This is a genomic window from Mucilaginibacter arboris (assembly GCF_009754915.1).
Lineage (GTDB): Bacteria > Bacteroidota > Bacteroidia > Sphingobacteriales > Sphingobacteriaceae > Mucilaginibacter_A > Mucilaginibacter_A arboris.
The window spans coordinates 1-57,671 of record NZ_WPIK01000001.1 but is presented as its reverse complement, the minus strand read 5'-3'; the positions used below and the strand labels follow the sequence as shown (position 1 = coordinate 57,671).

General features: G+C 39.4%; 58 protein-coding genes and 1 riboswitch (1 of these 59 running past the window's edge). Of the genes, 34 read left to right on the top strand and 24 right to left on the bottom strand.

Annotated features, from left to right (window positions below; all coding sequences use genetic code 11):
* From GO621_RS00285 to sov, 8 genes are all read left to right on the top strand, one after another.
* Positions 1–130: the final stretch of a murein hydrolase activator EnvC family protein gene (locus GO621_RS00285; protein WP_317163356.1), read on the top strand. Its footprint begins 1,139 nt before the window's first position; the window shows 130 of its 1,269 coding nt (coding positions 1,140–1,269); its start codon lies beyond the left edge, outside the window; the stop codon is at positions 128–130.
* Positions 131–185: 55 nt separating this feature from the next.
* A complete protein-coding gene (locus tag GO621_RS19265) occupies positions 186–542 on the top strand; it encodes a Sec-independent protein translocase subunit TatA/TatB (RefSeq protein ID WP_157562743.1) in 357 nt (118 codons plus the stop codon).
* Positions 543–568: 26 nt separating this feature from the next.
* Positions 569–790, top strand: coding sequence for a twin-arginine translocase TatA/TatE family subunit (tatA, locus tag GO621_RS00275; RefSeq protein ID WP_157562741.1), 222 nt, complete (start codon positions 569–571; stop codon positions 788–790).
* 114 nt (positions 791–904) lie between these two features.
* Positions 905–2,329 (top strand): Asp-tRNA(Asn)/Glu-tRNA(Gln) amidotransferase subunit GatA, encoded by a 1,425-nt coding sequence (gene gatA / locus GO621_RS00270; protein ID WP_157562738.1) that lies wholly within the window; start codon positions 905–907, stop codon positions 2,327–2,329.
* Positions 2,330–2,365: 36 nt separating this feature from the next.
* Entirely contained in the window at positions 2,366–3,829 is a 1,464-nt protein-coding gene (locus tag GO621_RS00265) for a lytic transglycosylase domain-containing protein (protein WP_157562735.1), read from the top strand.
* Between the two features lie 82 nt (positions 3,830–3,911).
* Positions 3,912–6,209, top strand: a complete 2,298-nt coding sequence (locus tag GO621_RS00260) for an NADP-dependent malic enzyme (protein ID WP_157562733.1) — start codon at positions 3,912–3,914, stop codon at positions 6,207–6,209.
* Between the two features lie 48 nt (positions 6,210–6,257).
* Positions 6,258–6,845 (top strand): Holliday junction branch migration protein RuvA, encoded by a 588-nt coding sequence (gene ruvA / locus GO621_RS00255; protein WP_157562730.1) that lies wholly within the window; start codon positions 6,258–6,260, stop codon positions 6,843–6,845.
* A gap of 42 nt (positions 6,846–6,887) precedes the next feature.
* Entirely contained in the window at positions 6,888–13,922 is a 7,035-nt protein-coding gene (gene sov / locus GO621_RS00250; RefSeq protein WP_157563607.1) for a T9SS outer membrane translocon Sov/SprA, read from the top strand.
* A gap of 75 nt (positions 13,923–13,997) precedes the next feature.
* On the opposite strand, the gene GO621_RS00245 is transcribed toward sov, so the two are convergent.
* Complete coding sequence (locus GO621_RS00245) at positions 13,998–14,573, bottom strand: hypothetical protein (protein ID WP_157562727.1); 576 nt, start codon at positions 14,571–14,573, stop codon at positions 13,998–14,000.
* 297 nt (positions 14,574–14,870) lie between these two features.
* Between GO621_RS00245 and gcvH the strand changes: the two genes are divergently transcribed.
* From gcvH to GO621_RS00220, 5 genes are all read left to right on the top strand, one after another.
* Positions 14,871–15,251 (top strand): glycine cleavage system protein GcvH, encoded by a 381-nt coding sequence (gcvH, locus tag GO621_RS00240; protein WP_157562725.1) that lies wholly within the window; start codon positions 14,871–14,873, stop codon positions 15,249–15,251.
* Entirely contained in the window at positions 15,251–15,643 is a 393-nt protein-coding gene (locus GO621_RS00235) for a VanZ family protein (RefSeq protein WP_157562723.1), read from the top strand. Before gcvH ends, GO621_RS00235 begins: the two co-directional genes overlap by 1 nt.
* Before the next feature lie 240 nt (positions 15,644–15,883).
* Positions 15,884–16,099, top strand: a complete 216-nt coding sequence (locus tag GO621_RS00230; protein WP_157562722.1) for a FeoA family protein — start codon at positions 15,884–15,886, stop codon at positions 16,097–16,099.
* Between the two features lie 6 nt (positions 16,100–16,105).
* Positions 16,106–18,223: a ferrous iron transport protein B gene (gene feoB, locus GO621_RS00225; protein WP_157562719.1), complete on the top strand. Its 2,118-nt coding sequence runs from the start codon at positions 16,106–16,108 to the stop codon at positions 18,221–18,223.
* Between the two features lie 16 nt (positions 18,224–18,239).
* On the top strand, positions 18,240–18,854 hold the full coding sequence (locus GO621_RS00220) for a SprT-like domain-containing protein (protein ID WP_317163354.1): 615 nt from the start codon (positions 18,240–18,242) through the stop codon (positions 18,852–18,854).
* Between the two features lie 15 nt (positions 18,855–18,869).
* On the opposite strand, the gene GO621_RS00215 is transcribed toward GO621_RS00220, so the two are convergent.
* The 12 genes from GO621_RS00215 to pdxA all read right to left on the bottom strand — a co-directional run bounded on the left by GO621_RS00215 (position 18,870) and on the right by pdxA (position 29,929).
* Entirely contained in the window at positions 18,870–19,415 is a 546-nt protein-coding gene (locus GO621_RS00215; RefSeq protein ID WP_157562717.1) for a dihydrofolate reductase family protein, read from the bottom strand.
* 104 nt (positions 19,416–19,519) lie between these two features.
* Complete coding sequence (locus tag GO621_RS00210) at positions 19,520–20,902, bottom strand: LutB/LldF family L-lactate oxidation iron-sulfur protein (protein WP_157562716.1); 1,383 nt, start codon at positions 20,900–20,902, stop codon at positions 19,520–19,522.
* A gap of 94 nt (positions 20,903–20,996) precedes the next feature.
* Positions 20,997–22,571, bottom strand: a complete 1,575-nt coding sequence (locus GO621_RS00205; RefSeq protein ID WP_198170086.1) for a M28 family peptidase — start codon at positions 22,569–22,571, stop codon at positions 20,997–20,999.
* Positions 22,572–22,590: 19 nt separating this feature from the next.
* Entirely contained in the window at positions 22,591–23,016 is a 426-nt protein-coding gene (rpiB, locus tag GO621_RS00200; protein WP_157562712.1) for a ribose 5-phosphate isomerase B, read from the bottom strand.
* Positions 23,017–23,060: 44 nt separating this feature from the next.
* Complete coding sequence (gene tatC, locus GO621_RS00195; RefSeq protein ID WP_157562710.1) at positions 23,061–23,936, bottom strand: twin-arginine translocase subunit TatC; 876 nt, start codon at positions 23,934–23,936, stop codon at positions 23,061–23,063.
* A gap of 75 nt (positions 23,937–24,011) precedes the next feature.
* Positions 24,012–25,355: an acetyl-CoA carboxylase biotin carboxylase subunit gene (accC, locus tag GO621_RS00190; RefSeq protein WP_157562708.1), complete on the bottom strand. Its 1,344-nt coding sequence runs from the start codon at positions 25,353–25,355 to the stop codon at positions 24,012–24,014.
* Positions 25,356–25,427: 72 nt separating this feature from the next.
* A complete protein-coding gene (accB, locus tag GO621_RS00185; RefSeq protein WP_157562706.1) occupies positions 25,428–25,907 on the bottom strand; it encodes an acetyl-CoA carboxylase biotin carboxyl carrier protein in 480 nt (159 codons plus the stop codon).
* 81 nt (positions 25,908–25,988) lie between these two features.
* On the bottom strand, positions 25,989–26,978 hold the full coding sequence (locus GO621_RS00180; protein WP_157562703.1) for a beta-ketoacyl-ACP synthase III: 990 nt from the start codon (positions 26,976–26,978) through the stop codon (positions 25,989–25,991).
* Between the two features lie 7 nt (positions 26,979–26,985).
* Entirely contained in the window at positions 26,986–27,924 is a 939-nt protein-coding gene (plsX, locus tag GO621_RS00175; protein ID WP_157562700.1) for a phosphate acyltransferase PlsX, read from the bottom strand.
* A gap of 14 nt (positions 27,925–27,938) precedes the next feature.
* Positions 27,939–28,130, bottom strand: a complete 192-nt coding sequence (rpmF, locus tag GO621_RS00170) for a 50S ribosomal protein L32 (RefSeq protein ID WP_157562698.1) — start codon at positions 28,128–28,130, stop codon at positions 27,939–27,941.
* A 20-nt stretch (positions 28,131–28,150) separates the two neighbouring features.
* Positions 28,151–28,681 carry a YceD family protein gene (locus GO621_RS00165; RefSeq protein ID WP_157562695.1) on the bottom strand — a complete coding sequence of 177 codons (531 nt, stop codon included), beginning with the start codon at positions 28,679–28,681 and terminating at the stop codon, positions 28,151–28,153.
* 192 nt (positions 28,682–28,873) lie between these two features.
* A complete protein-coding gene (pdxA, locus tag GO621_RS00160; RefSeq protein WP_157562693.1) occupies positions 28,874–29,929 on the bottom strand; it encodes a 4-hydroxythreonine-4-phosphate dehydrogenase PdxA in 1,056 nt (351 codons plus the stop codon).
* Positions 29,930–30,025: 96 nt separating this feature from the next.
* Here pdxA and rsmA point away from each other — a divergent pair, with 96 nt between their 5' ends.
* Positions 30,026–30,796, top strand: coding sequence for a 16S rRNA (adenine(1518)-N(6)/adenine(1519)-N(6))-dimethyltransferase RsmA (gene rsmA / locus GO621_RS00155; protein ID WP_157562690.1), 771 nt, complete (start codon positions 30,026–30,028; stop codon positions 30,794–30,796).
* A gap of 47 nt (positions 30,797–30,843) precedes the next feature.
* Here the strand turns inward: rsmA and GO621_RS00150 are convergent, their stop codons facing one another.
* A complete protein-coding gene (locus GO621_RS00150) occupies positions 30,844–31,212 on the bottom strand; it encodes a hypothetical protein (RefSeq protein ID WP_157562688.1) in 369 nt (122 codons plus the stop codon).
* Between the two features lie 274 nt (positions 31,213–31,486).
* On the opposite strand from GO621_RS00150, the gene GO621_RS00145 reads away from it, so the two are divergent.
* From GO621_RS00145 to GO621_RS00125, 5 genes are all read left to right on the top strand, one after another.
* Positions 31,487–31,726: a hypothetical protein gene (locus tag GO621_RS00145; RefSeq protein ID WP_157562686.1), complete on the top strand. Its 240-nt coding sequence runs from the start codon at positions 31,487–31,489 to the stop codon at positions 31,724–31,726.
* Positions 31,710–32,003, top strand: coding sequence for a type II toxin-antitoxin system RelE/ParE family toxin (locus GO621_RS00140; RefSeq protein WP_157562682.1), 294 nt, complete (start codon positions 31,710–31,712; stop codon positions 32,001–32,003). The genes GO621_RS00145 and GO621_RS00140 overlap by 17 nt, the downstream gene beginning before the upstream one ends.
* A 35-nt stretch (positions 32,004–32,038) precedes the next feature.
* The gene (locus GO621_RS00135) at positions 32,039–32,986 is read left to right on the top strand and encodes an NAD(P)-dependent oxidoreductase (RefSeq protein ID WP_317163353.1); all 948 of its coding nucleotides are present in this window, start codon (positions 32,039–32,041) and stop codon (positions 32,984–32,986) included.
* 138 nt (positions 32,987–33,124) lie between these two features.
* Positions 33,125–33,598, top strand: coding sequence for a transcription elongation factor GreA (gene greA / locus GO621_RS00130; RefSeq protein WP_157562677.1), 474 nt, complete (start codon positions 33,125–33,127; stop codon positions 33,596–33,598).
* Positions 33,599–33,651: 53 nt separating this feature from the next.
* Positions 33,652–34,053: an HIT family protein gene (locus tag GO621_RS00125; RefSeq protein ID WP_157562674.1), complete on the top strand. Its 402-nt coding sequence runs from the start codon at positions 33,652–33,654 to the stop codon at positions 34,051–34,053.
* A gap of 49 nt (positions 34,054–34,102) precedes the next feature.
* Here the strand turns inward: GO621_RS00125 and ruvC are convergent, their stop codons facing one another.
* Positions 34,103–34,699, bottom strand: a complete 597-nt coding sequence (gene ruvC / locus GO621_RS00120; RefSeq protein WP_157563604.1) for a crossover junction endodeoxyribonuclease RuvC — start codon at positions 34,697–34,699, stop codon at positions 34,103–34,105.
* Positions 34,700–34,744: 45 nt separating this feature from the next.
* On the opposite strand from ruvC, the gene GO621_RS00115 reads away from it, so the two are divergent.
* The 8 genes from GO621_RS00115 (at position 34,745) to GO621_RS00080 (ending at position 42,345) form a co-directional block, all read left to right on the top strand.
* A complete protein-coding gene (locus GO621_RS00115; protein WP_157562673.1) occupies positions 34,745–35,716 on the top strand; it encodes a lysylphosphatidylglycerol synthase domain-containing protein in 972 nt (323 codons plus the stop codon).
* Positions 35,700–36,833 (top strand): glycosyltransferase, encoded by a 1,134-nt coding sequence (locus GO621_RS00110; protein ID WP_232335554.1) that lies wholly within the window; start codon positions 35,700–35,702, stop codon positions 36,831–36,833. Before GO621_RS00115 ends, GO621_RS00110 begins: the two co-directional genes overlap by 17 nt.
* A gap of 80 nt (positions 36,834–36,913) precedes the next feature.
* Positions 36,914–38,095 carry an ABC transporter permease gene (locus GO621_RS00105; RefSeq protein WP_232335553.1) on the top strand — a complete coding sequence of 394 codons (1,182 nt, stop codon included), beginning with the start codon at positions 36,914–36,916 and terminating at the stop codon, positions 38,093–38,095.
* Positions 38,096–38,132: 37 nt separating this feature from the next.
* Positions 38,133–39,368: a PP2C family protein-serine/threonine phosphatase gene (locus GO621_RS00100; protein ID WP_157562669.1), complete on the top strand. Its 1,236-nt coding sequence runs from the start codon at positions 38,133–38,135 to the stop codon at positions 39,366–39,368.
* A 94-nt stretch (positions 39,369–39,462) separates the two neighbouring features.
* Positions 39,463–40,095 (top strand): ribonuclease HII, encoded by a 633-nt coding sequence (locus GO621_RS00095; protein WP_157562667.1) that lies wholly within the window; start codon positions 39,463–39,465, stop codon positions 40,093–40,095.
* 135 nt (positions 40,096–40,230) lie between these two features.
* Positions 40,231–41,313, top strand: a complete 1,083-nt coding sequence (gene gcvT / locus GO621_RS00090) for a glycine cleavage system aminomethyltransferase GcvT (RefSeq protein ID WP_157562664.1) — start codon at positions 40,231–40,233, stop codon at positions 41,311–41,313.
* A 78-nt stretch (positions 41,314–41,391) separates the two neighbouring features.
* Positions 41,392–42,117, top strand: a complete 726-nt coding sequence (locus tag GO621_RS00085; protein ID WP_157562661.1) for a 2-phosphosulfolactate phosphatase — start codon at positions 41,392–41,394, stop codon at positions 42,115–42,117.
* 45 nt (positions 42,118–42,162) lie between these two features.
* Complete coding sequence (locus tag GO621_RS00080) at positions 42,163–42,345, top strand: hypothetical protein (RefSeq protein ID WP_157562658.1); 183 nt, start codon at positions 42,163–42,165, stop codon at positions 42,343–42,345.
* A gap of 115 nt (positions 42,346–42,460) precedes the next feature.
* On the opposite strand, the gene GO621_RS00075 is transcribed toward GO621_RS00080, so the two are convergent.
* The 5 genes from GO621_RS00075 to GO621_RS00055 form a co-directional block, all read right to left on the bottom strand.
* On the bottom strand, positions 42,461–42,787 hold the full coding sequence (locus tag GO621_RS00075; RefSeq protein ID WP_157562655.1) for a nucleotide pyrophosphohydrolase: 327 nt from the start codon (positions 42,785–42,787) through the stop codon (positions 42,461–42,463).
* A gap of 4 nt (positions 42,788–42,791) precedes the next feature.
* The gene (dtd, locus tag GO621_RS00070) at positions 42,792–43,250 is read right to left on the bottom strand and encodes a D-aminoacyl-tRNA deacylase (protein ID WP_157562652.1); all 459 of its coding nucleotides are present in this window, start codon (positions 43,248–43,250) and stop codon (positions 42,792–42,794) included.
* 93 nt (positions 43,251–43,343) lie between these two features.
* Entirely contained in the window at positions 43,344–44,264 is a 921-nt protein-coding gene (gene rsgA, locus GO621_RS00065) for a ribosome small subunit-dependent GTPase A (protein ID WP_157562649.1), read from the bottom strand.
* On the bottom strand, positions 44,264–44,629 hold the full coding sequence (locus GO621_RS00060) for a type II toxin-antitoxin system PemK/MazF family toxin (RefSeq protein WP_157562646.1): 366 nt from the start codon (positions 44,627–44,629) through the stop codon (positions 44,264–44,266). Before GO621_RS00060 ends, rsgA begins: the two co-directional genes overlap by 1 nt.
* On the bottom strand, positions 44,616–44,879 hold the full coding sequence (locus tag GO621_RS00055) for a hypothetical protein (RefSeq protein WP_157562643.1): 264 nt from the start codon (positions 44,877–44,879) through the stop codon (positions 44,616–44,618). The genes GO621_RS00060 and GO621_RS00055 overlap by 14 nt, the downstream gene beginning before the upstream one ends.
* A 73-nt stretch (positions 44,880–44,952) precedes the next feature.
* Here GO621_RS00055 and GO621_RS19180 point away from each other — a divergent pair, with 73 nt between their 5' ends.
* The 7 genes from GO621_RS19180 (at position 44,953) to GO621_RS00025 (ending at position 51,356) form a co-directional block, all read left to right on the top strand.
* Entirely contained in the window at positions 44,953–45,084 is a 132-nt protein-coding gene (locus GO621_RS19180) for a hypothetical protein (protein WP_262884975.1), read from the top strand.
* An 80-nt stretch (positions 45,085–45,164) separates the two neighbouring features.
* Positions 45,165–47,615: a bifunctional aspartate kinase/homoserine dehydrogenase I gene (thrA, locus tag GO621_RS00050; RefSeq protein ID WP_157562640.1), complete on the top strand. Its 2,451-nt coding sequence runs from the start codon at positions 45,165–45,167 to the stop codon at positions 47,613–47,615.
* 58 nt (positions 47,616–47,673) lie between these two features.
* Positions 47,674–48,609: a homoserine kinase gene (locus GO621_RS00045; RefSeq protein ID WP_157562638.1), complete on the top strand. Its 936-nt coding sequence runs from the start codon at positions 47,674–47,676 to the stop codon at positions 48,607–48,609.
* 84 nt (positions 48,610–48,693) lie between these two features.
* Positions 48,694–50,016 (top strand): threonine synthase, encoded by a 1,323-nt coding sequence (gene thrC / locus GO621_RS00040; protein ID WP_157562636.1) that lies wholly within the window; start codon positions 48,694–48,696, stop codon positions 50,014–50,016.
* Positions 50,017–50,085: 69 nt separating this feature from the next.
* Positions 50,086–50,331, top strand: coding sequence for a DUF6364 family protein (locus GO621_RS00035; protein WP_157562635.1), 246 nt, complete (start codon positions 50,086–50,088; stop codon positions 50,329–50,331).
* 186 nt (positions 50,332–50,517) lie between these two features.
* Positions 50,518–50,742, top strand: a complete 225-nt coding sequence (locus GO621_RS00030; protein WP_157562633.1) for a type II toxin-antitoxin system VapC family toxin — start codon at positions 50,518–50,520, stop codon at positions 50,740–50,742.
* An 8-nt stretch (positions 50,743–50,750) separates the two neighbouring features.
* Positions 50,751–51,356: an HAD family hydrolase gene (locus GO621_RS00025; RefSeq protein WP_157562631.1), complete on the top strand. Its 606-nt coding sequence runs from the start codon at positions 50,751–50,753 to the stop codon at positions 51,354–51,356.
* Positions 51,357–51,392: 36 nt separating this feature from the next.
* Here the strand turns inward: GO621_RS00025 and GO621_RS00020 are convergent, their stop codons facing one another.
* From GO621_RS00020 to GO621_RS00005, 4 genes are all read right to left on the bottom strand, one after another.
* Positions 51,393–52,346, bottom strand: a complete 954-nt coding sequence (locus GO621_RS00020) for a methylenetetrahydrofolate reductase (RefSeq protein WP_157562629.1) — start codon at positions 52,344–52,346, stop codon at positions 51,393–51,395.
* A gap of 84 nt (positions 52,347–52,430) precedes the next feature.
* A complete protein-coding gene (locus tag GO621_RS00015) occupies positions 52,431–52,793 on the bottom strand; it encodes a four helix bundle protein (RefSeq protein WP_157562628.1) in 363 nt (120 codons plus the stop codon).
* Positions 52,794–52,855: 62 nt separating this feature from the next.
* Positions 52,856–56,545 (bottom strand): methionine synthase, encoded by a 3,690-nt coding sequence (gene metH / locus GO621_RS00010; RefSeq protein ID WP_157562626.1) that lies wholly within the window; start codon positions 56,543–56,545, stop codon positions 52,856–52,858.
* 127 nt (positions 56,546–56,672) lie between these two features.
* Positions 56,673–56,783: riboswitch (SAM riboswitch) on the bottom strand.
* A 104-nt stretch (positions 56,784–56,887) separates the two neighbouring features.
* A complete protein-coding gene (locus GO621_RS00005; RefSeq protein ID WP_157562623.1) occupies positions 56,888–57,625 on the bottom strand; it encodes a Bax inhibitor-1/YccA family protein in 738 nt (245 codons plus the stop codon).
* Between the last annotated feature and the right edge of the window lie 46 nt (positions 57,626–57,671).

The following is a 57,671-nucleotide window of genomic DNA, read 5'->3' as shown; positions in this document are numbered from 1 at the left end:
GAAAGTAAGCCTGAAGCAAACAATTGGTGTGGCTGGTGTTGATCCTGAAAGCGGAGATACACAAGTCCATTTTGAATTATGGAAAGGCTTTACACCACAGAACCCGCAAAGCTGGATTGCAGAGAATTAAGCTTTGAATTGTTATATTAATTATTGTTTATATTTGTTCATTAAAAATAAAAGTTATGTTACATCCAGTTTATTTGTTTTTAAATATAGGCACACCGGAACTAATCCTGATCCTTGGTGTAGCGCTGCTTCTTTTTGGAGGCAATAAATTGCCGGAACTTGCACGCGGCTTAGGAAAAGGCATCCGTGAGTTTAAAGATGCTTCGGAAGGTGTAAAAAGGGAAATTCATAACCAGATCAACAGTTTTGATGAAGTTAAAATTAATCAGGAGCCAACTACTAACGCTGCTACAACCACAACTACGGCTGCGGTTCCTGATGTTAGTCCGCTTGATCAGCCTGAAATTACGCCACGCCCAACTGTTTATCCTTCAGAAAATCATCCGCATTCAAATTCTACCGAAATTAATTAAATATTAACCATTAAATCATAAATATCATGGGTGGATTAGGTGCACCAGAAATCATTTTAATATTAGCAGTAGTTTTATTGTTGTTTGGAGGAAAAAAAATCCCTGAATTAATGAAAGGTTTAGGAAAAGGCGTAAAGGAGTTTAAAGATGCTTCAAACGAGCCAACTTCCACTACAACCAATCATACTACTACAACCAATCCTGCTTCTACAACTACCGAGCGCAGGGACGAAACAACAACTTTATAAGTTCTTGTTTAATTACTTTTGGAACGTATTGCCTGCTAAAGCAATAGCTATAAATTAACTTACTGTTAAGATGTTTGAATCTATTACAGTAAGTTTTTTTATATTGGCGCCCTTATGAAATTTTATTCTTCTCTCAAAGAAGTTCAGGACGATTTAAGAAATGATAAAATTACTGTTGTTTCTTTGGTTCAATATTACCTGGACAGAATAAATCAGCACAAAAACTTAAATGCCTTTAACGAGGTTTTTGATGAAGAAGCTTTGCGCAATGCTTCTTTTATCGACCAAAAATTAAAAGAAGGAAAAGCTGGCCGCCTGGCCGGTATGATCATTGGGATAAAAGATAATATTTGTTATAAAGGACATCAGGTAAGTGCATCATCGCGGATACTGGAAGGCTTTACTTCTGTTTACTCGGCTACGGTAATAGAACGTTTGCTTGCCGAAGATGTAATTATCATTGGCCGCTGCAATTGTGATGAGTTTGCAATGGGCGGTTCTAACGAAACTTCTTATTACGGCCCGGTTAAAAATTTTAAGGATATAAAAAGAGTATCCGGCGGCTCTTCCGGCGGTTCTGCAGTTGCTGTTCAGGCAGACTTATGTTTGGCCGCTTTAGGAACAGATACAGGTGGTTCTGTACGTCAACCTTGTTCCTTTTGTGGCGTTATTGGTTTAAAACCAACTTATGGCCGCATCTCCCGCCATGGCATTATTGCTTATGCTTCTTCGTTTGATCAGGTTGGCCCTATTACCCGTTCTGTAGAAGACAGCGCTTTACTTTTGGAAGTGTTAGCGGGCAGTGATGATTACGACAGTACTGCGGCATTAAACCCGGTTCCTTCCTATTCGGCTTCCTTAAAAACTACCGGTAAAAAAAGCATTGCCTATATCCAGGAAATTTTAGAAAGTGAGGGTGTTGATCAGGAAATAAAAGACCTGATGCGCAAAAAAATAGAACAGTTGCAGGCAGACGGACATGTGGTAGAACCGGTATCGTTTGCTTACTTAGATTATGTAGTGCCAACTTATTATGTGTTAACTACTGCAGAAGCTTCCTCTAACCTTTCCCGTTTTGATGGCGTACACTATGGTTACAGAAGCCCTAATGCAACCGATACAGAAACGATTTATACAAAAACGCGGACAGAGGGTTTTGGTGAAGAAGTAAAAAGGCGCATTATGCTTGGAACGTTTGTATTGAGTTCCGGTTATTACGATGCTTATTATGCCAAAGCGCAAAAAGTAAGAAGGCTGATCAAAAATAAAACTGATGAAATTTTAAGGAAGTATGATTTTATCCTGACGCCTACCACACCAACAGCAGCTTTTAATATCGGCGAAATTGTAAAAGACCCAATCGTAATGTATTTGGAAGATATTTTTACAGTCCAGGCTTCGTTGGCAGGTATTCCGGCAATTTCTTTACCTGCAGGCAACAATGCACAAGGTTTGCCGTTAGGGTTGCAACTGCTTGCCCCGGCATTTGCTGAAGGTGATCTGTTAAATTTTTCAGCTTATTTTTTAAAACTTGCTTAAGTTAACGCTTTTGCAGGTAAACCTTTTTTCTAAAAAATGAAAAAATATTTAATTATTGCTGGCTGTTTATTGTTTACAAGTTTTGCAAATGCACAGCATAATAGAAATAATAAACCGATACAGGCAGATACACCTGTTGTTGCTATCAATTTAAAAGCAAAGCAAATTGTTAATTTGTCTTCTTCTGCTAAACCAACAAAAACCGTTCCATCTATATTAAGAACTGATACTTTAGTTCCTGTACCGATAGTTGACGAACTTTTACTGACCTCTTATCAGAACATGGTGTACAAATCCAGACTGGATTCTATACAGAAAAAAATCCCATTGAACTATAATGAGTACGTACAGAGTTACATTGACATTTATACAGCACCAAAAAGAAAGGATGCAATGTCAAAAATCATTGGCCTGGCTAAATATTACTTCCCAATTTACGAGAAAGCTTTTCAGGAAGCAGGTATTCCGGATGAAATTAAATACTTATCGGTAGTAGAATCTGCTTTAGACCCCAATGCCGTTTCCCGGGTTGGTGCAACCGGTCTGTGGCAGTTTATGTTTGCTACAGCAAGGCTTTACGGTTTGAAAATGGATAATTATGTTGATGAACGTAAAGATCCGGTGCAGGCAAGCCATGCTACTGCCCGGTATTTAAAAGATGCTTATAATGATTTTGGCGACTGGTTACTGGCTATTGCCTCTTATAATTGCGGAAAAGGCAATGTAATCAAGGCAATGCAAAGATCGGGAGGAAATGATTTTTGGTCGATACGGAACTACTTACCGGCAGAAACACGTGGTTATGTGCCGGCATATATTGCCATAACTTATGTGATGAATTTTTATAAAAAGCACCAGATTATACCGCAAGAGTGCAATTTTTCTACAAAAAACGATACTGTGTTGGTTAACAAGCTTGTTTCGCTTAATAACCTGTCTAACGCTTTAGAAATAGACCCTTCGGAGATGGCCATCCTCAACCCATCTTACAAAAAGCGCATTGTTAATGGTACTGCTGATAAGCCTAAACGCATCATTATTCCTAAAACAGTTTATGCTGACTTTGCTAATGTTTATGCCGCGCTAAATGACTCTGATACAGAAGCAGCCCCGCGGATGCTATTAACTTCTGCTCAGGATGGCCACCCCCATCAGGCAGAATATATAAAGTATCATCGGATTAAAAAGGGTGAAAGATTGTCTGAAATAGCAGACCGGTACGGAGTTGAAGTGCAGGATTTAAAAGTTTGGAACCATCTGCATACAGTTGCGGTAGTGCCCGGCCAGAAATTGCTGATAAAAACAGTATCGGCAGAAGTTGCTTCTCCCGAAAAAAAATCAATAAAAAGTTATTATACTTACAGGGTTAGAAAAGGGGATACTTTGAATGTAATTGCTGAGAAGTATGAAGGCGCTACGGTGCAAAGTATCAAAGCTTTAAATACTTTAAAAGGTAATCAGCTTCGTCCCGGCATGACACTTAAAATTAACCGTAGTTAATATTTTAGTATACTATGCATAAAAGTCCCCGTACTTCTTTTACCGGGACTTTTTTTACCTCTAAAATTTAAATAAAAAATCTATGAGTAAAAGAAGCAAGGCCAATAACCGCAAGCAGGATGCGCTTGATTACCACTCTTCCGGCCGCCCGGGAAAAATCCAGGTTTTGCCAACTAAACCAACACAATCGCAGCGCGACCTTTCTTTAGCTTACTCGCCCGGTGTTGCCGAGCCATGTTTACGTATTGCAGAAAACCCGGAAGACGTTTATAAATATACAGCAAAAGGCAACCTGGTAGCTGTTATTAGTAACGGTACAGCAGTTTTAGGGTTAGGCGATATTGGGCCGGCAGCCGGAAAACCGGTGATGGAAGGTAAAGGCCTGCTCTTTAAAATTTTTGCTGATATAGATGTTTTTGATTTAGAACTGGATACTAAAAATGTAGATGAATTTGTACAAATTGTAAAAGCCCTGGAACCTACTTTTGGCGGCATCAACCTCGAAGATATTGCTGCCCCGCTGTGTTTTGAAATTGAACGGCGGTTAAAAGAAGAAATGAAAATTCCGGTAATGCACGATGATCAGCATGGCACAGCAATCATTTCTGGTGCTGCTTTAATGAATGCCGTTGAAATACAGAACAAAAAACTTGATGAAATAAAAATAGTGGTAAACGGGGCAGGTGCAGCAGCTATTTCCTGCTCCAAGCTTTACCTGGCTATCGGTGTAAAAAAAGAAAACCTGATCATGTTTGATAAAGACGGCTTGCTGCACCATGGCCGCACTGATCTGGATGATATCCGCAGGCAATTTTTTACCGACCGGACAGATGTAAAAACACTTGCTGATGCCATGAACAATGCTGATGTTTTTATCGGTCTGTCGGCAGGAAATGTAGTTACACCGGAAATGCTGTTAACAATGGCCAAAAACCCTATTGTTTTTGCCATGGCTAATCCCGAACCGGAAATATCTTACGAACTGGCAACAGCAACACGTCCGGACTTAATTATGGCTACCGGCCGTTCTGATTATCCAAACCAGGTAAATAACGTATTGGGTTTTCCTTATATTTTCCGTGGCGCGTTGGACGTTAGGGCAACCAGCATCAACGAAGAAATGAAACTGGCTGCCGTAAAAGCAATTGCAGAATTAGCCAAAATGCCTGTTCCTGAAGAAGTTAACTTAGCTTATAATGCCCGCAATTTTAAGTTTGGCAAAGATTACATCATTCCAAAACCGGTTGATTCCAGGCTAATTACAACTGTATCTTCTGCTGTGGCTAAAGCTGCAATGGATTCTGGTATTGCCCGTAAGCACATTACAGACTGGGATGCTTACCGGGAAGAACTGATCCGCCGTTTGGGTAAAGAAGACAAACTGATGCGGAGCATCTCCGGCAAAGCTAAATCAGAGCCAAAACGTGTGGTATTTGCAGAAGCTGATAATTATAAAATCCTGAAATCGGCACAGATTGTACGGGACGAAGGTATTGCAACGCCAATTCTATTAGGCAATAAAGAAAAAATCAAAGAACTAATGCTGGCCAATGACCTGGAACTGGACGGCGTAGAAATTATTGATCCGCTTAACGGAACAGATAATTCTGCAAAATATGCCGAGTTCTTGTTTAAAAAACGCCAGCGAAGGGGCATTACTTTGTTTGATGCCAAAAAGTTGATGCGGAACCGTAACTATTACGGAGCAGCTATGGTGCAGTTTGGTGATGCTGATGCTTTAATTTCTGGCTTAACCCGAAATTATGCTGCAACCGTAAAACCGGCTTTGCAGGTAATTGGTACAGAACCTGGTGTAAAATTGGTTGCCGGAATGTATATGATGATCACTAAAAACGGGCCTGTTTTTTTTGGTGATACAACTGTAAACGTTAATCCTGATGCACAGGAACTGGTAGATATTACAGTACTGATCGAGCGTTCTGTTAAACAGTTTAATATCAAGCCACGTGTTGCAGTTCTTTCTTACTCCAATTTTGGTTCTAACGAAGGTGCTGTGCCAGAAAAAACACGTGAGGCAGTAAAATTACTCCACGAGCAATACCCGGAAATGGTAGTTGACGGCGATATGCAGGCCAATTTTGCCATGAACCCAACGCTGCTTAAAGATAATTATGCTTTTTCATCCTTAAACGGGGCACCTGCCAATACGCTCATCTTCCCTAATCTCGAATCGGGGAATATTGCTTATAAATTATTGCAGGAAATAGGCGGTGCCGAAGCTGTAGGCCCAATTTTGCTGGGGATGAACAAGCCTGTTCACGTATTGCAATTAGGTAGCTCGGTCAGAGAAATTGTGAACGTAGTTACCATTGCGGTGGTAGATGCACAAACAAAAGGCGCACTAAGAAAAGACTGGTAAAAACAGCATCAGCATATTCGATAGCCATACAACAAAATTCTGTAAAGGATGTACGATTATATAAATGGTAAATTGGCGTTTAAGTGCCCTGCCTACGTTGTAATTGATGCTGGCGGTATTGGCTATCACATCAATATTTCTCTTCATACTTATTCTGCACTTTCGGCAAACGAAAATAATTGTAAACTCTTTACCTGGCTCTACGTAAAAGAAGACGCACATACGCTGTATGGATTTGCAGATGAAGGTGAAAGAAGGTTGTTTTTACACCTGATATCCGTATCGGGGATCGGGCCAAACACTGGCCGGATGATGCTTTCCTCCATCACACCTGCAGAAATACAGCAAGCCATTATAAAAGGCGATGTGCCTTTGATACAGCGGATTAAGGGAATAGGTCCGAAATCGGCTCAAAGAATAGTTTTGGAATTGCAGGATAAGTTAAAAAAAGAAGGGCCAGATTCTTTAATTTCAGTTCCTGTAAACCATACTGTTAAAGAGGAGGCTTTATCTGCACTGGTGATGCTTGGTTTTGCAAAAAATGCGGCAGAAAAAGTGATCGGTCAGATCGTAAAAAAGGATGATGAAAATTTAACAGTAGAAAAACTAATAAAAATTGCTTTGAAGAATTTATAATTACTATTTTTTGCTTAACAGGTGAAATTATTTACCAGAACGATGATGTGCGGAGTGTGTTATGTTATAGCGTTAGGCTGTAATATAAAAGTTTTTGCCCAGCAAGCATCAACAAGCTCAACTAAAAGTGATACTGTAAAAGTACAAACACCTGATATTGCCAAAGAAAGCAGGAGCAGCCAGTTAAGGCAGGGTTATTTTCTTCCTGATCCTCCCAACCTGGTTAAAACAGTAGAATATGATGCAGCTACCAACCGCTATATTTTAACAGAAAAGGTAGGTAATTTTCTTTATCGCCCACAACGCTACCTTACTTACCTGGAGTATCTGAAATTAAAACAAAGCGGCGAAATTAAAGAGAACTGGAAACAGCTATCAGATAAATATGCCAAAGATTCTCAGCAGCCAGGTTTTATCCCGCAAATTAAAGTGAGAAGCCAGACTTTTGAAAAGATTTTTGGAAGTGATGTGATCGACATCCGCCCGCAGGGATCGGCAGAAGTAATTTTTGCCGGGCAGATCAACAAAAACGAAAACCCGCTTTTTAATACCAGGCAACGCAACCAGGGCAGTTTTAATTTCGACCAGCGGATCCAGATGAATGTTACCGGTTCTATCGGTGATAAATTAAAAATCTCGACTAATTATAATACCGAAGCCCAGTTTCAGTTTGAAAACCAATTAAAATTGGATTATACCGGAAAGCCGGACGAGATTATCCAGAAAATAGAGGCCGGAACAGTAAGCATGTCTTTGCCAACTTCGCTTATCAGCGGTAGCCAGGCTTTATTTGGTGTAAAAACAAAAATGCAGTTTGGAAAGCTAAATGTAACAAGTATTTTTTCTCAGCAACGTTCCCAAAGCCGCCAGATTACTATTTCTAATGGTTCTCAGCAAGGCAACTTTAACCTTTCCCCTTCTGATTATGAAGCAAACCGACATTACTTTTTATCGCAGTATTTTCGCAATAACTACAATAAGGCACTGGCTAATATTCCTATCATCAGTTCAAACATTAACATTACCAAAATAGAAGTTTGGGTAACCAACAGAAGCAATACCACGAAAGATTCGAGGGATATACTTGCTTTTCTGGATTTAGGGGAATATACTCCTTATAATACGTCTTTAGTTCGCGGCGGCCCGGGTTTTTCTGCTTTGCCTGCTGGTTTTCAAGGCCCAGGCTTTACGCAACAGTCAAACAATTTATTACAAAACCTGCCTGCCGGTGCCCGTTTAACCAATTCAAATGATGTTGCTAATTATTTCCAGTCCACCGGACGAACAGATAATTACGGCAAACTAACTTATGCCAGAAAGCTAACGGCAACCGAGTTTGTTCTGCATCCGCAGTTAGGCTACATTTCTTTAAATTATCCTTTAAATAATGATGAAGTATTAGCCGTGGCGTATCGTTATACTTATAATGGAACCGAATATCAGGTGGGAGAGTTTTCTACCGATATTCCGGTTGATGCAGCAACGCCTAAAGTTCTATATACTAAATTGTTGAAGAACGAATTGTTAAAAACCAGTTTACCAACCTGGGATTTGATGATGAAAAACATCTATACTTTAGGTGCTTATCAAATCAGTCCGAATGACTTTAAATTAACTATTGCCCGGTTAGATGATAAATCAAGTATCGAGAAACCGGTAATGGGCGAAGGGCAGAAAACAACCGGAAAACTTTGGATACAATTAACCGGTTTGGATAATTTAAACCAGCAAAATGCCAAACAGCCGGATGGTTATTTTGATTTTTTGGAAGGGATAACGATTGATTCGCAGAACGGACGTATTACTTTTCCGGTTGTTGAACCTTTTGGTGCTGATTTAGCCAAACAATTTAACCCTGTAACTGAGCAGGATTTGATAAGCCGCTATGTTTATCAGCAGCTTTATGATTCTACTAAAACAATTGCACAGCAGTTTTTTCCGCAATTAAACCGTTATGTTATCCGCGGTACTTATTCTTCTCAGGCTGGTTCCGAGTTTCAATTAAATGCTATTAATATTCCGCAAGGTTCTGTTGTGGTTACGGCCGGTACTTTACGGTTAACAGAAGGGTCTGATTATACAGTTGATTACAATATCGGCCGGATTAGGATTATTAACCAGGCTTTGTTAACCTCTGGCCAGCCAATTAATATCAAATTAGAAAGCAACGAATTGTATGGCATCCAGCAAAAATCGTTGTACGGTTCCAGGTTTGATTATAAAATGAACAATAAGCTCAACTTAGGTGCAACCGTAATGCATTTAACAGAACAACCGATCACCCAAAAAGTAAGTGTTGGCGATGAGTCTATTTCTAACACAATTTATGGGTTTGACGGAACTTATAGTTCATCCTCCAGGTTATTGACCCGTTTGGTTGATAAATTGCCTTTCATTTCAACCAAAGCGCCTTCATCTGTTAATTTTAGTGGCGAGTTTGCACAATTGCTGCCTGGCCATCCGGCTGCATTAAATTTTGCCGGTTCTAATGGAACAGCTTATCTGGACGATTTTGAAAACAGCAGTTCTTTAATTGATATAAAAAGCGCAGTAAACTGGCAGCTTTCGGGTACGCCGCAGTTATTTCCGGAATCACAGTTGGATAATGATTTGTCTTATGGCTACAACCGTGCGCGTTTGGCTTTTTACAATATTGACCCGATTTTTTATAACCGCAGCAATTCCCTGGCGCCCCCTTTGCCAGATTCAAGAAATGAACTATCAAACAATTATGTTCGCGAGGTTTTAGAACAAGAAGTTTTCCCCTATAAACAAAGCATTACCGGCCAGCCTTTAAGTTTGCCAACATTAGACCTGGCTTTTTATCCCAAAGTTCGCGGCCCGTATAATTTTACTACAACTGGTGTTAATAATGATGGTTCGTTACAAAACCCGCAAAGCAGGTGGGGCGGTATTTTCCGCAGGATGGACAGTAACGATTTTGAATCTTTAAATGTGCAGTACATTGAATTCTGGCTTTTAGACCCCTTTATTAATAAAACTGCTTCTACCGGTGGCGATCTGTATTTTAACCTGGGCAGTATCTCGGAAGATATTTTAAAAGACGGCCGGAAAAGCCTGGAGAATGGTTTGCCTGCCGATGGTGATATATCAAAAGTAGATGAAACGGTTTGGGGAAGGATACCAAAACTACAGCCTGTAGTACAATCTTTTGATAACGACCCGGCAGCAAGAACATTGCAGGATGTAGGTTTAGACGGGATGGCAGATGCAGACGAACGGCAAAAGTATGCTCCTTTTATCCAGCAAATTCGTACAACTTTAAGCCCTACAGCATTTTCGCAAATTAATAACGACCCTTCTTCTGATGATTATCTGTATTTCCGAGGGGCACAATACGATGAATCTAATGCCGGAATTTTGCGTCGGTACAGCCAATATAACGGAACAGAAGGCAACTCAAAAACAACGGAACAATCCAAAGCACAACTTGGGCTGGATAATTCAGCTTCTACTTCATTGCCTGATGGGGAAGATGTAAACCGCGACAATAACATGAGCCAGGCAGATGAATACTTTCAGTACAAAGTTTCTATCAGGCCACAGGATATGATTGTAGGACAAAATTTTATTGCTGATAAAGTAACTTCCCAGGTTAAATTAGCTAACGGAAATACACAAGCTGTTACCTGGTACCAGTTTCGTGTGCCTATAACAAGTTACCAGTCTAAAGTTGGCAATATTGAGGATTTTAAAGCAATTCGTTTTATACGGATGTTCATGACTAATTTTGCAGATACTTCCATTTTGCGTTTTGCAAGGCTGCAACTGATACGCGGCGAATGGCGTGCTTTTAATACTGAAAACAGTACAGCCAATATCATTGCAGATCCGGCAATTGTAAACCCTTCTTTAGATAATTCTACTATTGATGTATCTACCGTAAACATTGAAGAAAACGGGAACCGTACGCCAATTCCTTATGTAGTACCGCCCGGAATTACCCGCCAGCGCGATTTTAATAATTATAATACCAATACCCAATTAAACGAGCAGGCGCTGCAAACAACCGTTAAAAACCTGCGTGATGGGTATTCTAAAGCTACTTTTAAAACTTTTTCTAATGATTTGCGCCAGTACAAAGAGCTGGAAATGTTTGTCCATGCAGAAGGAGTACAATTACAAAACGGAGACGTAAGCGCGTTTATACGTTTAGGTATCGATTATATAGACAATTACTACGAGTATGAAATCCCTTTACAGATAACACCAACAGGCACGCGGGACCCTGACGCCATTTGGCCTGTATCTAACCGACTTGCTTTGCAACTCTCTTTACTTACCAGTGCCAAAACAGCACGTAACAATGCGAGGTTAAACGGTACACCCTGGCCTTTAAATGTTCCTTTTACTTATACCGATGGTGTTAACCGGATAACGATAAAAGGACAGCCGGATTTAAGCAGGGTAAGAACAATTATGCTTGGTGTGCGTAACCCTTACAAAGGTAATTCCCCTCCGGGAAAAGACGATGGTTTGGATAAATCAGCTATTGTTTGGTTTAATGAATTAAGGCTTACCGGGTTTAAAGAACAAGGGGGTTGGGCTGCAACCGGCAGGTTTAATGCTAAGCTGGCAGATCTGGCCGACGTAAGTATTTCGGGCAGTAAAAGTACTATTGGTTTTGGTACTTTAGATTCGAGGATTAGCGACCGGAGCCTGAGTGATAATCAATCGGTAGATGTTTCGGCCAATGTAGAACTCGGCAAGTTTTTTCCAACAAAATCAGGAGTTAAAATACCAGTTTACGTTAATTATTCTAATCAGAAAATTATACCGGAATACGACCCTGCCTCTCCGGATATCGACTTAAAATCAGAACTGGCACAGGTATCAAAAACTAAAAAAGATTCTATCCTGAATGCAGCAGAGGATTATACCGTTAGAAAAAGCATCAACTTAACCAACATCCGTAAAGTAAAAACAACCCCAAATGCTAAAAGCCACATTTGGGACATAGAGAACCTGAGCGCTACTTACGTTTATACGCAATACGATCACCATGATTTTATTACAGAAAATGCTTTTCAAAAAACTTATGTGGTTGGCTTAAATTACATTTATAACAATCAGCCTAAATTTTACAGTCCGTTTCAAAAAATAATCAAGAACAATATGCTAAAGCTGTTTCAGGATATAAACTTCAGCCTGTTGCCATCAAGGTTAAATTTCAGCATCAACTTAAACCGTTTTTATTCTGAAAATACTTTACGCAATAATGATCCTGAAAATTATATCCCGATAACAACTACTTATAATAAAAGCTTTTTGATCAATCGGGTTTATGGTATTGGATGGAACCTTACTAAATCCCTGCAAATGGACTTTGATGCTACAAATTTAGGCGTGGTTGATGAACCTGCAGGAAGGATAAACGGTTTAAAAGCTGATACGCTGTGGAACAACCTGAAAAAATTAGGCCGGACTACTAATTACACGCATACCATCAACTTTAACTATACTACGCCAATTAATAAAATTCCCGGCTTAGACTGGATCAGTATGGTTATGCGTTACAGTACGCAGTTTAACTGGAATTCGCAGGCGTTATTTTCGCTGCAGGACCCAACTTTAAATGTTGGAAACACCATCCAAAACTCACGTACTATACAACTTAATCCGGTGCTTAATTTTACAGGTTTGTATAATAAATTTCCGGTTTTACGCAAAGCCAACGTAGCAGGCAAAGGCGGATTGGGTAATTTATTATTACAGATTTTAACCGGTGTAAAAAACATAAGCGGGACTTACACGCGCACAGAAGGAACATTTTTACCGGGTTATTTACCAAAGACCAAATTTTTGGGAGAAGACCTGAATTATAATGCACCAGGCATTGGGTTTTTATTAGGCAGCCAGGCTGATATTCGGAGCCGTGCCATTTCAAATGGTTGGATTACTACGGATACGTTGCAAAATCAGCTCTTTACAAAAACGCTAAATGAGGATATGCACTTGCGGGGCGTATTAGAACCTTTTCCGGACCTTAGGATAGAACTGATTGCTTTTCGTACACGTAACCTGAATTATCAAACTAACTTTAAATTCTCACCTGTAACTAATGAAATAGAAAACCTTAGCCCGATAACTTCCGGTGATTATAGTATTTCTTATTTTACCCTGCCTACCGCTTTTTCTAAAACTTCAGGCATCAATAACACCTCGGCTGTTTTTCAAAAGTTTTTAGATAACCGTGCCGTAATTTCACAAAGGTTAGGAAGGCAAAACCCAAATTCAACCCATACTGTAACTAATGGATTTGCTGATGGCTACAGTGCTAACGATCAGGATGTATTAGTACCGGCTTTTTTGGCAGCTTATTCGGGAAAAGATGTAAATAGTATAAGTGTAGGCGGTTTTCCGAAAATCCCGATCCCAAACTGGGACATTAAATACAACGGATTAAGTAAAGTACCTTTTTTAGCCGATTTTTTTGATTCTTTTGATATTAGTCATGGTTATCGTTCTTCGTACAGTGTTAACGGGTTTAACACTTTGCTACGCTACTCTGAGGCAAACGGGGCAGTAAATGTTCGCGATGCAAACAATGATTTTTTACCTTTATATCAGTATGCACAAATTACAATTTTTGAGCAATTTGTGCCTTTGCTTGGTTTCAATGTCCGTTTTAAAAACAGCATGACAACCAACTTTGAGTATCGTAAAAGCAGGGCACTTAGTCTAAGTTTATCAAACAGTCAGTTAACCCAGCAGAACGAAAGCAACCTGGTGTTTGGTTTTGGTTATCATACCACTAATTTTCGTTTTCCTTTTGGCTTGTTCAGCAATTTGCAACTTAAAAATGAGATGACTTTTAAAATGGATTTTGCTTTAACAGATAATAAAACAGTGATTTACAGGCCAGATGTACAGGAAGCCGATATTTCATCAGGTGCCAAAAACATTACCGTTCGGCCTTCTGTAAATTATGTAATTAACCAGCGCTTTAACCTACAGTTGTTTTATGATTCTAATATTACCAAGCCTTACACATCCCAATCTTTCAACACTGCTTTCACAAATTTTGGGGTTAACTTAAAATTGTTGTTCCAGTAATTGCTGATTTTAGGTGCATAAAAAAAGCATGCCTGTTTAAGAGCATGCTTTTCGTATTAAATAAAATTGTTAGAACTATTTTACATCATTTCTAACTTTTCTTGCTGTAGCTTTTCCTGGCAAATAAACCTGGAAACCGAAGTTTAAGCTTAAATTGTTAGTATAAGTATTGCCACCAAAACCTACGATACCATTGTATTTAAGTAAAGTCTCTAAACCGATGCTTGGTGTAACAAAATAAGCGAATCCTGGACCTACTCCAAAACCTAATCCATTGGTTGATCCACCTGCAATTGGGTTATCGCCCTCAAAACCAACATTAGCTTCTCCGAAAAAGCGGCCATGTTTAACTATTTCTGTTCCCGCTCCAGAGTAAATCCTGCCTAAAGCACCAATACCATAGTTAACGTCTGTACCCTTTCCTTTTGTGGTTCCAACTCCAAAACTTGCATAACCACCTAATGCAACATTATCTTTAATAAACCAAGCTGCTCTTGGAGATAGAGTACCGGTAAAACTGGTGGGATTATCCAAGCCTAACTGTAAGTTTGCCAGATCTCCGCCAATTAAAACATTGCCTTTTTGAATTTGTGCTTTTGCAGAAAATATCAACCCAAACAATGCTAATGCTGCTAATGTAATCTTTTTCATAGTAGTAGTTTTTTATTTTTTAGTACTGTATACAATAACTATACTAAAATTCAAAAGTTTTTATTTTTATTAATTTGTTAATCGAAAATAATATTTAGATGACTTTCTGTAAGGGAAAAATAAATGCTTCTATTGCATAGCGAATTGATTTATAGGAAATAGAATGACGATAAATCTAATACTGTTTTTATCGCCCTAAATTTTAAAATGTCTTATTATTTAGACAATATTCATTCTTTTAAATTTAAGTGTTCAGTTTCTAATGCTGTTTTTTGTTATTTTTGAGAAAAAAACAACATGAATTTTCCTTTAGAGTTAAAATACACCAAAGATCATGAGTGGGTTAGGGTTGAGGGCAATACTGCCTATATTGGCATTACAGATTTTGCACAGCACGAACTGGGCGATATTGTTTATGTTGATATCAACACCGTTGGCGAGCAGGTTGCCAAAGAAGGTATATTTGGTACCGTTGAAGCGGTAAAAACAGTTTCTGATTTATTTATGCCCGTTAGCGGAGAAGTTTTAGAAGTAAATACTGATTTGGATGCAAACCCCGAACTGGTTAATTCTGATCCTTTTGGCAAAGGCTGGATGGTTAAAATTACGATAACAGATACAGCAGAACTCAATGAGCTTTTATCTGCCGAACAATACAAAGCATTGGTAGGCGCTTAATGCAAAAACTATTAAAATATCAATGGCTTACTTTATTGTGGGCCTTATTTATTCTAATAATTTGCTGTGTTTCTTTAGGCAAAGCAGGCGAATCGCACTTGTTTTTTAAAGGCTTTGATAAGCTTACCCATACGGGTTTGTTTTTTGTGCTTACGGTACTTACTTTTTACGGGCTGATACGTAAACAAGGACATTTCAAATTTTCTGCTGCTGTTTTTATCAGCATAATTTTGATCATGTTTTTGTTTGGAGGATTGATAGAAGTTTTGCAACTCAAAGTGTTTACTTACCGAAGCGCAGAATGGGCCGATCTTTTTTGTGATCTTTTGGGTTCGTTAATGGCAATTTTTAGTGTTTTAGTTACTACTTATGCGGTATCAAAAAGTAAATAAGCTTCTTTTAGCACTGTTTTTTTGTGCTTCGCTGTCCTTCTCTTCCTGCGGTTTATTTAAAAAGAAATGCAACTGCCCGCATTTCCGGTACGATTCCTTTCAGCAAAAATAGCACTGCTTTTATTTGCTGTTCCTCAATTTTTTACCTGTAAAAGAAGCATGTATATTTACACAAAGATTATTAAATCTTATTTGGATTTAATTTAAATAAGGTATAGCTTTACACTATAATTTGTATTCATGAAGCTTTCGCAATTAACAATAGGCAAAAAAGGTATTATCAAAGAATTTACTGATCTGGAAATGTCTGTTAAATTAATGGAAATGGGTTGTTTGCCAGGCGAAGAAATCAGCATACAAAGGGTTGCACCGTTGGGAGACCCAATTGCGGTCAACGTTTCCGGTTACCAGTTAAGTTTGCGCAAACGCGAAGCATCTACCATAATATTACAATAATTTGAGTTGAAGGCTGATTTAAAAGTTGCATTAGTAGGAAACCCTAACACTGGTAAATCCACGCTTTTTAATGTTCTGACCGGCCTCAATCAAAAAGTTGGCAATTTCCCTGGTGTTACGGTTGATAAAAAAACCGGCTTCTGTAATTTAAGCGATGGCCGCCGTGGCGAAATTATAGACCTTCCGGGCACGTACAGTTTGTACCCAAAAAGCAAAGACGAATCTATCGTTTTTTCTGTTCTGGCCGATCATTCCAATCCTCACCATCCTGATCTCGTAATTGTTGTTTTAGATGCATCTAATTTAAAACGAAACCTGCTGCTTTATACACAGGTTGCAGATTTAAAAGTTCCGGTTATTGTGGCCTTGAACATGATGGACATGGCCAAAAAATCAGGACTGGAAATTAACCTCAACCTGCTTTCAAAAAAATTAGGCGTTCCGGTTGTTCCCATTTCTGCCCGTAAAGCCGAAGGAATTGACAAGCTAAAAGAAGCAATCAGTTTTGCAAATCGTTTTGCTTTGCAGGAAGATACAATTGATGTAGAGCAGTTAGCTCCGGAATTAATCAGTAGTATCCGTGAAGAAATCAAGGTTGATAACAATTATTTCGCGTTACAATTAGCTCATCAGCATGAACATCTTCCGTTTTTATCGCCACAGCAAAGCGACCGAATTGAAAATTTAGAGCAAGAATTCTCTTTTCACTCTCAAAAATCGCAGGCTACAGAAACCATTGCCCGTTATAATTTTATTAACGATGTGCTGTTTGATGTTGTAACCCGAAAAGATCATTTTGCTGAAGAAGAAAGTTACAGCAACAAAATAGACAAAGTCCTTACCCATAGAATTTTCGGTTTCGTTATTTTCTTTGCCATCCTGATGTTCATTTTCCAGGCCATCTTTTCCTGGTCAGCTTATCCAATGGCACTGATCGAAAATTTATTTACCTGGCTAACTTCCATCCTTCACAAAACACTTCCTGCTGGTCCGCTAACCAGTTTATTGCTTGATGGTGTAATTGCCGGTTTAAGTGGCGTACTGGTTTTCATCCCGCAAATCGCTATTCTTTTCGCTTTTATTTCGATTCTGGAAGATACCGGTTATATGTCGCGAGTTACGTTCATGATGGATCGCATCATGCGTAAAGTAGGTTTAAACGGAAAATCTGTTGTACCGCTGATTGGTGGTTTTGCCTGTGCCGTTCCTTCCATTATGAGCACGCGTACCATCGAAAACTGGAAAGACCGCATGATTACCATTATGGTTACGCCTTTAATTACCTGTTCTGCACGTTTGCCGGTTTATACTTTGCTTATTTCGCTGGTTGTACCCAACCGTAATATCTGGTGGGTTTTTAATTTGCAGGGAATTGCCATGATGGCCATGTACTTGTTTAGTGTTGTTTCGGCAGTTATAGTTGCCTGGGTTTTTAAACTGATCTTGAAAAGCCGGGAACGCGGTTACTTTATTATGGAATTACCCGTTTACCGTATGCCACGTTGGAAAAATGTTGGGCTAACGATGTACGAAAGATCAAAAACGTTTGTAATCCAGGCTGGAAAAGTAATTATTGCCGTTTCTATTATTTTATGGGTGATGGCTTCGTACGGGCCGGGAAAACGGATGGAGCAGATTGACCAGAAATATAGCAATGCTTCTTTTACCGGCAAAAAATCAGCAGTAGAATTAGAACATTTGAAAGCAACCGATAAGCTGGAAAATTCTTATGCCGGTATTTTGGGCCATGCTATAGAACCTGCAATTCGTCCTTTAGGTTTTGATTGGAAAATCGGTATCGCTTTAATAACTTCTGTTGCTGCACGCGAAGTTTTTGTAGGAACGATGGCAACCATTTATAGTGTTGATGGCAATGCTGATAAATTGGATTCTGTGTTGGATAAAATGAAACATGCCCGAAATCCTGAAACCGGTTTGCCCGTATTTACTTTTGCAGTTGCCATGTCGCTCATGATGTTTTACGCTTTTGCCATGCAATGCGCCAGCACCGTTGCGGTTGTTTATCGGGAAACTAAAGAATGGAAATGGCCGGTAATTCAGTTTACTTACATGACTGTTCTGGCTTATGCAGCCAGTTTTATTACTTTCCATTTGTTAAAATAATTCACGATTTTACAGCGTGGATAAAACCGAGATTTTAAAGCAATACCTTCCCGATGCTGCTGCACCGGTAATTGCAAAATGGATTGATTATTTTCAGTGCGAGTTTAAAGTTTCCCGCAACCGTGGAACTAAATTTGGCGATTACCGTTCGCCTTTTGATGGAAAAGGACATCGTATTTCGGTTAATTATAACCTGAATGCTTACGCTTTTTTAGTTACAACCGTACATGAATTTGCACATTTATACACCTGGGACCAGCATCAGCATAAAGCAAAACCACATGGAACTGAATGGAAAAGCAACTTTAAAAGAATGATGAAACCGTTTTTTGATCTGGAGATTTTTCCTCCGGATATTAAACGCGCTATCAGCAATTATTTAGATAATCCGGCTGCTTCAAGTTGTTCTGATCTGACGTTATTTCGCGCTCTTAAAAATTATGATGTAAAAGAAGCATTGGTAATTTCCGTAGAAAAAATTCCGGCTAACGGTTTATTTAAATGGAAAGACGGAAGGGTTTTCCGCAGGGAAGAACTTTTGCGGAAACGTTATCGCTGTGTGGAAGTAAGTACCAACAGAGTTTACTTGTTTAACCCGGTTGCAGAAGTGGAACTGGTGAAAGCAAGTTAGAATTTAGAAATCTTCTCACATATCTAACATACTTAAATCGAACTTTGGCGGAATAATATATTTTAATTGAATTAAACCACTGGAATATACATGACTGTCGATCAACATTAAATCAACTTTATCTTTTACATTTTGAAATAATAGTTTTCCGCCGCCTAAAATTAACGGATGTACAGAAATTAAAAATTCATCCACTAAGTTTTCTGCCATAAAAGAAGCAACCAAACCGGCGCCTCCAAACAGCCAGATATTCTTGCCTTCCTGCTCGCGGAAGTCCTGCACAAAAGACACAAAATTAGCACGGCGGATAATTTTGATACCAAAGTGTTCATCCGGAACAAGCGTATCCGAAAAAACATAAAGGGTTTTATCTTCAAAAAAACCTAAACCAACCTGTAGGATCAGCTCGTAACTTTTTCTGCCCATAAACAAAGCATCGGTATCTTCAGAAAACTCTGTTAAGCCGTAATCCTGGTCGTTTAAACACCAATCAATTTCACCGTGCGGCCCTTCAATGAAACCATCTAAACTGGTAGCAATATTGAGTGTAATTTTGCGCATATAGTTTTTGTTTTTGAGGAAGATGAATGGTTATGGTTGATAGTTCATAGCTGATAGTTTATGGTTAATAGTAGCGGGCAATGAACCATGAACTATCAACTAATCTATTCTTCCTCGTTTTTTTCCTGCCATTGCTGACTGAAAGATTTTTGTGCTACTTCGGGCATTTCCCGTAAATGTCCCCAAGTGTTTTTAAAAAGAAATTTTAAAAAGAAATTTTTGGTTTTGCCATTGAAGTAATCGGTTAATTTCCTACTTAACATTCCTCTTTTCCAAATTGCCCAACCCCATTTTTCTTTGATCGGACTAAGGTCACTTTTAACAGCATCCCTCCGGTTTAGCAGTAGCATTTTATGCAGATCAATTTTTACGGGACAAACTTCGGAACATTTACCACACAAACTGGAAGCATAACTTAAATGCTTAAACTCTTCCATTCCCTTCATGTGAGGCGTAATGATAGAACCGATAGGGCCGCTGTAAGTGGTTTCGTAAGTATGGCCGCCAATGTTTTTATAAACCGGGCAAGCATTTAAACAAGCCCCGCAACGAATGCAGTATAAAGCCTGCCGCTGGTCTTTTTGTGCTAATAAATTTGTTCTGCCGTTATCCAGTAAAATTACATACATTTCTTCTGGTCCGTCGGTTTCATTGGATTGTCGAGGGCCGCTTAAAATAGAATTATAAACGGTTAGATTTTGACCGGTTCCGTGTGTGGAAAGCAAAGGCCAGAACAAATCCAGATCAGTTAGAGAAGGAATCATTTTTTCGATCCCAACAATGGCAATATGGATTTTTGGGAAAGTAGTACACAAACGTGCATTGCCTTCATTTTCGGTAATGGCGATGCTTCCGGAATCGGCAATTAAAAAGTTAGCGCCCGTAATACCAATATCGGCATGAACATATTTTGCACGGAGCAATTCCCGTGCTTTAAGCGTTAATTGTTCTGGTGTAGCATCTATAGGCGTACCAAAACGTTCATTAAAAAGTTTGGCAATATCTTCTTTGGATAGATGCATTGCCGGTGTAACAATATGATATGGTTTTTGACCAAGCAATTGTACAATATATTCGCCCAGATCGGTTTCTAAACTTTCTATATTGTTTTCTGCGAGAAATTCATTTAAGTGAATTTCTTCCGTAACCATCGATTTAGATTTGACTACTGTTTTTGCACCTGATTTTTGGATAATATTCAGGATTTCTTTAGTCGCTTCTTCTGCATCATTTGCCCAGATTACTTTACCACCGCGGCGCTGGAAGTTAGCTTCAAACTCAGGCAATAATTTGTCTAAGTTTTCCATTACTTTCCATTTGATTACATGTGCTTTGCGCTTGGCATTTTCCAGGTTTGCCAGTTGGGTAATCCCTCTCGCAACGGCTGCATCATATTTACCAATATTATAATTGATAATACTGCGGTGCCTTAAATCAAAAGCTTTAACTTCAGCATTCGCAATAAAATCTTCAGCGGTTTTGGTCATGCTGTAAAATTAAGGATTTAGCTTTTAACGCACCATCAGGTTGCTTAATTGCTGCTTGCTAATTTTTATGTGGTAAAAACAGTATCGCTTTTACTTATTGTTGTACTTGTTCGGTTTTAACATCTACCGCAGGCCGTTCATCCCGGTTGGCTAAATTCCAGCCGGTGTAAAAAACCAGTTGCGCGCGTTTTACCAACATTGGGAAGTTGATCTTGCTTACTTCGTCGCTTGGCTGGTGGTAATCCTGGTGTTCGCCATCAAAATAAAAAATAATTGGAACGCCATGTTTAGCAAAATTATAATGATCAGAACGATAGTAAAAACGGTTTGGGTCGTTCGGATCGTCGTATTTATAATCCAAATCCAGCTTGGTGTACTTGTTGTTCACTTCCTCGGTAACTTTACGCAAAGTAGTACTTAGCATAGCAGAACCAATTACATAAACATAATTTGATGAATCAGCTTTTCCCTGATATTCGTAACCTGTACGGCCAATCATATCAATATTTAGATCGGTAATAGTACGGCCTAAAGGAAAAACCGGATGATCGGTATAATATTCTGAACCTAACAAACCTTTTTCTTCGCCCACATTTCCTAAAAATAAAATACTTCTGCGCGGGCCATGCCCTTCTTTTTTAGCCTGACTAAAAGCGCGTGCAATTTCAAGGATCCCGGTAGTGCCGGAACCATCATCATCTGCACCATTGTTTACTTTATCCGTTCCGCTTTTTGTTAAACCAATATGATCATAATGGGCTGAAAATACCAGGATTTCGTCTTTCAGTTTCGGATCTGCACCTGGTAAAAATCCTACCACATCAACTGCCTTTGCAGGTTTTGTTTCTGTGTGATAACTGATTGCAAAATCTGCTTTTAATGCTTTGACCGGAACATTTCCTTCTGCCGATGCTTTTTTTAGCTGGTCAAAAATTTGTCCGGATGCTTTTACCAATTGATCTGCAATAGCTGTAGTTACATTGATAACCGGAGCTTGCTGTTGGGCCCGTACTGCATTTTCTTTTTTTAGTGCTAAAGTGCTGCCGGTATAACTTGAACCAAAACGTTTAAGTACATCTGCAATGCCTGCATTTACGGCTATAATAGCAGCAGGATGCTTGCTCTGCAATTCTCTTACAATTTTCGTTCTGGTTGCACTCATCCGGTAACTGGTGTTGGCATTTGTACCGGCTACAGGTTTATCTTCGTTGATCCAAACTAAAACTTTACCGGTTATGTCTGTAGTCCCCAATTCTTCCGGGGTTCCGTAACCAATAAAAACGACATCAGTAACATGTAAAGCTGTGTTGCCAAACATGCCACGCATTAAAAAATCTTTACCATTTTCAAAAGGTTGATTATTTACTGTGAAGGCAGTTACTTTTAGTGTATTTTCTTCTAACGGAACGTCTAAAAAATAAGAACCATTATTGGGGGCCTGCAAGCCCAGCTTTTTAAACTCGCCTGCAATATAGTTTGCTGCTTTTTCTGCGCCTGGTTTTCCGGTTTCGCGCCCTTCAAAAGCATCTGAAGCGATAATGCTGAGGTGTTTTCTGGCATCATCAACAGTAATATACGTAGCGTATTTTTGTTCAACTGGGCTTGTTTTTTGTGCCTGTGCACAACTTACCAAAGCTGCCGGAAACAGGCATAACAATATTTTTTTCATGTCTAAATTCTCTTTAATCTTAACAGGAGATTTTGTTAACGCGGTTTGCATGGCGGCCGCCTTCAAATTCGGTGTTTAAAAAAGTTTCGGTAATTTCCTGTGCTTCTTTTATCGATATAAATCTTGCAGGTAAACAAAGTATATTGGCGTTATTATGTTTCCGCGCCAGGCTTGCCAGTTCTGTATTCCAGCAGATGGCAGCACGAATGCCTTGGTGTTTATTTGCAGTGATGGCAATGCCATTTCCGCTACCGCAAATCAATATTCCTAAATTAAATGTGCCGCTTTCTACTGCTGAAGCAACAGGATGGGCAAAATCAGGATAATCTACAGAACCGGCAGAATAAGTACCAAAGTCTTTTATTTCTGCCTCATCATTTAAAAAAGGCCGTAACGCTTCTTTGTATTCAAATCCGGCGTGGTCTGCTCCAAGGGCTATTTTCATTTTTAAAGATTTTTATCACATAAAAACAGTATCAGCATCAACTTTTAAGAAGACATCAACTCGTCGTGCTTTGCCTTACGGCGTTTATCTACTGCTGAGGCAACAAATATACTCGCTTCATAGAGTAAAAATAAAGGGATACTTACCACCGTCATCGTGAGCATATCGGGCGTTGGCGTAACTACGGCAGCAATAATTAAAATAATGATAATGGCATAACGACGGGTCTCCCGCATAAATTTAGCGGTTAAAATACCCAGGTTAGCCAAAATGTAGATTAATATAGGCAGCTCGAAAACGGCGCCTGTTGCAAGGGTTAGCGTGGCCACCGAGGAGATATAAGAATCGATACTAAACAAATTTTGGATGGAATCACTCACATTATAACCCGCTAAGAAGCTGAGCGACATGGCCGTGATTACAAAATAGCCAAATAAAATACCCAGTAAAAACAGCATCGAAGCGTAAAATACAAAACCACTGGCTGCCTTGCGCTCTTTATCATGTAACGCTGGTTTAATAAAAAGCCAAACTTCATACAATAAATAGGGGAAGCCTAATGCAAGGCCAATCATAAAGGATGAATTGATCTGCAAAGTAAACTGCCCGGCCATTTCCGTATTAATTAAATGGATATTGATTTTATCAATACAAAACCCCGGGCGGTGCAGGTAAGCGCCTAATTCACAAAGCATTCGGTACGTCCAAAATGAGGTCTTGCTTGGCCCCATGATAACGGTGTTATAAAAGAAATCAAAGTAGTAAAAAGCCAGACTTGTGAAAATTACAATGGCTATAGCAGAGCGGATCAAATGTTTCCTGAGCACATCAAGGTGATCAAAAAAAGACATTTCTGCCTCCAGGTTAGAGCCTTTTTCTTTTATTGCTTTAAACAGTTTATTATCTTTAAGATCGCTCATGTTACAGTAGAAACAAAAATACCATTCCGGTTAGATTTAGAATGGTACTTACGTTTAAATTTATAATCAGTTTTTTTAGTCTTCGGTATATTCAAAAGTTTCCATAAACTTTGTGGTAAAATTACCAGCCCTGAAGTTCGGGTCTTGTAAAAGTTTAAGATGAAAAGGTATAGTTGTTTTAACGCCTTCAATTACAAATTCGCTTAGTGCACGCTGCATGGTATTTAATGCTTCTTCGCGGGTTTGCGCCACGCAAATCAGCTTGGCAATCATGGAATCATAATTTGGAGGGATAACATAACCCGAATAAACATGTGTATCGACCCGGACACCATGTCCGCCAGGCGAGTGAAAATTCGTAATTCTGCCGGGTGAAGGACGAAAGTTATTTAGCGGGTCTTCTGCATTGATCCGGCATTCGATAGCATGCATGGTTGGTTCGTAGTTTTTTCCGGAAATCGGTACGCCTGCTGCTACCTTTATCTGTTCTTTTATCAGGTCGAAGTTAATTACTTCCTCTGTAACCGGATGTTCTACCTGGATGCGGGTGTTCATCTCCATAAAATAGAAATCGCGGTTTTTATCTACCAAAAATTCTACTGTTCCGGCACCTTCGTATTTTACAGCTTTTGCACCTTTTATGGCAGCTTCGCCCATTTTACGGCGCAGTTTTTCTGTCATGAAGGGAGAAGGCGATTCTTCAACTAATTTCTGATGGCGGCGTTGGATAGAACAATCGCGTTCTGATAAATGGCAAACTTTGCCAAACTGATCTCCGATTACCTGTATTTCAATATGGCGTGGGTCTTCAACATATTTTTCCAGATAAATGCCATCGTTACCAAATGCTGCCCCGGCTTCTGCCCTGGCAGAATCCCAGGCGGCTTCAAACGCTTCATCTTTCCAAACAATGCGCATCCCGCGGCCACCACCACCGGCAGTTGCCTTTAAAATAATAGGGTAACCAATTTTATTGGCTACTTGTATGCCTTGTTTTACATCTGTTAGCAAGCCTTCGGAACCCGGAATAGTGGGCACGCCGGCTTTTTTCATCGTATCTTTTGCGGAGGCCTTATCGCCCATGGCATTAATCTGATCTGCAGTTGCACCGATAAACTTAATACCATATTCTGCACAAATAGCAGAAAACTTGGCATTTTCAGATAAAAAACCATAACCGGGATGAATAGCATCCGCATTGGTTAGTTCGGCTGCTGAAATGATATTTGGAATATTGAGGTAAGAATCTTTACTGGCCGGTGGACCGATGCAAACTGCTTCATCCGCAAAACGGACATGCAAGCTATCGCGGTCTGCAGTAGAGTAAACCGCTACTGTTTTTATACCCATTTCTTTGCAGGTACGGATAATGCGCAGAGCAATTTCGCCACGGTTGGCAATCAATATCTTTTTAAACATTACTTAAATTAGCTTTAGAAAATAATTGCAACAGAAATTACCAATATAAATTTTAGGCCGGTAAAAGAAGCATTAGGCCGGATCTACTAAAAATAAAGGCTGGTCATATTCAACAGGTGAAGCATTATCCACTAATATTTTAACAATACGGCCCGATACTTCTGATTCGATTTCGTTAAACAGCTTCATCGCTTCAATAATGCAAAGCACTTTGCCTGCTTTAATTTCATCGCCAACGTTTACAAAAAGTGGTTTATCAGGCGCAGATGAGCGGTAAAAAGTACCGATCATGGGCGATTTTATGGTGATGTATTTTGAAGTATCTTCTGCTGCCGGCGCGTTAACTACCGGTGTAGTTACAGTTATAGATGGAACAGTAGCAGAGGTTGTAGGTGTTTCTACAGTAGGGGCAGGCGGCGTAAGGGTAACAACAGCAGTTTGTGGCTGGTTTGTTTTAATGGTTATTTTGAAGTCTTGCTGTTCGATAGAAACTTCATTTACGCCTGATTTAGCAACGAATCGGATTAAATCCTGAATCTGTTTAATATCCATACTGGTTGTTCGTTTAATTTAAGTTTGATAATTGTTTGGCAGGCTAATTTATCATTAAATAACAAAAAAGCAGGAATAAAATCAGTATGCCCATTTAATATAGGCAGAACCCCAGGTAAAACCTCCGCCAAAAGCAGCTAAAACCAAGTTGTCGCCCTTTTTTAGTTTACTTTCCCATTCCCATAAACATAAAGGAATAGTGCCGTTAGTTGTGTTGCCATAACGTTCAATATTAACCATTACTTTTTCGGGGCCAACGCCCATGCGGGCAGCTGTAGCATCAATAATACGTTTATTAGCCTGATGCGGAACTAACCAATCTACATTATCTGCTGTCAGGTTATTACGTTCCATAATTTCGGCAGCAGCTTCTGCCATATTAGTTACGGCAAATTTAAATACGGCTTTTCCTTCCTGGTAAACATAATGCTCACGGGCATCAACTGTTTCGTGGCTGGTTGGTTTTACAGAACCGCCCGCTTTTTGATGTAAGTGGCTTATTCCGCTTCCATCGCTGTGTAAGTTAGCATCAATTAACCCGTATCCTTCCAGGTTAGGTTCTAACAGTACTGCACCGCAGCCATCACCAAAGATGATACAGGTAGCGCGGTCCTGGTAATCAATAATAGACGACATTTTATCGCCTGCTACCACCAAAACTTTTTTGTGCATACCGGTTTCTATAAATTGTGCACCTACGGTTAAGCCATATAAAAAACCAGAACAGGCGGCTTGCAAATCAAACCCCCAGGCTTTGGTAGCGCCAATTTTAGCACTAATGATATTGGCAGTAGCCGGAAAGGGCATATCAGAAGTTGTGGTACAAAAAATAAGTAAATCTATTTCTTCTGCACCGATTCCACGCTTTTCGAGCAAACCTTTAACAGCTGGTATGGCAAGATCAGACACACCTAAACCTTCGCCTTTTAAAATCCTGCGTTCACTGATACCTGTTCTGCTTAATATCCACTCGTTATTGGTATCAACCAGGGTTTCCAGTTCCTGATTGGTTAACACATAATCAGGAACGTAACCGTTTACAGCAGTAATTGCGGCATAAATTTTATCCATATCAGTATTAAAGGAAAGCTTTTTTGATTTTTTCAATCAGGCCGGATTCGACCGTATTTTTAGAAAGTAGGACCATACTTTTTATCGCCTCCGGATTAGAAATGCCATGGCCTATAATCACAGGTGCGTTAACGCCTAATATCGGGCTTCCGCCGTATTGCTCGTAGTTAAAGCGGTCAAAAAACTCATCGCGCATCCCTTTTTTCAAGGTAATATCATAAAAGTTTTCTGCCAGTTTTAAAACAACATTTCCGGTAAAACCATCGCAAACAAAAACATCGGCCTGATCTGTAAACAAATCACGGCCTTCTATATTGCCTACAAAATTGAATTGCTTATTTTCTGCCATTAAAGGAAAAGTTGCCTGGCATAGCAGGTTGCCCTTCTCTTTTTCTTCGCCAATATTAATTAAACCAACTTTTGGCTGATCGATATCGTAAAGTGATTCGGCCATCAGGCTTCCCAAAATTCCAAATTGTACCAATACATCCGGTTTGCAATCCGCATTGGCGCCTACGTCTAATATAATTCCGCAGCCGCCTTTTAGTTTCGGGACTATACCGGCAATTGCAGGGCGGATAACACTGGGAATAGCTTTAACGCTAAACATGGCACCTACCAGCATTGCGCCAGTGTTACCTGCGGAGGCAAACGAATCTATTTTGCCTTCTTTAAGCAATTGAAAACCAATACCGATACTTGAACTTGGCTTTTGGGCGATCGCTTTTGTAGGGTGCTCGGCCATGCCGATCACTTCCGTTGTATGAACGTATTCAAAGCAATTTTCATCAAAATGATTGTCGCGGATAATTTTCCGGGCTATCTCCTGGTTACCAATCAAAACTAATTTTTGATCGGGCGATAAAAATTGATAGCTTTCGATAGCCCCTAAAACTACTGCTTCAGGAGCGAAATCGCCGCCCATAATGTCCAAGCCAATCTTCATTTCAGAAAATTAACTTAAACTGCCGCGGTGCGTTCAATTAATAATTTACCGTTAAAGTAAATATTGCCATCTACCGTATAGGCCCTGTGTGGTAAATGTACAGCACCGGTAGTTTTACAAGTAGTTAAAGTTGGAGCTTCAGCTTTGTAATGGGTACGGCGTTTATCTCTTCTGGATTTGGATATTTTTCGTTTTGGATGTGGCATGACTTCCTTTTGTATTTAAATTATTTTATGTTCTTTAACACGGCCCAACGTGGGTCCGGTTCAGTATTCTCTTCCTCTTCTTCGGTTCCCGAAAGCTTATTTAACTTGTCCAACATTTCCTGGTCGCAAAACGGAGTATTGCCTTCGTCATTACAAACACTGATTAAAGGCATGGCCAGGTTAATATATTCATAAATTAAACCAGATAAGTCCAGTTCGTAATCATGCGGTTTTAAAAACATGATTTCATCATCCGTTTCTTCCTGGCCTGCTTCGCCAAACTTCACAATCTGCCTTTCCTGCACATTAACTGTTTCCGGAAACTCAGACAGGCAACGGTCGCACGAACGATCTACCACACCATTGATTTTAAAATCTAAGATCAGCATGGTTTCCTGTTTTTCCAGTTCAACCTGGCAATCCAGCTTTCCTTTTTTAACCAATGAATATTCAAATTCATTAAAAAAAGAATCTGTGATCTCGTAATCAAACTGGTGCTTTCCAAGTTTCAGTCCCTTAAAAGGAATCGAATATGTTTTCAGCGTTTTCAATGAGCGATAATTAGCCTGCAAATTTAGGAAAAATTACACAATCAAAAATAGTTTTTTCAAAATGAAATTTAGGTGGTAAAAGAAGTATTGGTTTTAACCCTTTTATGCTGTAAATAAACCCTGTTTTAACAGCCAATGCTTCTTTTATGCCGATAAAAACAGCATCGTAATATGTGTATTACAATTGATATGTTAATCCCGGTCGCGACTAAGTTTGCTAAATTTAAGTGGGTTTTTTGAAAGTTCTGCCAATTCTGCCCGGTTTTTAACTACATGAATTGCCGTAAATATCGCTTCGCGAAATGAAGTTGCAGAAGCTTGATTTTTACCGGCTATGGCATAACCAGTTCCATGATCGGGAGAAGTGCGGACTTTATTTAAACCAGCCGTAAAATTCACACCCAGATCAAAAACGGTATTTTTAAAAGGGATCAGGCCCTGATCGTGGTACATAGCCAAAACGGCATCAAAATTTTTAAAAGTCCCATTACCAAAAAAACCATCGGCAGGGAAAGGCCCGGCAGCCAGAATGCCTTCGGTGCCTACATGTTCAACTGCCGGTATAATGGTAAGCTGCTCTTCAATCCCAATCAAACCGTTATCGCCGGCATGCGGGTTTAAACCTAAAACAGCAATACGCGGTTTACGGATCCAAAAATCCTGTTTCAAACTTTGGTTCATTAAACGAAGCTTAGACAAGATGCTTTCTATCGTAATCCGTTCGCTAATTTGTGCCACCGGAATATGCCCGGTTACTACACCAACACGCAGTTCGTCACTCACTAAAAACATCAGCGAATCTGTTGCACCACAGCGTTCCTGCAAATATTCTGTATGGCCGGGAAAATTAAAGTTTTCGCTTTGTATGTTGTGTTTATTAATTGGCGCGGTTACCAAAGCATCAATTTTACCTTCAGTTAAATCGTTGGTTGCTTTTTCCAAAGAGATAAAAGCATATTTGCCGCCAGTTTCATTGGCTTCGCCAAAGTTGATTTTTACATCTTCTTCCCAACAGTTAATTAAGTTTGGTTTTTTCGGACTGGCCATTTCTGGCCCGGCAATCACATTAAAACTAAAATCATTCAGGCCGAGGTTTTTACGGTTATAAGAAGCAATTTTAGTGTTTCCGTAAACAATTGGCGTGCAATAATTCATTATGATTGGATCTGCAAGTGTTTTAATAATCACTTCCATGCCAATGCCATTTACATCGCCAATGCTGATCCCAACTTTTATTTTTTCACTCATTTGAGTTTGTTTAATCAATACAAATAAAACATACCAGCGTTAAAGCTGCCATATAAAGCACAAATATGACGTATTTTGTAACAATTTAAGGAGCAAATGCAATTAGTAAAAGCCAAAAAATATTTAGGGCAACATTTTTTAACCGATAAAAATATTGCCGCCAAAATTGTAAACAGTTTAAAAACGGAAGGAAAAGTGCTGGAAGTTGGTCCGGGAATGGGTATTTTATCCGATTTTTTGTTGCAGAAACCCGAACTGGAAGTTTTTTTGGTAGATATTGACGAAGAATCATACCAGTTCCTCCAAAAAAAGTATCCGCAATTGGGAGAAAAATTGATCAATGCAGATTTTCTGGAGATGGATTTTGATGCTGTTTTTACCGGTACTTTTTCGATCATCGGAAATTTTCCGTACAATATTTCCTCGCAGATTTTATTTAAAGTGCTGGATAACCGGAATAAAGTGCCGGAAGTGGTTGGCATGTTCCAGAAAGAAGTTGCCGAGCGTTGCGCTGCAAAACCCGGAAGCAAAGAATACGGCATCGTAAGCGTTTTTTTGCAGGCTTATTACAAAGTAGAATATCTGTTTACGGTAAAAGCAGGCGTTTTTAACCCGCCGCCAAAAGTGCTTTCAGCAGTTATTCGGCTCAGCAGAAATGAAATTAAAGAGTTGGATTGTGATGAAAAACTGTTTTGGCAAGTTGTAAAAGCGGGATTTAACCAGCGGCGAAAAACTTTGCGAAATGCGCTTTCTTCACTCATCAACAAAGAAAAAATGACGGAAGAACCTATGCTGGATTTACGCGCGGAAAGGCTAAGTGTTGCGGATTTTGTTAGGCTGACGAATGTGGTTGCGGAGAATAAATAGACAAATTCTGCTTAATTAAAATAAGACTTGATTTGTTAAACTTGATTCTATATGCTTAAAGGAGTTGATGATAAAAACTCAATCCAATCTTCAACAATAGTTTTAAAATCATTTGTTGGCATTGTGAAAATAGGATCATCAGACGAATTAAAATCTGGTTCATCATATAACTTAACATCATGCTGAGTAATTTCTATTGCAAGTAATGTAAGAGAAATTCCTATTAATTTTTTAGTATTACCTTTACAAACTTTGTTAATTGCATTAAGTAAATCATTAGCTTCTTCTACAGTTCGACTATCTGTAATAAACTGATTTAGATATTTGTTTGGAGAATCTATTCGCTTTACATTTTCATTTAAGAAAATTGTATTGATGAATTTAATATCATATTTATTCAAAAGATTAATATTCATTTTTTGGAATTTGAGTTAAAGATACACTATCCAATTATCTCATCATAAATCCAAACTTAAAACCATTTTAAATTATCCAGTATCTTTGCTTCAAAATCAAAATACTGTGTCCAATCTAATTCAAAAAAAAATCCTAATCGTTGATGATCTCCACCCAGCTTTTGCTCAAGCTGCCAAAAAATTAGGTTATACCTGCACCATCGGTGCTTCTTTTACCGGGAAAAAACGTTAAAGAGTTAACGAACATTCCGTACATTTGGTTAAATGTTTTAAAATGAATATTGAAGCCGAAAAAATCGAATTGCTTAAATTAATTCTGGAAACAGAAGATGAGGCTGTAATTCAGGAAATCAAAAGCGTTTTCAAAAAACAAGAACTTGATTTTTGGAACCAGCTTCCTGATTCAGTGAAAGTAAGCATTAACCGAGGCATAGAAGATGTTGAAGCAGGTCGGACGCAAAAACATGATCAGGTAATGCAGGAATTGAAAGATCGCTATGGCTTTAATAGTTAACTGGTCTGAAGAAGCAAGAGTTCAATTTGAGCTAATTATTGATTTTTTATATTATCGTTGGACAGAAAAAGAAGCAAAGGACTTCATTTTAAAAACTGAAGCTGTTATAAACGTAATTCTTAATCAGCCCTATCTTTATCCGGCTTCTAATCATAACCAAATTAGAAAAGCAGTTATTACAAAACAAACTTCTGTTTTTTACTTAATGCGTAACAAGGAAATATATTTGATTACTTTTTGGGACAACAGGCAGAATCCTGAGCAAAACCCATTTTAAATTATCCAGTATCTTTGTTCCAAAATCAAAATACTGTGTCCAATCTAATTCAAAAAAAAATCCTAATCGTTGATGATCTCCACCCAGCTTTTGCCCAAGCTGCAGAAAAATTAGGTTATACCTGCACCATCGATGCTTCTTTTACCAGGGAAAAAACGTTAAGCATCATTACAGATTACGAAGGTTTGGCCATCAGAACCAAATTTCAGGTTGACAAAGAAATTATCGATGCTGCACCAAAACTGCGTTTTATTGCCCGCGCCGGAGCCGGAATGGACAATATTGACGAAGAATATGCCGATAAAAGAAGCATCATCTGCATTAATGCGCCAGAAGGAAACAGCGATGCCGTTGGCGAACATGCAATTGGTTTGCTGCTTTCGCTGATGAATAATTTCAGGAGAGCAGACATGGAAATCCGCAATGGCAAATGGGACCGCGAAGGTAACCGCGGCTACGAATTAAAAGGCAAAACGGTTGGTATTATCGGTTATGGGCACATGGGACAAAGTTTCGCCCAGAAACTTAGCGGTTTTGGGGTAGAAGTAATTGCTTATGATAAATATAAAACTGGTTTTTCTGATCGTTTTGCACGCGAAGTAAGCATGGAAGAAATTGTAAAACTAAGTGATGTGCTGAGCTTTCATATTCCGTTAACAGCCGAAACCAAAGGAATGGTGGACGATGAATATTTGTTCCATTTCCGCAAACCGATATTTCTGCTGAATACGGCCCGCGGAGAAATTGCAAAAGTACAAGCTATTTTAAACGGACTAAAAAGCGGCAAAATTTTAGGCGCAGGTTTAGATGTGCTGGAAACAGAAAAGTTTCCGGCATTAGCAGAACAAAGCTGGTTTAATGAACTGAAAAATAGCGGCCGCGTGTTGCTTACACCGCATGTTGCTGGTTGGACTTTTGATTCTTACAGGAAAATAAGCGAAGTATTGGCCGAAAAACTGAAAAATTTGGAATTTAAAATTTAAAATTTTTATCTTCGTTTTAATAAAAGCAAGACTATGCAGGTGTGTCCGGTGTAGTCTTGTTTGTTTTTTAGTAACGTTGCATCCTTCTTTTTTGAGGGATGTTTTGGTTTATAATCATCATTAAAAATAAAAAATGTTATGGCAGAAGTTGCTTACTATACGAAAGAGGGTTTAGAGAAATTGAAGGAAGAACTGCAATTTCTAAAAACAGAAGGCCGGGCATCCATTGCGAAAGCAATTGCTGAGGCGCGCGATAAAGGTGATTTATCTGAAAATGCAGAATATGATGCGGCAAAAGAAGCACAAGGTTTGCACGAAGCGAAAATTGCTAAGTTAGGCGAAGTTCTGGCCAGTGCGCGTTTGCTGGACGAATCGAAAATGGATATTTCCAAGGTGCTTGCTTTATCTATCGTCAAAATAAAAAACCTGAAAAATGGTGCAGTAATGCAATATCAATTGGTTTCAGAAACAGAAGCTGATTTTAAAGCCGGAAAAATATCGGTTTCCTCGCCAATTGCCAAAGGTTTGTTAGGCAAAAAAGTTGGCGATAAAACAGAAATTACCGTTCCGGCAGGAAAAATCGAATTTGAAATAATGGAGATTAGCAGGTGATTTTAGTTTATAGATAATCGTTCATTGTTCCTAAACTCAATCTTAATATAATTATGTCAACCATATTTTCAAAAATCGTTTCCGGCGAAATAGAAGCGTATAAAGTTGCAGAAAGCATCGATTTTCTGGCTTTTTTGGATGTAAGTCCGCTTGCAACCGGGCACACCTTAGTAATTCCAAAAAAAGAAGTAGATTATATTTTTGATCTGGACGACGAAACGTATAATGGCTTAATGATCTTCACTAAAATTGTGGCCGAAGGCCTAAAAAAAGTAGTTCCGTGTAAAAAAGTTGGCGTTGCGGTAATTGGACTGGAAGTTCCGCATGTGCACATTCATTTAATCCCGATGAATGAAGTTAGCGATATGAATTTCTCCAAACCAAAACTAAGTTTCAGCGCAGCAGAAATGGAAGCAACTGCCGAAAAAATTAAAGAAGCTTTACGGGAAGATTAAGATTTTATGCCGATAAAAGAAGCATCATAAATTATTTTCGGTGCTTCTTTTACACTACTTTTTTTGCTATTGATGCTGATGCAACACGTTTCACATTATCTTTCACAAAAGATTCCCAGCCGCTGTAGCTCTTTTTATCACTACTTTTTGTGCCGATTTTCTGGAAAGAATGACAAACTGCAACTGCCAATCCATCCGTTGCATCCAAAAAATCTGGCGTTTCTTTAAATTTTAATAAGTTTTGCAGCATTGCCGCAACCTGCTCTTTGCTGGCATTTCCGTTCCCAGTGATAGATTGCTTGATTTTTCGCGGAGAATATTCTGTAATTTCCACATTTCTAGAAAGTGCTGCCGCCATTGCAACGCCTTGCGCCCTGCCCAATTTCAGCATTACCTGAATGTTTTTACCATAAAAAGGTGCTTCAATAGCTAAACAATCGGGGTGGTAATGATCAATCAGGTTTACTGTTTTTTCAAAAATGCGTTGCAGTTTCAGCATGTGGTCGTCTAAATGGTCCATCTTCACTACGCCCAAACTCAGCAGTTCCAGCTTTTGTCCGTTCTCTTTCACCAAGCCGTAACCCATTACTTTCGTTCCCGGATCAATCCCCAAAATCACCCTTTCCTTCGATTTTTCCACCTGCATAGAACAAGTATAAGTCAAATCCGTAACATTGCAAAAAATTTCGTCTTGGCCCGTATTGCCCGTAAAACCATTAGTTACCTTTTAAAAATTGGTATTGTACTGCTTACCATTTGGTTTGTTTACCGGCATCTCAACCATAACCAGAACTTATTTGAATTTGTAAACCGTATTCATCAAATTGGCCAAACACAATTTTACACAGTTATTATTGCGGTTACCATTTTAATGTTTGTTAACTGGATACTGGAAGCAGCAAAATGGCAGTATTTAACAAAGCTGCTCGAAAAAATGAGTTTGTGGAAAGCGATAGAAGCAGTTTTCTGCGGATTAACAATGGCCATTATCACCCCAAACCGTATTGGAGAATATGGAGGGAGGATTTTATATCTTCCGGTTAGAAAACGTGTACATGGTATTTTTGCCATGGCAGTAGGTTCTTTCGGTCAGAATACTGTTACCAATGTAATTGGTACGCTTTCGCTGGTTTGTTTTATATACAAGTATTTAAACTTAAATTCCTGGCTTTCGCTAAGCCTGACATTCTTGGCCATGGTTTTTATATTCCTGATGCTGTTGTTCTACTTCCGCATCCGCTGGCTGGTTTTTTTGCTGGATAAAATAAAGTTTTTAAAAAAATACCATCGTTTTTTCAGCATTATGGCCAAATACAGCTTTCCGCAACTTGTTGTTATTATGCTGTTTAGCCTGGCGCGGTTTGCCGTTTTTTCTTCTCAATATTATATCCTGATCCATATTTTATTGCCCGATCTGCATTTTATTCCGGTAATGCTGATGGTTTTTAACCTGTTTTTTATCCAGTCGGCCATACCATCGTTAGATTTGCTGGATATTGGCGTACGTAATTTTATCGCTAATTATCTGTTTGGTTTCATCACCACACAATCTGTTGCAATTATGGCATGTGTTTCTTGTATTTGGTTAATCAATTTAATTATTCCGGCTCTTTTAGGGTCTGTTTTTGTACTCAAACTAAACTTCTTTGGCAACAATACTTAGTGCGGCAGCAATGCTGTTCACCGCTTTTTATGTGATCTTATTTGTTTTCCTGATTGCAGGATGGCTGCGTGTAAAACAAAGTTTTTTGCCGGTAAAAGAAGCATTCCAAACCAAAGTAACTGTGTTAATTGCTGCGCGTAACGAAGAAGCAGGTATCCACCAAACCATCGAAGATATTTTGGCGCAGCAATATCCGAAAGAATTACTGGAAGTGATTATTGCAGATGACCACTCGACCGACCGCACTGCCGAAATTATTTTAAGTTATGCAGGCCGTGGCGTAAAACTGCTTCAGTTGAAAGAAGACCAGCCTCTTAATTCCTACAAAAAGAAAGCCATCAGCGAAGCAATCAAGCTATCAAAAGGCGATTTGATGGTAGCAACCGATGCCGATTGCCGGATGGGGCCGCATTGGCTGGAAGCCATTGTTAGTAAGTTTGAAAAAAGCAATGTGTTGATGTTATCCTCACCGGTTGCTTTTTTTGAAGATAAAAACCTGTTTGAACGCTTGCAGGCGCTGGAGTTTTCTGCTTTTATTGGTTTGGGCGCATCAACTATCGGCAACAAAAAAGCGTCAACTTGTAACGGCGCAAATTTAGCTTATAAAAAAAGCATTTTTAACGAAGTGGGCGGTTTTAAAGGAATTGATGACCTGGCTTCGGGAGATGATGAACTGCTGCTTCAAAAAATTGCAGCAAAATATCCGGACGGGATTAGTTTTTTAAAGCAAAAAGAAGCTATTGTTTATACTTATGCCAAATCCACCTGGGAAGAATTTAAGCAGCAACGCCGCCGCTGGGCATCTAAATCGGTAAAATATAAAGATAAAGCTATTGTTGCCCTGGCGGTTGGTTTCTGGTTTTTTAATGCCTTGATCCTGGCTAACCTTGCAGCCGGAATTTTTAATGTATTTTATCTAAAGGTTGCTGCTGTTCAATTACTGCTGAAAATAATTTCTGAAGGCATATTTTTATTTTTTGTAACAACTTTTTTTAAACGCCGTAAACTATTGCTGCTTTTGCCCTTAGGCTCTTTACTGCATGTTTTTTATGTTGTTTATATCGGTATCATTGGGAACAAAGGTGTTTATGAGTGGAAAGGCAGAAAAGTGCACTAACAGGGTTTTTCAAAATAATTCTGTTGTTTAAAACATACGTACTATATTTAAACCAGAAATGTTCTTCATTTGATTAAACCTTGACTACATCTGATCTTACCGGTACTAAATGGAAAATTTTCTGCCAAAATAAGCTGGCTGTAGCAGGTATGTTCCTAATTATTGCTACCTCGCTTGTTGCCATTCTTGGCTATCTAATTACGCCCGACGCTACTCCGCAGGCAAATGATATGCTGATACAGTTAAGTTTGAAAAAACCGGGAACCTCTTTTACCATGCTCCGCATTCTGAAACAAGAGCGTACCAACCAAGGGAATTTCCTTCAAAAAATGTTTTTCGGCCAGCCTTCGCCCTGGCGTAATATCCCGTTTACTTCTTTTCGTTTCAAACAGGATTCTCTTTATGTTCGTGAATATATTGGTGATGAAGATGTGGCAACAGAAATGGGTTACAATATCTATAAAATTAGTGCTAAAAGAAGCATTTCAACAGCTATCAACCCAAAAAAAGAGGCGATAAAAGAAGCATCAGTGCAAGCTGTAAGAAAAGGGATTACCGAGCATCAGATCATTAAAAAAACGTACTGGCTTGGTACAGATATTTATGGCCGGGACATGCTGAGCCGGCTAATTATTGGTGCCCGTATTTCATTGGCAGTTGGTTTTGTATCGGTCATAATCAGTTTGGTTGTAGGCGTTGCAATAGGTTCTGCTGCAGGTTATTTTGGCGGAAAAACCGACGAAATTTTAAGCTGGCTGATGAATGTTTTATGGGCATTGCCTGCCTTGCTGCTGGTAATAGCCATTTCTTTTGCTTTAGGAAAAGGTTTGTGGCAAATATTTATTGCCGTTGGGCTTTCCATGTGGGTTGAAGTTGGCCGTTTGGTACGCGGGCAGGTAATTGCAATGAAACAGGTAGAATTTATAGAAGCAGCCCGATCATTAGGGTTTGGAAATTATCGGATTATCCGGCACCACATCCTGCCAAACATCAGCGGACCAATTATGGTATTGGCTGCTTCTAATTTTGCATCAGCTATTTTACTGGAGGCCGGTTTAAGTTTTTTGGGTTATGGTGCGCAACCGCCGGCACCAACCTGGGGGGGCATGATTAAAGAACACTACGGTTATATTGTTATAGATTCGGCTTATCTTGCTATTTTGCCCGGGTTAGCTATTATGCTGATGGTTTATGCCTTTAATGTGGTAACTATCGGGTTGCGGGATGCGTTTGATGTGAGGTCGCAAACCACACGTATTTAAGCTGGTAAAAATGATAGGAGAAGAATTATAATTCACAATGCAGAACTATAACGATCATTCCGAAGAAGATGAATTGGTCCGCCTGCTTTTAAAAAGGCAGGCAGAGTTAAATGCTTTGCTGGAAATAACACAGGCAATCAATAAAAGCGCATCTACATTAATTTTGATAGATATGCTGGAGGTAATTATGAAAGATTACCTGCAAGTAGGTAAATTTCGTTTTATAACGGAAACGGAAGGCCAGTTTAAATGTATCTCATACTACGGCGGCGAGTTTGAGCAACATAGAGTGCTTCTTAAATGCTGTAAAGGATTAGGGAAATTTAGAGGCCCGGTATCCCTTAGTTCAAACGAAAATGAGGTCCTGAAAAATTACGATTACTTTATCCCGGTTTTTCAGAAAAATAAAATGCTGGCTTTTGCGCTGATTGGTGATTTTAAAACCACTCCGCAAATGATGGGAAATGATCTCAATTTTATCCAAACGCTTACCAACGTTATTATGGTTGCCCTGGAGAACAAGAAGTTGTTTAAAAAGCGGATAGAGGCAGAGCGTTTTCAGCGGGAAATGGAACTGGCCGGGGATGTGCAGCAAATGCTGATCCCGCTTACCATTTATAGCGAGCCGGGTATTGATGTTGCCGCCCGTTATCTTCCGCACCAAAACATTGGCGGCGATTATTATGATTTTATCCGGTTAAACCAGAACGAATTTTTATGGTGCATTGCAGATGTTTCGGGCAAGGGTGTTTCGGCAGCTTTGCTAATGGCCAATTTACAAGCCAGTTTACGTGCCTGGGCATCTGTAGAGGAAGATTTAACAACCATTATTAAAAAGCTGAATGATATAATCATCAAGACGACTAAAGGCGAAAAATTTATCACCATGTTTTTAGGAAAGTTTAACCAGCAAACAAGAGTATTGAGTTACATTAATGCCGGCCATAATCCGTCTGTGCTTTATTACAAAGGATGCGTAACCGAACTGAAACAAGGCACAACCCTTATTGGCGTACTGGATGAATTGCCTTTTGTAAATACCGGTGAAATGTTGCTGGAAGAGGAATTTATGATTTTTAATTATACAGACGGCTTGATTGAGTACGACCAGGAAAATCCGGATTGGAACGAAAACAAGCTGGGCCAATATGTAAAAACGTACGGTAAACTAAAACCCGACCAGTTTAATACCAAAGTGCTCGATCATGTTAACCGCTGGGTACAAGGCAAACCAATTGACGATGTTACTTTGCTTACCATCAGTTGTAAATAAAATTTCTGTCGAGGTTTTTTGTTGATAAAAACAGCATTGCAATTTTTAAATTTGCCCGTCCTGGGTTTTTAAAGCAGGAAACTTAGGTTAATAAATGAAAGGGCAAACACTTTTAGCACGTTACCAACACCATTTACTGGAAGCCGGTTGTGATGAAGCCGGACGTGGCTGCCTGGCTGGCCCTGTGTTTGCTGCTGCCGTAATTTTGCCTCCGGATTTTCATCATCCGGCACTTAATGATTCGAAGCAGCTTGATGAAGATACCCGTAACCAATTAAGGCCCGAAATAGAAAAAACAGCTTTAGCTTTTGCGGTGGCTTGTGTTGATAACGTAGAAATAGATGAAATAAATATTTTAAATGCATCTATTCTGGCTATGCACCGTGCTGTTGAAAAGCTTCTTTTACCGCCCGGATTTTTGATTATTGATGGAAACAGGTTTAAAAAATATCCTTCAATAGATCATGCTTGCATTGTTAAAGGTGATAGTAAATATTTCAGCATTGCTGCCGCTTCTGTTCTGGCAAAAACATACCGCGATGATTATATGAAGCAGCTTGCGGAAGAATATCCCGAATATCACTGGCATCAAAATAAAGGTTATCCTACCAAAAAACACCGTTCTGTTATTCTTGAAAAAGGTTTTACACCTTATCATCGCCTTACTTTTCGTGTGAGCGATCCGCTTTTAGATGCTTTGGCTGATAGTTCTGCAACAATAAGCTGACCTGACTTGTCCTTTTGCATAATTTACTACTTTTACCGCATAAATTTCTTCTCCAAAATGAAACCATCATAAGCTACAATTAAAATCATAATAGCTTCTGATAACTTCATCACTATTAAAAAACAATTTACTTAGATGAAAAAAACTGCCCTTACAGACGTTCACATTAAAACCGGCGCTAAAATGGTCCCTTTTGCAGGTTACAATATGCCTGTACAATACGCAGGCATCATTCAGGAACACGAAACCGTACGTAAAGCGGTAGGGGTTTTTGATGTGAGCCACATGGGCGAGTTTATTTTAAAAGGAGATAAAGCACTTGAGCTGATCCAAAAAGTAACCAGCAACGATGCTTCAAAATTGTACGATGGCAAAGTGCAATACTCTTGCTTACCAAACGAAACTGGCGGCATTGTAGATGATCTACTGGTTTACCGGATGGATGAAAAAACGTACATGCTGGTGGTAAATGCTTCTAATATTGAAAAAGATTGGAACTGGATTTCAAAATATAATGAGAACGGCGAAGTGAAAATAACTGATATTTCTGACCGAACTTCATTGCTTGCCGTGCAGGGGCCGAAAGCAGCAGAAGCATTGCAAAGCTTAACAGAGGTCGACTTAGGTTCGATGGAATATTATACCTTTAAAAGAAGCACGTTTGCCAATGTAGAAAACGTAATCATTTCTGCAACAGGTTATACTGGTGCCGGCGGTTTTGAAATTTATTTTGATAACCGGCACGCACCTCATATTTGGGAAGCTATTTTAAAAGCCGGAGAACCTTTTGGTATTAAACCAATTGGTTTGGCCGCACGCGATACTTTACGCTTGGAAATGGGTTTTTGTTTGTACGGCAATGATATTGATGATACCACTTCTCCGCTGGAAGCAGGTTTAGGCTGGGTAACCAAGTTCAATAAAGATTTTGTAAACGCAGCAGCATTAAAACAGCAAAAAGAAAACGGTATCAGCAAAAAATTAATTGGTTTTGAAATGATTGAACGCGGCATTCCCCGCCATGATTATGAAATTACAGATGCAGAAGGAAATTCGATTGGCAAAGTAACGTCGGGTACGCAATCGCCATCTTTGCAAAAAGCAGTTGGTTTGGGTTATGTTGAAAATGCTTTTGCCAAAGAAGGAACCGAAATCTACATCAAAATACGCGACCAAAAAATTAAAGCAAAAGTAGTTAAGCCGCCTTTTTACAAATAAAAACAGTTAACTTAATTAAAGCCGCATGCTTCTTTTATCACCTAAAAATTGGTGACTAACCTCTAACTGCTTTTTGTAATGAATGAAAAACTAACGATTGAAACCTGCTTAACACCGGCACTGCTGCCGCTTTACCATATTGAAAATAGTATTGCTGTTATTATTGATATTTTCCGGGCAACCTCATCGATTTGTTACGGCATTGAAAATGGCGCAGAAGCCATTATTCCGGTTGCGCAGGTAGAAGAATGCGCTGCTTACCGGCAAAAAGGGTTTGATTATCTGCTCGCTGCCGAGCGTAACGGAGAAGTGGTAGCAGGTTTTGATTTTGGAAACTCGCCGTTCTCGTACACTTCAGAAAAAGTTGCCGGAAAAACCATTGTGCTCACTACAACTAATGGCACACACGCTTTGCATTTATCGCGCGGAGCCAAAAAAGTTGTGATCGGTTCGTTTTTAAACCTTTCGGCTTTGTGTAACTGGCTGCAAGATCAGCAGGAAAATATTTTACTAGTTTGTGCCGGATGGAAAAACAATTTTAATTTAGAAGATACTTTATTTGCCGGCGCCGTGATTGATCAGCTTAAAACAAGCGATTATCAATTAGACGATCCCGGCATTGCCGCAAATGATCTTTTTCAGCTTGGAAAAAACGACTTGAATGCTTACCTGCAAAAAACAGCGCACAGCGAACGTTTAAAAAAGTTAGGTATTGAAGAAGATATTAGGTTTTGTTTGCAGGTTGATTTAACAACGGCTATTCCGGTTTTGAGAGGGGAGAAGCTGGTGAAGTTGGAAGGATAAGTGCTATTTTAAATTTAGCTTTTAAAGAAAAAGGATAAGTTAAAAATGACTAATTTTTTAAAATACAAAGACTATCTGGCTAAGATTAATTTTAGCGGGAAAGAAGCATTATACGGAAATATTTTGGGAATTAACGACTTAGTAACTTTTGAAGGAAGATCTTTTAAAGAAGTAAAAAATCTTTTCATAAAGCGGTTAATGACTATCTGGCTACTTGTTTGGCTCTAAATAAGAAACCTGAAAAACCAAGTAAAGAAACTGCTTACTTGTTAAAAAGCCCTGCAAATGCGAAACGTTTGTTAGAGGCTTTAGAAGAATACAAGAAATATTCTAAACAGTAAATCTACTTCAACTTCTCATTATCCCTATGCCGATCCGTATCCCGGATGCTTTTTTTAGCCATGTTTTTTTCCAGCGCTTCGGTTAAATCAATTCCGGTTTGATTAGCCAGACAGATCAGCACAAATAAAACGTCAGCCATTTCATCAGATAAATTCACTTCTTCGTCAGATTTTTTGAAAGATTGTTCGCCATACTTTCGAGCCATAATTCGGGCAACTTCGCCAACTTCTTCCATTAAAATTGCAGTGTTGGTTAGCTCGTTAAAATAACGGATTCCTGTTGTTTGGATCCATTCGTCGACTGCTTGCTGTGCTTCTTTTATCGTCATAAAATCAGTGGTTGTCTTTATCTTTTGTATCCATGATGACGGTTACCGGCCCATCATTTACTAAACTTACTTTCATATCTGCACCAAAAATGCCGGTCGAAATACTTTTGCCTAATAGGTTTTCCAGGATTTTAATCATCATTTCATATAATGGAATTGCTTTTTCAGGTTTCGCTGCGCGGATAAAAGATGGTCGGTTCCCTTTTTTAGTTTGCGCAAAAAGTGTGAATTGCGAAATCAGCAAAATATCACCGTTAACATCAGCTAAAGCTTTGTTCATTAAACCATTTTCATCACGAAAAACCCGAATTCCGATTATTTTTTGTGTTAACCAGCTTACATCTTCTTCGGTATCTGCCTCTTCAATCCCAAGCAGAACCAAAAAACCAGTTTCGATTTCGCCGGTTGCTATGCCGTTTACTTTTACAGATGCTTGGCTTACGCGTTGGATAACTGCCCTCATTTGAGTTGTAAGTTTTGAGTGATATGTTTTAAGTTTTTAAGGCCTGCGATAAAATTAGTGAAGTGTTTGGATACGTATAACTTATAACTTTCTTTACGCCCTCGTATCATTCCCATGATAAATACTCAAATAGCTTTCATAACGAGATTGTTCAATTACGCCTTCTTGCAGCGCAGCTAAAACCGCGCAGCCTGGTTCGTTAATATGGCGGCAATTATAGAAACGGCATTGGTTTAACAGCTCGCGCATTTCCGGGAAAAAGTGGCTCAGCTCCTGTTTTTCAATATCGATCACGCCTAATTCACGGATGCCGGGCGTATCAATCAAAAAACCGCCAAAAGGCAGCTCAAACATTTCGGCAAAAGTGGTAGTGTGTTTGCCTTTATCGCTCCAATCCGAAATTTCGCCTGTGCGGGTTTCCATTCCCGGAAAAATTGAATTGAGTAAAGTAGATTTTCCTACGCCGGAATGGCCGGAGAAAAGTGTGGTTTTGTCTTTTAAAACTTCCGATACTTCTTTTATGCCTGTTTTTTTTATAGCAGAAGTTTCATAACACTGATAACCGATATTTTCATAAATAGCACGGTACTCAGCCAGGATTTCCAAACCTTCTTCGCTGAATAGATCCAGCTTGTTAAAAACAATTCCGGCCGGAATGCCATAAGCTTCGGCAGTAACCAAAAAACGGTCGATAAAACCGAGGGAAGTGCGGGGAGAGGCTAAGGTAACCACCAGCAAAGCCAGATCAAGGTTTGCAGCAATAATTTGCGCCTGTTTGCTTAGGTTGATGGATTTACGGATGATGTAATTTTTCCGGTCGTGCAGCTTGTGGATCACGCCCGTTTGCTGTTCCGGCTCGATCTCAAAATCAACACGGTCTCCAACAGCAATTGGGTTGGTGGTGGTTAAACCTTTCATCCGGAACTTGCCTTTTATCCGGCAATCAAAGCGCTTTCCTTCCGCATCCTGCACCTGGTACCAGCTTCCGGTAGATTTTGTTACGAGGCCCTGCATTAATCTAAAGATAAAATTGATTTAATGTTTTGACGCAAAGTATTGATCGCTTCTTCTTCAAGTTCTCCGATTTTTTGATGTAATCTTATTAAATCCAAAGCGCGAATTTGATCAATTAAAATATAAGATTCTTTTCGTAGTCCGTTTTCTACAGAAGGCTGAATTCTTTGCCGGATCAAGGAAACGCCTTCTTTTGGTTGAGAAGAAACGGCGCAGGCAATAGTAGAGGTGTGGCCAGCGTAATGCAAAACATCCGCTTGCAGAATGATAACCGGACGGATTTTTCCAGGTTCAGTTCCGCTTGCAGGGTCTAGATCTGCAATCCATATTTCGTATTGAAGCGGTATCGGGTTAATATTCATCATCTAAATATTTTTGCATATCAATTAAGGAAGCAGTTTGAAATATTTGTTTTAATTCTTTATCAGGATCATGTGCTTTTAATATTTCAACTTCACGTCGAACCTGCTCTTCCCATTCCTTGCGAGACAAAGTTTTAGCATAAGTGGCAATAGCTTCTTTTATAAAACTATTTCTGCTTATTTTCAATTTTTTAACATGCTTCTCTGTTTCCTCAAAAAGCTTATCATCAATTTTTAGCAATATACTTTTCATGTTGATACTGTTTTTATCTATCAAAAATAGATATACTTCTTGTATATACTTCTTTTATCAACAAAAAAATTATTTGTCTGTTGCAAAATTGAGAACAAAGTATTTACTTTACGCCGCCCTCAACCAGGACAAATTTATGCTGAGCAATCAATCCATTATCATTACCATTATTACTACCACCGGCAATATTTCGGAGGAAGGATAGATTTTGGTAAAAAAATAAAGATAAAAACCATAAAAAGCCTTCCTCCGCAAAGAGGAAGGCTTTTTTGTTAAACCCTTATTATGAAAGTATTAAAATTCGGAGGCACATCCGTAGGTTCTCCCGAAAGTATCCAGGCACTACTGGAAATTGTTAAAAAAGAAGCTGCTGTTTCTGGTAATCCGATAGTTGTACTTTCTGCCATGAGCGGTGTTACAAACCTGCTGTCTAAAATGGCGGATAAAGCTTCTTTAGGCGAAGATTTTTCTTCTTACCTTAAAGAATTGGAAGACCGCCATTTTTTAGTGATAAAAACACTATTAGATGTACAGCGGCAAAATCCGGTTTTTACAAAACTGAAGATTTTTTTTAATGAACTGGAAGATTTGCTGCAAGGAATTTTCAGCTTAAAGGAACTTACTGCCCAAACCCGAGACTTGGTATTAAGTTATGGCGAACGCTGTTCTACTTTTATGATCAGTAAAATTGCTGAGCAATATTTGCAGGAAATTTGTTTTGTTGATGCTTCTGAACTGATTAAAACCGATAGCAATTTCGGCCAGGCGCGGGTACAAACCGAATTAACAGAAATTTTAATTCAAAGCTTTTATAGCGAAAATAAAGGGAAAATACTTTTTGTGACCGGATTTATTGCCAGTAATGAAAAAGGCCGGATGACAACTTTGGGCCGTGGCGGGAGCGATTACACAGCAGCAATTTTCGGTTCTGCTTTAAATGCGGAAGAAATCCAGATCTGGACGGATGTAAACGGAATGATGACGGCAGACCCGAGGATGGTAAAAAAAGCATTTCCGCTGCCGGAACTTTCTTATACAGAAGCAATGGAGCTTTCTTACTTTGGTGCCAAAGTGATTTATCCGCCAACCATGATCCCGGCGTTTTTAAAACGCATCCCTATCGCTATCAAAAATACTTTTCAACCTGATTTTCCGGGAACGGTAATCAGACATGATTGCGGCACTTCAAACTTAATCATTAAAGGGATTTCTTCTATTAACGAGATCAGCATCATTAACCTCGAAGGCAGCGGAATGGTTGGCAAAGCTGGTTTTAGCGGCAGGTTGTTCAGTTTGTTGGCACGCGAGCAGATCAACGTAATTTTAATCACACAATCTTCTTCTGAGCACAGCATTACGTTTGCCATTCATCCAACCAATGCTTTAAAAGCACAACAATTAATTGAGCAGGAATTTGAGCTGGAGCTGATTGCCAAAAAGCTGGAAGCACCGGTTTTTGAGCAAAATCTTTCCATTTTAGCTATTGTAGGCGAGAATATGAAGCAAACGCCGGGTATGTCGGGCAAGTTGTTCCATGCCTTGGGCAGAAACGGCGTAAACGTTCGGGCAATTGCGCAAGGTTCATCAGAATACAATATTTCTGTCGTTATTTCCCGTCCTGATCTGGGCAAAGCTTTAAACGCCGTTCATGATGCTTTTTTTATCGAACTAAATAAAACGCTTCATGCTTTTTGTTTGGGAACCGGAAATATTGGCAAAACCCTATTTAGGCAACTCCAATCGCACCGTAACTTTTTGCAGGAAAACAATGGTATCCAGGTGAAAATTGCCGGCATCAGCAATACGCGTAAAATGTTTTTTGATGATAATGGTTTATCGCTGGATAACTGGCAGGAAATGTTAGAAGCTTCTGCAGAAACAGCAGAACTGGAACTGTTTGTTGCAAGGATGAAGGAAATGAACTTGCCAAATGCTGTTTTTATTGATAATACGGCCAGCCCGAAACCGGTTGCTTTTTATGAAAAGATTTTTAATTCGAATATTTCTATTGTAACCTGCAATAAGATCGGTAATTCTGGCAGCTACGAACAATATCAAAAGTTTAAAGATGCGGCCCGGAACCATGGGGTTGACTTTTACTACGAAACCAATGTTGGCGCAGGTTTGCCTATTATCCAGACGTTGAAAAATTTGATGCTTTCCGGTGACCGGATTATCAAAATTGAAGCTATTTTATCTGGAACGATTTCCTTTATTTTTAACAATTTTAAAGGAGATGCAAACTTCCATGATGTGGTGAAAACAGCGCAGGAAAAAGGTTACACAGAACCTGATCCGCGCGACGATTTAAGCGGAATGGATTTTATGCGAAAAATGCTGATTTTAGCACGTGATGCAGGTTATCCGTTAGAAGCAGCTGATGTAAAGCTGGAAAATATGCTGCCAAAAACAGCAATCGAAGCAGGTACAGTAGCCGAATTTTACGAAGCCTTACAAGCGGAAGATGCTTATTTTAACGGCATAAAAACAGCAGCAGAAAGCAACGGAAAAGTGCTTCGTTACATTGGAAAATTAGAAAACGGAGAAGTTTCTATTTCTTTACAGCAAGTTGATGCCGGACATGCTTTTTACTCGCTTTCGGGCAGTGATAACGTGATATCGTTTACCACAGAACGTTATAAAGAACGTCCGTTAGTTGTAAAAGGGCCAGGCGCTGGCGCCGAAGTTACTGCTGCCGGTGTTTTTGCTGATTTGGTAAATGTTGGTGCACATTAAATTAATTAAATTATAAAGGCCGGTCTTTAGTCTTTGAACTCCGCTCTTTTTAAAAACAATGAAAGATTCTATAAAAGTATTTGCCCCGGCTACTGTTGCCAATGTGGTTTGCGGTTATGATGTACTGGGTTTTGCCGTAAATGCGCCGGGAGATGAAGTGGTGATGCATAGAGTGGAAAAATCAGGCATCACCATAAAAAAAATTACCGGAGATGACGGCCGGTTGCCTTTAGATGCTGCAAAGAATACGGTTAGCGCCAGTGTTAAACATTATCTGAACCACATCGGTCAGCCGGATTTAGGTATCGAAATCGAACTCCACAAAAAAATGCCGATTGGCAGCGGTTTGGGTTCCAGTTCGGCGAGTACAGTTGCGGGTTTGTTTGCGATAAATAATCTGCTTGATAATCCGCTAACTCCAATGGAACTCGTTCCGTTTGCCATGAAAGGCGAAGAACTCGCTTGCGGATACGGCCATGCAGATAATGTTGCACCAGCTTTATTAGGCGGTTTTGTGCTGATCAGAAGTTATGAACCGCTCGATATTATCCGCTTGCCGCATCCGGAAGGTTTGTATTGCGCCATCGTTTTTCCGGAAGTTGATGTACCAACGCGAGATGCAAGGCAAATGATCCGACAAAAAGTATTTTTAAAAGATGCCGTAACGCAATGGGGAAATATTGCCGGTTTGGTAAGCGGTTTGTTTCTGAAAGATATAGACCTGATTGGCCGCAGCATGAAAGATATTCTGGTAGAACCTGTTCGTTCAATTTTAATTCCTGATTTTTATAAGATGCGCGAAATGGCGATGGAAAGCGGTGCCGTAAGTTTCGGGATTTCCGGTTCCGGCCCTTCGGTTTTTGCTTTCACCAAAACCGAAGCCAATGCTTCTTTTATCACCCAAAAAATTGCATCACATTTAACTTCGTTGGGAATTTCCAGCAAAACTTATGTTTCACCAATTAACAATAACGGACCGGTTATTTTAGATTAGTTCTGTTTCCGGTTGTAAGTTGTAAGTTGCGAGTTGCCAGTTCCTTTCACCTTTCAGCCCTTCACCTTTAACCTCTTATAAAAAATGAAACTCTACAGTACCAATAATAAAACTTACGAAGTATCTTTTCAGGAAGCTGTTTTTAACAGTTTGCCGCAGGATAAAGGCTTATATATGCCAGTTGAAATACCTCGTTTGCCGGATGATTTCATCGAAAACCTGCACCAATTTTCTTTGCCCGAAATTGCTTTTCGCGTTGCGGATAATTTGCTGCAAGGCATTATTCCTTCCGGAGATTTAAAAGCAATTATTGATGATGCGATCAACTTCCCGGCGCCGGTTGTAAAACTGACTGAAGATCAATATGTGCTCGAACTTTTCCACGGGCCATCGCTTGCTTTTAAAGATTTTGGCGCCCGTTTTATGAGCCGCGTAATGGCTTATTTTCTTCGTGAAGGTGAAAAAGAACTGAATGTTCTGGTAGCCACTTCCGGCGATACCGGCGGCGCGGTGGCTTTAGGTTTTTTAGGCGTGCCGAACACTTTGGTTACCATTTTATATCCGAAAGGAAAAGTTAGCCCGATACAGGAATTGCAGTTAACCACCAACGGACAAAACATTCGTGCCATCGAAATTGACGGTACTTTTGATGATTGCCAGGCATTGGTAAAACAAGCTTTTGTAGATGCAGAACTGAATGAAAAATTCCGGCTGACTTCTGCTAATTCCATCAATATTTCCCGTTTAATCCCCCAAACTTTTTACTATTTCAATGCCGTTGCGCAATTGCAGCGGGAAGGTAAAAAGGATGTGGTTTTCTCTGTTCCCAGCGGAAATTTCGGCAACATCGGCGCTGGTTTGCTGGCCAGGAAAATGGGTTTGCCGGTGAAACAGTTTATTGCTGCCACCAACGCGAATGATACCGTTCCCACTTTTTTAAACGGCGGTATTTATCAACCCAAACCTTCCGTAGCAACCATTTCCAATGCAATGGATGTAGGCAATCCAAGCAATTGGGCACGCATTATGGATCTGTTTCAGGAAGATCAATCAGCAATAACCAAATTAGTTAGTGGTTACAGTTTTAATGATGAGCAAACAAAAGATGCTATTGCAGAAGTTTACCATTTGTATGATTATGTAGTTTGTCCGCATACCGCAATTGCTTATCTGGCGCTTAATGCTTGGCAAAAGCAACATCCGCAGCAGGAAAATACTGGCGTTTTTTTAGCCACGGCCCATCCTTGTAAATTCCCTGATGTTTTTTCGGATGAAATTGCTGCCGATATTGAAATACCAGAACAAGTGCTGGAACTGGAAGAAAAACCAAAACAAGCAGATGCTTTGGGAACAGATTATGCTTCTTTTAAGGCATATTTATTGGCAGAGGAAGGAACTTCAGTTTGAAGATTTTTAGGTGATAAAAGAAGCATCAGTATTAGTGTACACTAATTTTATTTATGCGTATATTTGATTATGAAAAGTCGGGTAAACCTTACTATTGAAGAAAGTTTGCTTTCTAAAGCAAAATGCTACGCTGCTGAAAATCAGGTTAGCGTTTCAGAATTGGTTGAAGATTATTTTAAACAGCTTACCAAGCCAAAAAGAAAATCCAACATTTTCGAAATGGTGAAGCAGCTGGATATTAAAGAAAAGTTTACGGATATTCAGGATTTTAAAAAAGCTTATTACGAAGATAACGCTGCAAAATATGGCTTTTAAAATACTGTTAGATGCAAATGTTTTGATAGAGTTTTGCTGGAAAGAGATAAGTTTGAGGAATCGCAACGCTTGCTTAAAGAAACCCTTTACTTTCCTAACAAAGTTTTTGTTACACCCGCGATTATTCATATTACTTCATACTAGGTAAAAAAATCTTTGGGGATTGAAACCACAAAATTTCTTTTATTGGAACTTTTAGAAGATATAGAAACGATTGACTGCAATCATAAAACGGCTGTTTTGGCTATTGCGTCAGTAATGCCGGATGTAGAGGATGCTTTGCAATATTATACGGCTCTACAACATAAACTAGATTATGTAATTACCTTTGATAAGCAGTTTCAAAAGCAGGGCATTCCTTCGCTGCCCATTTATTCTCCGCAAGAATTTTTAACAACTTTTATCGATTAATTATTTCGATGATCAACACTATTATTTTTGATTTAGGCAACGTTCTAATCAATTGGGAACCTAAAATTTTATACAACAAGATCTTTGGTTCTGAGGAAAAAGCCAATCATTTCCTGGAAAATATTTGTACGCTGGCCTGGAACGAAGAACAGGATGCCGGACGTTCTTTAGAAGCGGGAACAAAAGCTTTAATTGAACGATATCCGCATCATAAAGAAGAAATCAGCGCTTATTACGACCGCTGGGAAGAAATGCTAAACGGGCCCATTGAAGGAACTGTTGATATTTTCAAAAAGCTAAAAGCTACCGGTAAGTATAAATTTTATGCGCTAACAAACTGGTCGGCAGAACTTTTCCCGATAGCCTTGCGCGAGTTTGATTTTTTAAACTGGTTTGATGGCATTGTGGTTTCGGGCGATGAAGGCATTCGCAAACCCGAAGCCGCTTTCTTCCAGATTTTATTTGACCGTTATCAGGTTAAACCGGAAGATGCTGTTTTTATCGATGATAATTTGCGAAATGTGGAAGCCGCAAGGAAATTGGGAATTGAATCTATTCGGTTTACATCGGCAGAAGAATTGGAAAAAGCATTACAAGATTTAGAAGTTTTGTAACCTTAATCTTGTAATGCTTCTTTTATCAACCTAAAATTAAAATACCGCTTTTGCAATTCTTTTAGTCGGTTCCGCATTTCCCATCGTATAAAAATGTAAAACCGGTGCGCCTATTTCCTTTAATTCTTTGCACTGGTTAATCATCCATTCGATACCAACTTCTCTTACTTCCTTATCGTTTTTGCAAGCTTGTACCGCATCGCTCAAATCTTCGGGGATATCGATATGAAATATTTTTGGCAGATTGATGAGCTGTTTTGCCGTTGTAAGTGGTTTTAGTCCGGGAATAATTGGAATATTAATTCCGTTTTCTCGGCAGCATTTTACAAATTCCCGGTATTTATTGTTATCAAAAAACATTTGAGTAACCATAAAATCTGCGCCGAGATCAACCTTCTTTTTCAGGAACTGAAAGTCGGTTTTTAAGTTGGGCGCTTCAAAATGTTTCTCCGGATAAGCCGCAATGCCAACACAAAAATCAGTTTTAAAAGATTCGTGGTCTTCGTGCAGGTAAATGCCGTTGTTCATGTTCACTACCTGTTCCAGCAATTCTGTAGCATAAGTATGTCCGCCGGGAGTAGGTATAAAACCAGCATCGCCTTTCCGGGCATCTCCTCGTAAAACCAAAACATTGTCAATGCCCAGAAATTGCAGGTCGATCAAGGCATATTCGGTTTCCTCTTTGGTAAAGCCGCCACAAAGTAAATGCGGGACAGCATCTACCTTATATCTGTTCATGATGGCTGCACAAACGGCAACTGTTCCGGGGCGCTTCCGGTATGTTACTTTTTCTAACAATCCATTGTCGCGTTCTTTATAAAAAGAATCTTCACGCAGTGAAGTAACATCGATAAAAGGAGGATTGAGTTCCATCAGCGGGTCAATCGCGTCAAAAATTCCCTGGATGCCATGTCCTTTAATCGGCGGTAAAAGTTCAAAAGAAAAAAGTGTTTTGCCGTTGGCGTTTTTAATATGATCGGTAATTTTCATGAGGTTATAAGAGCGGGGAGCGGGGAAAAAGGATATAAATGGTTTGTAAAATTGATGATTATCAGAGTGGGAAAAAGGATATAACTATTTGTTGAGTTGATTATTTTGATAAGTGATAAGACCCGCCAGCAAAATTCTGATTTTTTTAAGTTTTTCTAACATGAGTTTTAGTTCAGTTTCATCAATAAAATTAAGGTCGAGCGAAAGGTAAAGTTGTGTTTCTAATTCGTAAGCAGAGCCTCGGGCGATATAATAAAAACGCATCATGTCTTTCGGCTGATTGCGGCCACAACCTTCAGCAATATTGGAAGGAATCGAGATTGCAGCTCTTTTTATTTGAGATTGTAAGCCATAAACTTCTTCTTTCGGAAAACGTTCAATACACAGATAAACTATTTTAACTAATGCCCTTGCTTCTTTCCAGGCATCCAAATCTGTAAAAGTCATAATTTAATAGTCGAATTTATTTGCAACCATACATATCTTCATTCTTCACTCCTCGATCTTTTTCAATACGAAAGATTCGGGCTCAGCCACCGCTCTACTTCTTCTATCGGCATATTTTTTCTTTGGGCATAATCTTCTACCTGATCTTTGGTGATTTTGCCTAATCCAAAATATTTAGCTTGAGGATGTGCAAAGTAAAAACCGCTGACAGAAGAAGCTGGCATCATTGCTAAGCTTTCTGTTAGATACATCCCTGTATTTTCTTCTGCATTTAGCAGCTTAAATAAAGTCCATTTTTCTGTATGGTCAGGACAAGCCGGATAACCTGGCGCGGGACGAATGCCTTGGTATTTTTCCTTAATCATCTCTTCATTGCTCAAGTGTTCGTCTTTAGCATAACCCCAATATTCGCGGCGAACAAGCTCGTGCATTTTTTCTGCAAAAGCTTCGGCCAAACGATCAGCTAAAGCTTTTGCCATAATGCTGTTGTAATCATCATGGTCTGCTTCAAATTTGGCTACCAGTTCATCACAACCTAAACCTGCTGTCACGGCAAATCCTCCCCAGTAATCAGGAACGCCTGAAGATTTTTGTGCGATAAAATCAGCAAGTGCATAATAAGGTTCGCCTTTTGGTTTTTCTGCCTGCTGGCGAAGCGTATAGATGGTATCTAAAACTTTTGTTCGGGTTTCATCCGTATAAAGTTCAATATCGTCACCAACTGCATTTGCCGGCCAGAAACCAACTACTCCATTAGCTTGCAACAGTTTTTTTGCTACAATTTCCTGAAGTAATTTCTGTGCATCATCAAATAGTTTTTTGGCTTCTGCACCTACAAATGTGTCGTTAAATATCTTTGGATAACTTCCGCGTAATTCCCAGGTATGGAAGAACGGTGTCCAGTCGATGTAAGGGATCAAATCTTCCAACGGAAAATCTTTAATTGTTTTTGTGCCGAGGAAACTTGGTTTTGGTGTGATAGCTCCGTCTAAGCTCAATTGAAACTTCTGCTCACATGCTTCTTTTACCGGCATAAATTTCTTGTCCACACGTTTATTTAAATGTGCTTCGCGTGCTTTTGCATATTCTTCTTTTATACCTAAAATATAGGTATCCCTGTTGTCCTTATTCATTAAATTGCTGCACATCGTAACACTTCGGGAAGCATCTATTCCGTGTATTACCGGCCCTGAATAATTGGGGTCAATCTTTACTGCCGCATGTATGCGCGATGTTGTTGCGCCACCAATAATTAACGGAATAGTAAAGCCCTCACGCTCCATTTCCTTGGCAAAGTGCACCATTTCATCCAACGAAGGCGTAATTAATCCGCTCAAACCGATAATGTCAACTTTCTGCTTTTTGGCCTCTTCAATAATGCGTTGGGCTGGAACCATTACACCCAGATCAATAATCTCAAAATTATTACATGCTAACACTACGCCTACTATATTTTTACCAATATCATGCACATCACCCTTAACAGTGGCCATTAATATTTTACCGGCGTTGGCTCTGCTTCCGCTCGAATCTTCCCCAGCATCAATAACCCGCTGTTTTTCCAGCTCAATAAATGGTAGCAGATAAGCCACCGCTTTTTTCATTACCCGGGCAGATTTTACCACCTGCGGCAGAAACATTTTCCCGGCACCAAATAAATCGCCCACAATGTTCATCCCGTCCATCAATGGGCCTTCAATTACGTCTAATGGTTTTTCGGCTTTTAGGCGTGCTTCTTCCACATCGTTATCCAAATATTCGATAATTCCTTTCACCAGTGCGTGCGAAAGCCGTTCTTCTACCGTCCCTTTGCGCCATTCTTCATCACGCACTACTTCTTTTCCCTTGCTTTTTATGGTATCAGCAAAAGTGACCAGTCGTTCAGTTGCATCATCGCGGCGGTTTAACAACACGTCTTCAACCAGTTCCAGTAAATCTTTGGGGATTTGCTCGTAAACTTCCAGCATACCGGCGTTTACGATGCCCATGTCCATTCCGGCCTGAATGGCATGATATAGAAAAGCTGAATGCATCGCTTCGCGCACTACATTATTCCCTCTGAAAGAGAAAGAAATATTACTTACGCCGCCGCTTACTTTTGCCATCGGCAGGTTTTGCTTGATCCAGCGTGTAGCGTTTATAAAATCGACTGCATAATTATTATGCTCCTCCAAACCGGTGGCAACCGTTAAAATGTTTGGGTCGAAGATGATATCCTGCGGAGGAAAGCCAAGTTCATTAACTAATATATCATAGCTGCGTTTGCAAATCTCAATGCGGCGCTCGTAATTATCCGCCTGACCGTTCTCATCAAAAGCCATCACTACAACTGCCGCACCGTAACTCAGAATTTTGCGGGCATATTCTTTAAATTTTTCTTCGCCTTCTTTCAGGGAGATGGAATTAACGATGCCTTTTCCTTGTAAACATTTTAATCCGGCTTCAATAACGATCCATTTAGAAGAATCGACCATGATGGGAAGCTTGGCAATATCAGGTTCGGAAGCAACCAGGTTCAGGAATTTTACCATTACCGCTTCAGAATCAATCATACCTTCGTCCATATTGATATCGATCACCTGCGCGCCGCCTTCCACCTGCTGGCGGGCAACGGTTAAAGCTTCTTCATAATTTTCTGCTAAAATCAACTTTGAAAACTTAGGCGATCCGGTAATGTTCGTTCGTTCTCCAATGTTTACAAAAATACTTTCAGGTGTAATGGTAACTGCTTCCAGTCCGCTTAAACGCATAAAAGGTTCTATTTTGGGTTTTTGTCTGGGAGGATATTTTGCTGCTTTTTCTGCGATACATTTGATATGTTCCGGTGTTGTTCCGCAGCAGCCGCCTACGATATTTACAAAGCCCGATTGCAGGAAATCTTCTACCAGATGTGCTGTTTCGTGCGGAACTTCATCATAAGCGCCGAACTCATTGGGTAAGCCCGCATTTGGATAAGCGGAAATGTAAACATCAGCTTTTTCTGAAAGTTCTTCCAAATGCGGACGCATATCTTTGGCACCCAAAGCGCAATTTAAACCAACAGAAAGCAGGTTAGCGTGGCGGATGGAATTCCAGAAAGCTTCTACCGTTTGACCGGAAAGTGTACGGCCGGAAGCATCCGTAATGGTTCCGGAAATCATGATTGGCAATTTTTTGCCGGTAAAAGAAGCATAGCGGTTAATGGCAAACAACGCTGCTTTCGCATTCAGCGTATCAAAAATAGTTTCTACCAAAAGCACATCAGAACCGCCATCAACCAAGCCCCGTACCTGCTCGTAGTAAGCTTCTTCCAGGTCATCAAACGTTACGGCACGATAGCCGGGATCATTTACATCCGGAGAAAGTGAAGCCGTACGGTTAGTTGGGCCAACAGCGCCGGCCACAAAACGGGGTTTTTCCGGTGTTTTTAAATTGTATTCATCCGCTACTTCGCGTGCTATTTTTGCACCTTCAAAGCTTAACTCGTAAGCTAATTCTTCCAGGTGATAATCGGCCAAAGAGATGCGTTGCGTGCTAAACGTGTTGGTTTCGATAATATCTGCCCCGGCATCTAAATATTCTGCATGTATTGCTTTGATAATATCCGGACGGGTGATGTTCAGCAAATCGTTGTTGCCTTTTAAATCAGAAGGATGATCGCGGAAACGTTCTCCCCGAAAATCCTCTTCTGAAAGCTGATAACGCTGGATCATGGTGCCCATCGCACCATCAATAATCAGGATGCGTTTTTGTAATTCTTGTTCGATATTCATTGTAAAGTATCAAGTCGAAAGTATCCGGTATCAAGTACAAATCTATCTGCGACTTTTTGTCTTGATACTTAATACTTGCTACTAAAAAAATCTTATGTCGAAAAGTCCGGTGGATTGGTTTGCCTTTCGCTTATCTGTCTCCAACTAAAAAGTTTGGTTAGAGTAGAATGTAGCACCTTGTAAGCACAGGTTGCTAAGACATCGTTGGGTCTAATCCCTCCGTCTTTCTCCATAAGCACTGCAAATCTGCATAAATAAGCGTTAATATGCAATCATTAACATGCAATAAAAAAGCCCCGCCGAAATTTCCGACAGAGCTTTTTGTATGATAAAAACAGTATTTTACCTTCTTCTGCCGCCGCCAAACACACGTAACAACATCAGGAAAAGGTTGATAAAATCAAGGTATAAAGTTAAAGCGCCCATAATGGCCATTTTTCCTGCGGATGCGCTTCCGTATTCTATACCTTCACCAATTCTTTTCAGTTTTTGTACATCATAAGCAGTTAATCCTACAAACACAGCTACGCCAATATAACTAATTATGTAATCTAATTGCTCGCTGTTCATGAAAAAATTAACAAAAGAAGCGATGATAATACCAAATAAAGCCATTATCAAAATAGAACCAAATTTTGTTAAATCTGTATGCGTGGTATAACCTGCAACGGCCATAACTCCAAAAACCAAAGAAGTAGTTAAAAATACTGTACTGATTAATGCTGAAGTATAAACCAGAAAAATAAAGCTTAAACTAATACCAAATAATGCTGCAAAAGTAATAAACAAAAGCAGTAATACAGGATAGGATAATTTATTAATGCCGAAAGACATAAGGACAAATCCAAGCGGGGAAAACATTACAATCGTACCGAAGATTGTACGTGAATTTGTTTCCGGGTTAAAAAGTAATTGTAATAAGCTCTGATCGTGCGAAAAAATGTAAGACATAGCTGCAGATATGCCCAACGCTACAAACATCCACATAAAAACATTTGCCATAAATTTGCGCGTGGTATCCTGTGTTCCGCTAAGCTCAATGATGTTTTTATAATCGTAATCTGTTTTTCTTGTTTCCATTATTTTTTGTTTGAATATTAGACAAATGTCTTAAAAATTAGTTTAA

Bases quoted from the DNA above. Each gene is read 5' to 3' on its own strand.
- GO621_RS00100 (WP_157562669.1), top strand. From the start codon at position 38,133: ATGCAGAACTATAACGATCATTCCGAAGAAGATGAATTGGTCCGCCTG.
- gcvT (WP_157562664.1), top strand. From the start codon at position 40,231: ATGAAAAAAACTGCCCTTACAGACGTTCACATTAAAACCGGCGCTAAA.
- GO621_RS00095 (WP_157562667.1), top strand. From the start codon at position 39,463: ATGAAAGGGCAAACACTTTTAGCACGTTACCAACACCATTTACTGGAA.
- GO621_RS00045 (WP_157562638.1), top strand. From the start codon at position 47,674: ATGAAAGATTCTATAAAAGTATTTGCCCCGGCTACTGTTGCCAATGTG.
- plsX (WP_157562700.1), bottom strand. From the start codon at position 27,924: ATGAAGATTGGCTTGGACATTATGGGCGGCGATTTCGCTCCTGAAGCA.
- thrA (WP_157562640.1), top strand. From the start codon at position 45,165: ATGAAAGTATTAAAATTCGGAGGCACATCCGTAGGTTCTCCCGAAAGT.
- GO621_RS00245 (WP_157562727.1), bottom strand. From the start codon at position 14,573: ATGAAAAAGATTACATTAGCAGCATTAGCATTGTTTGGGTTGATATTT.
- ruvA (WP_157562730.1), top strand. From the start codon at position 6,258: ATGTACGATTATATAAATGGTAAATTGGCGTTTAAGTGCCCTGCCTAC.
- ruvC (WP_157563604.1), bottom strand. From the start codon at position 34,699: ATGCAGGTGGAAAAATCGAAGGAAAGGGTGATTTTGGGGATTGATCCG.
- rpiB (WP_157562712.1), bottom strand. From the start codon at position 23,016: ATGAAAATAGCCCTTGGAGCAGACCACGCCGGATTTGAATACAAAGAA.
- GO621_RS00260 (WP_157562733.1), top strand. From the start codon at position 3,912: ATGAGTAAAAGAAGCAAGGCCAATAACCGCAAGCAGGATGCGCTTGAT.
- GO621_RS00080 (WP_157562658.1), top strand. From the start codon at position 42,163: ATGACTAATTTTTTAAAATACAAAGACTATCTGGCTAAGATTAATTTT.
- GO621_RS00215 (WP_157562717.1), bottom strand. From the start codon at position 19,415: ATGCGCAAAATTACACTCAATATTGCTACCAGTTTAGATGGTTTCATT.
- metH (WP_157562626.1), bottom strand. From the start codon at position 56,545: ATGAATATCGAACAAGAATTACAAAAACGCATCCTGATTATTGATGGT.
- greA (WP_157562677.1), top strand. From the start codon at position 33,125: ATGGCAGAAGTTGCTTACTATACGAAAGAGGGTTTAGAGAAATTGAAG.
- rsmA (WP_157562690.1), top strand. From the start codon at position 30,026: ATGCAATTAGTAAAAGCCAAAAAATATTTAGGGCAACATTTTTTAACC.
- GO621_RS00140 (WP_157562682.1), top strand. From the start codon at position 31,710: ATGGCTTTAATAGTTAACTGGTCTGAAGAAGCAAGAGTTCAATTTGAG.
- sov (WP_157563607.1), top strand. From the start codon at position 6,888: ATGATGTGCGGAGTGTGTTATGTTATAGCGTTAGGCTGTAATATAAAA.
- GO621_RS00150 (WP_157562688.1), bottom strand. From the start codon at position 31,212: ATGAATATTAATCTTTTGAATAAATATGATATTAAATTCATCAATACA.
- GO621_RS00125 (WP_157562674.1), top strand. From the start codon at position 33,652: ATGTCAACCATATTTTCAAAAATCGTTTCCGGCGAAATAGAAGCGTAT.
- tatA (WP_157562741.1), top strand. From the start codon at position 569: ATGGGTGGATTAGGTGCACCAGAAATCATTTTAATATTAGCAGTAGTT.
- GO621_RS00015 (WP_157562628.1), bottom strand. From the start codon at position 52,793: ATGACTTTTACAGATTTGGATGCCTGGAAAGAAGCAAGGGCATTAGTT.
- GO621_RS00230 (WP_157562722.1), top strand. From the start codon at position 15,884: ATGAAGCTTTCGCAATTAACAATAGGCAAAAAAGGTATTATCAAAGAA.
- GO621_RS00145 (WP_157562686.1), top strand. From the start codon at position 31,487: ATGAATATTGAAGCCGAAAAAATCGAATTGCTTAAATTAATTCTGGAA.
- gcvH (WP_157562725.1), top strand. From the start codon at position 14,871: ATGAATTTTCCTTTAGAGTTAAAATACACCAAAGATCATGAGTGGGTT.
- GO621_RS00025 (WP_157562631.1), top strand. From the start codon at position 50,751: ATGATCAACACTATTATTTTTGATTTAGGCAACGTTCTAATCAATTGG.
- GO621_RS19265 (WP_157562743.1), top strand. From the start codon at position 186: ATGTTACATCCAGTTTATTTGTTTTTAAATATAGGCACACCGGAACTA.
- thrC (WP_157562636.1), top strand. From the start codon at position 48,694: ATGAAACTCTACAGTACCAATAATAAAACTTACGAAGTATCTTTTCAG.
- GO621_RS00205 (WP_198170086.1), bottom strand. From the start codon at position 22,571: ATGAAAAAAATATTGTTATGCCTGTTTCCGGCAGCTTTGGTAAGTTGT.
- pdxA (WP_157562693.1), bottom strand. From the start codon at position 29,929: ATGAGTGAAAAAATAAAAGTTGGGATCAGCATTGGCGATGTAAATGGC.
- GO621_RS00005 (WP_157562623.1), bottom strand. From the start codon at position 57,625: ATGGAAACAAGAAAAACAGATTACGATTATAAAAACATCATTGAGCTT.
- GO621_RS00035 (WP_157562635.1), top strand. From the start codon at position 50,086: ATGAAAAGTCGGGTAAACCTTACTATTGAAGAAAGTTTGCTTTCTAAA.
- rpmF (WP_157562698.1), bottom strand. From the start codon at position 28,130: ATGCCACATCCAAAACGAAAAATATCCAAATCCAGAAGAGATAAACGC.
- dtd (WP_157562652.1), bottom strand. From the start codon at position 43,250: ATGAGGGCAGTTATCCAACGCGTAAGCCAAGCATCTGTAAAAGTAAAC.
- GO621_RS00020 (WP_157562629.1), bottom strand. From the start codon at position 52,346: ATGAAAATTACCGATCATATTAAAAACGCCAACGGCAAAACACTTTTT.
- gatA (WP_157562738.1), top strand. From the start codon at position 905: ATGAAATTTTATTCTTCTCTCAAAGAAGTTCAGGACGATTTAAGAAAT.
- GO621_RS00235 (WP_157562723.1), top strand. From the start codon at position 15,251: ATGCAAAAACTATTAAAATATCAATGGCTTACTTTATTGTGGGCCTTA.
- accC (WP_157562708.1), bottom strand. From the start codon at position 25,355: ATGTTTAAAAAGATATTGATTGCCAACCGTGGCGAAATTGCTCTGCGC.
- GO621_RS00180 (WP_157562703.1), bottom strand. From the start codon at position 26,978: ATGGATAAAATTTATGCCGCAATTACTGCTGTAAACGGTTACGTTCCT.
- GO621_RS00210 (WP_157562716.1), bottom strand. From the start codon at position 20,902: ATGACCAAAACCGCTGAAGATTTTATTGCGAATGCTGAAGTTAAAGCT.
- GO621_RS00265 (WP_157562735.1), top strand. From the start codon at position 2,366: ATGAAAAAATATTTAATTATTGCTGGCTGTTTATTGTTTACAAGTTTT.
- rsgA (WP_157562649.1), bottom strand. From the start codon at position 44,264: ATGCAGGGCCTCGTAACAAAATCTACCGGAAGCTGGTACCAGGTGCAG.
- GO621_RS00085 (WP_157562661.1), top strand. From the start codon at position 41,392: ATGAATGAAAAACTAACGATTGAAACCTGCTTAACACCGGCACTGCTG.
- GO621_RS00055 (WP_157562643.1), bottom strand. From the start codon at position 44,879: ATGAAAAGTATATTGCTAAAAATTGATGATAAGCTTTTTGAGGAAACA.
- GO621_RS00075 (WP_157562655.1), bottom strand. From the start codon at position 42,787: ATGACGATAAAAGAAGCACAGCAAGCAGTCGACGAATGGATCCAAACA.
- tatC (WP_157562710.1), bottom strand. From the start codon at position 23,936: ATGAGCGATCTTAAAGATAATAAACTGTTTAAAGCAATAAAAGAAAAA.
- GO621_RS00060 (WP_157562646.1), bottom strand. From the start codon at position 44,629: ATGATGAATATTAACCCGATACCGCTTCAATACGAAATATGGATTGCA.
- accB (WP_157562706.1), bottom strand. From the start codon at position 25,907: ATGGATATTAAACAGATTCAGGATTTAATCCGATTCGTTGCTAAATCA.